Below are 54681 nucleotides of genomic sequence, written 5' to 3'. Positions count from 1 at the left end.
GAGGACGTCCCGGTAGAAGGTGATCGTCGACCGCGGGTCAAAGGTGGGGAACGCCGCATGGTCGACGCCCCGCACCGTGTGCGCAAGCGGGTCTCGCTCCGGGGACGGCATCTGCGTACTCCTCTCGCGACGTGCTCTGTGCCGCCGAGCGTAGAGGTGATCTGGCGCACTCGTCAATATTCTGACGCTTATGTATCGTTCGATGCATGACAGTGCCCCGAGCAGCACGAAGACCGGCTCCCGCGCGCACCGCGGGAGCCGGTCGGCATCCGAAGGGCTCGGGACTAGCCGGGCGGGACGTCCCCTCGCCCGGTCTGCGCGCCGAGGAGGCGGGTCAGGTGATCGATGTCCTGCTGGAGCAGCGCCACCGCCCCGAGCGGGGTCGGCGGCGCCTCGGGAGCGCGCCCGGCCTCGCGGACCACCATCGCCACCGCGTTCGCCGCGATCTGCTCGGCCACCGGCTCGGCGGGATGGCCCGGGGACGGATGGAACCACCAGGCCACCCAGTTGCACATGCCGATGATCGACAGGGCGGTGATGCGCGCGTCGACCGGGCGGAAGCGGCCGGCCCTCACCCCCTCCTCGATGACGGCCGTGACCTCGTGCAGGACGGCCCGCCGGCCCTCAAGGTGCTTCTCCGCGATCTCCCGGGGGAGCGCCTGCTCGCTGCGGTCGAGCGTCCGGAACTGCGTCGGCTGCTCGGCGCGGCGCATGACCAGGTCGCGCACGAGCATGCGCAGCTTCTCCGTCGGGTCGAGATCGGTCCGTTGCCGGACCTCCCGCAACGAGCTCACCGCGCTCTCGGTCGTCGCCGTGACCATCGCGACGAGCAGCTCTTCCTTGCTCTTGACGTAGTTGTAGAGGTTGGGACGGCTCAGCCCGACCGCGTCCGCGACGTCCTGCAGCGTGGTCCCTTCGTAGCCGCGTTCGGCGAACAGGCGCATGGCCTGGTCGACGATCTCGCTCATCAGCAGCTTGCGCCGGGGCGCCGCGCCCCGACGGGACTCGGCGCGGCCATCGGACCGCCCCTGCGCCTGGGAACCCTCCGCCGTCACCACGTCCACCCCTCGGTCGCGAGCCGTCATGTGCGCCGTTCCAGCCTTGCGCCACCCTAGCCGCGGGCCGCGCACCCGCACGCGAAGGCCGATCTCTCGCGGGACACGCCATGACGTTGGCCGTGAGGATGCGATCACGGAATGCGGTCGGCGTCCCTTCGGCGAGCCGACTCCGGTGACGGGGTCAGAGGTCGTCGAAGCTGATCTCTCGCATCGTCCCGTCCGGGCCCGGCTCGAATATTCTGGGCTCGCCCATGTTCGCGACCACTTCGGCGTAGGCGGCTTCACGCTCGGCCTGTTCACGTCCCGTCGGGTCGGTCACCCGGAACCCGAGCACAGGGATCTCATCGCTGTCGATGTCATCGGCTTCGATGCGGCCTTCGATCACGAAACCGAACAGGGCGCGCAAAGCGTCCTCGCCCATTTCCAGCGGATGGAACGGCAGTGGATACGGGCCCTCGTCGTCGAAGACCGGGTCCGGTCCGACGGGGCGTTCTCCCGCCCAGTACGGCCGCTCGAAATCGAAGGGTTCCCCGATGTTCTCCATGATTCCGCTGTCCGGGGACAAGCTCAGCGACCGCACCAGCTTCCCGTCCTCCCAGACCGCGAACGCGAGCCAGTCGACGACCGAATGCATCCCGTGCATGACGATCCGGCGTCCCGCGCCGAGCCGCCGCAGATGTTCAGGCAGTTCCGACGGATAATCGTGGACGAGCCTGCGGTCGATGACCAATTCCGTCCCGGGCAGGGTGAGCGCGTAGGTCACGTCGTCGGGCGGATAGGTGTAGTCGAGAGTGCCGTCCTCGATCGCCTCGACCGCATACCCCGGATGAATCTTCCGGACCAGGTTCTCGGTCGCGGTCCGATCCGACTGCGATGCCCCGGCCAGTGCCGAACGAATGTCGCCTTCGGTGAAGGCGAGCAACGCCGTCTTCGCTCCCATGCCGCCCCTCACGCCTCCATGTGCAGGCACCTGCCCCTGCACGTGCCCGGTGACTCTATGGGGCGGCCCTGACATCCCGGCCGACCGATGGCTCGGGGACCCCTGAATCTCCGAAGGCCGTCTGGTGGGCGGCGGCGCAGGTGTGCGGGAGGTCGACCGGGACGACGACGCTGCCGGTGGTCGTCAGCTGGGGGGTGAACGGGATCGCGCGGACGCGGGCGGAGCGGATCTCCGCGACCTGGTCGGCCGGCAGGACGGTCCAGCTGCGCGGGTTGGAACCGACCTCGACGATGGTGTCCTGGACGGTCCCGGCGACACGGGCTTCGACCCCGGCCTTGCGCATCGCGGCCGCCACGGCCTCGGGCAGGAACTGGCCGTGGTCCCGTGACGGGATCCGCAGTTCGCCGACGGCGAGATCGGCCAGGTCGACCGCCGAGCGTCCGGCGGCGCGGTGCTGAGCGGACACGATCGCGAACAGTTGCTCCGTCCACGTCGGCAGCACCCTCAGCCCGGGCGCCGAACGCACCCCTCGGGCCAGTGCGAGATCGATCTCCCCTCGTCGCACGGAGTCCAGACGAGCCGAAAGTGGCAGGTCGACCAGCTCGACGTCGACGCCGAGCGCCGAGGGGTGCTCGCGCAGCGCGTCGATCCCGCGTTCCAGGCGGGCGGTGAACCCGGCGGCGGTGCCGATGCGCATGATGCCCGCCGGCGCGCCGGCGGCGGCCTTGACCCGATCCGCGGCGGCGAGCGCCTCACGCGCCGCGGCGAGCACCCGGTGGCCCGCGGCGGTGAGCCGGACCGGGCGCGGTGAGCGGTCCAGCAACCGGACTCCCAGTTCCCGTTCCAGTTGAGCGATCCGCCTGCTGACCGCGGGCTGGGCGATGTGCAGCCGCTCGGCGGCCCGGCCGAAGTGCAGTTCGTCCGCGACCGCGACGAAGTAGCGCAGTGCGCGCAGTTCCACGGAGCCGCCCCCTGTTCTGCGACGATGCCTTCAGGTTATCGAGCGCGTCCGAACTGGTTCTGGTCTCCGTTGGGGTGTGCCGCTGAGATCGGAACATGGACATCGACCTGGGGCTGCTCGGCGCCCACCTGCGCGAGCACGAGGTGAGCCCGGAGAGCGCAATGGACGTGGAAAGGGCCGGCTACGGCACGCTTTGGCTGGACGCATCGCCACCGGCCGACCTCGCCTTCGCGGAGAAGCTGCTGGACGCCACGACCCGGCTGGTGGTCGGCACGAGCGTGGTCAACGTGTGGACAGCTGACGCCGAGATCGTCGCCGCCTCTTACCACCGGATCGTCGCCAGGCATCCCGGCCGGTTCGTTCTCGGCATCGGGATCGGGCACCGCGAGGTCCACGCCGAGTGGGCGTCGCCCTATGACACCCTCGTGTCCTACCTGGATCGACTGGCGCTGGGCGGTGTCCCGGCCGAGCGCGTGGTGCTGGCAGCCCTCGGTCCGAGAATGACGCGGCTGGCCCGCGACCGCACCGCGGGCACCCTCCCCTGCATGGTCACGCCCGAGCACACCCGGTGGGCAAGGGAGGTCCTCGGCGCGGGCAGGCTGGTACTCCCCGGCCACTTCGCGCTGCCGGAGCCCGACGCCGAACGGGCCCGCGCCGTCGCCCGGGCCGCACCGCCCGGGCAGGCGTTGCAGGTCACCAACTACGCGAGCAACCTCCGACGCCTGGGCTTCACCGACGCGGACCTCTCCGGCACCGGTAGCGACCGCCTCACCGACGCGCTGGTCGCCCACGGCGGCCCGGCCGACCTCGCGCGCGGCCTGATCGCGCACCTCGACGCCGGCGCGGACCAGGTCGGCGTCTACCCCCTCGGCGACGACCCCGTCGCCACCCTCCGAGCGGCCGCCGACGCCGTGCTGGGGACCCGTGGGTGATCGGGCGTTGACAAGCCCTGCGGGGCTTCTGTGACCTGTATCCATGCGCTTCGGAACCAGGCAGCCGCTCATCTTCCCGATCGGCCACTCCATGGGTGAGGTCGGGGACGGCCCGGAGCGAGCACACGTCATCCGGCGGGGCGGCGACCTGGTCGAGGTGGATCGCCGCCGGTTCGAACTGTGGAGACTGGCGCGGGGGAAGAAGGGCGAAGAGCCCGGCCGGCGGGGGTGGACCCGCCGGGTGGTGGAGCGGGAGGCCCGCCGGCTCGGTGTCGCCGACCCCGCGGCGATCGTGGACGGGCTGGTCGCCGACGGCCTGATCGCCGAACTGGTCCCCGACCGGAAGGCGGCCCATCGGTTCGCCCTCGCCTACCATCTGCACCCCTTGATGCTCGGTCTGGGGAACACGAGGCTCGAACCGTGGCTCTACGGCATCGGGTTCGGCGAGGAGCCGGTGCTGCGGGTCCGGCGCGACCTGTTCAGCATCTGGGAATGGGCACCCGGCGACGACAACCTCTGGAAGGCCTGCCAGGCGTACGCGGACGTGGAGGTCACGGCAGGTGGAACGGACCGCGACCACACCGACCCGCGGCGGGTGCTCATGCGCTTGGTGAAGTCACTGCACCTGTTCACCTCGGCCTCGGCCGCGTACCTCGATGTAGCGCGACGCTCCGGGGCTTCGTGACGCCTAACCTTGTCCGCATGATCGAACCGAGCCGGGACGGGGTCGCGCTCATCTTCCCGGTGGGCCATGAGATGGGCCTCACGTATGTCGCGCGCCCGGCTCCCAACGCCTACCTTGAGCGCGAGTACGAAACTCCGGTCTCGGGCATCGGCGACGGGATGGCCCTGCCCGACCCTCGTCCGCTTCGCGCGGTGGTCGAGCCGAAGGGTCACCGAGTACGGATCGCCGACCGGTCGGTGAGGCTGTCTGACGAGGAGGTCGCGATCTGGCGGCTGACCCATGGCGCGGCGGACGGCACCGAGAGCCGGCCGTTGACTCGGACGATGCTGGACGAGCAGGCCCGTGCCGACGGCCATCGCGAGCCTGACCGGCTGATCGACCGCCTCCTCGAACGAGGCGCTCTCGTCGAGGCGTCGCCGGGGACGGCCGACGCCGTCGCGTTCGCACGCCGGCACCGGCTGCGCCCGCTGATGGTCGGCTTCGGCAACACCGCGGAGGAGCCGTCCAGCTTCGGTGTCGGCTATGCCGACCAGCCCGTGGTGCGGCTCCCGCGCGACCTGTACCTGGTGTGGCAGTGGAGCGATCTCTCCGATCTCTGGGCCACCTGCGAGCGCCTGGCGGGCGCCGCCGCCGAGCCGGATTCGTCCCCCTCAAGCGCCCCCGAAGGTGTGGTGACTCGGGTACTGGGCGCCTTGCATTTCCTGCTCGCGCATCACGTCGTGTACCTGGACAGGGTCAGCGGCAGCTAGACCCTGGGTCTGGACCGCACGCCGGATGTGTGGTGAGCTGCGAAAACCCCTTATCAGCACATCCCGGTCAGCGGACAAGATCACTGATTTCGGCTCAAGGACATCAGGAGTGGCTGATGACTGCTCTGTCGATTCTCCCGGATGCCCCGCAGGAGACCGATGCCGCCTTCCTGCGCCGCCTCCTGGCTGCGAACGACGCGACGCAGGCCCTGCAGATCGCCGTGGACCACGTCGTGGAGGCCCTCGGCTGCGCCGTGTCCTGGGCGGGGCTGATCGAGGGCGAGTACCTGGTGATGGGCGCGCACGCCGGCCTGATCTCGACCGAGATGTCGTCGGCGTGGCGGCTGAAGGTCGGGGAGGGTATCGGCGGCCGGGTGGCGGCGGAGCGCAGGCCGTACATGAGCCGCGACTACCGGCACGACTCGCGGCGCGTGCCGTTGATGAAGCGGCTGATCGACAACGAGGGGATCCAGGCGACGCTCGTGGTTCCGCTGCTGATGGGCGACGAGGCGCTCGGCGTTCTGTACGCCGCCCAGCGGCGCCCCTATCCGTGGGCCGAGGCGGAGCAGCAGGTGCTCGACCGGATCGGCCAGGACCTGGCGATCCGGTTGCGGCAGCTCGACGTCGACGGCCGGCGCGAGGAGCGGGTGCGGGTCGCCGAACTGAAGTACGAGCGGACGCTCGGCGCGCAGCGCGAATGCGCGGTGCTCGCGGGCAGTCTCGCCGCGCAGGAGGACTCCGGCGCTGCGCTGGACCTTCTGGCTCTCAAGGTGGGCGGGCTGGTCGAGCTGCGGAACCGTGACGGCCGGCTGCTCCGCTCGGCGGGGGACGTCGGGGACGGCAACCCCAGGGTGGTCTGGAGGCGCGAGCTCCAGGGAACCGGCGGCCTGACCATGTCCGTCGTCGACGTCGTGGATCTCGACGAGGTCGCCGCCGCGACCGTCGAGCTCGCGACCGGCCTGTTCCGCCTGCAGTTCCTCCGCCTGCGGGAGCACGAGCGGACCGTCGAGCAGCTCCACGGGGAGATGCTCGACCAGCTCCTGACCGGACGCATCGCCGACCCCGACTCGTTCAGGCAGCGGCTCCTCACCATGGGGTTCTCCGCCGACGAGGGGCAGGTCGTCGTGATCGGCAGCAAGCGCGGCGACGTCGGACGCGACTCACAGCTCGCCGACGTCCTCGCCGGCGCCTTCGCCGGGTGCACGACCGGGGTGCGTTCGGGACGGCTGGTGGCGCTGGTGGAGCCCGGTCCCGACGTTCGCGCCCGGCTGGAATCGGTGCTGGCGCGCGTCCCGTACCGCGATCTGGTCGCCGGCTTGGGCCGCCCCTGCCAGGACCTCGGTGATTACGCGATGTCGTACGACCAGGCGCGGGCCGCGTGCGAACTCGGGCTGCGCGGCACGGGCAGGTCCCCGGTTCTGACCGCGCACGACCTCGGGATCGTCCCACTGGCGAGCGTCCCGCTCGGGCATCTGCGCACGATGGTCCGGGACACTCTCGGACCGCTGCTGGACGCGGACGACCAGCGCGGAACCGACCTGGTGGAGACGTTGCACGCCTACCTGAGCAACGACCGCCACCTCCCCGCCACGGCCTCGGCTCTGCACGTGCACTACAACACGGTGCGCAACCGGATCGCGCGTGTCGAGGAACTGCTCGACGTCGACGTCCGTGACGTCGAGCACCGGTACCGGCTGGAGACCGCGCTCCGGATGCACGCGCTCACCCGCGCGTTCTCCGAGGTCGACGAGGATGTCACGGCGTGACAGGGGCGCGCTGAATTGATGGCGCGGCAAGCCCTGGAGTGATGCGGGTCACTCTCGGCACGGTGAAACCCCACCGACCGAGAGGACGCCATGAAGCTCATCACGTTCACGGCCGACGGCCAGGTCCACGTCGGCGCGATCGACGGTTCGGGCGCGTATGCGATCAGCCTGACGTCCGCCTCGAAGGGCGACCCGCGCTTCGCCTCGATGCTCGATCTCATCCGCGGCGGCGAGCCGGCCCTGTCCGACGCGGCCGAGCTGGTCGAGCTGCACCCGGTGGACGCCGCCTTCGACCTGGAGACGGTGACGCTGAAGGCACCGTTGCCGAATCCCGTGCGCCTGCGTGACTGCTCGCTGTTCATCGAGCATCTGCAGCCCGCGTTCCGCGGGATGGCGCGCAAGCTCGCCTCCACGGCGGACGACCCCGAGGCGGAGTACGAGCGGCTGGTGGCGACGGGCCGGTACGACACGCCCGAGGTGTTCTCCCAGCAGGTCATCTACTACAACGCCGACCACACCGCGATCAGCGGGCCGGGCGACCTCATCGTCGCCCCGCGGGAGACGCGCCAGCTCGACTACGAGCTGGAGTTCGCCGCCGTCATCGGCCGGACCGGCCGGGACATCGGCGCGGAGGACGCCGCCGAAGCGATCTTCGGCTACACGATCTTCAACGACTGGAGCTGCCGGGACCTGCAGTCGACCGCGATGGGCTCCCAGCTCGGCCCGTCGCGCGGCAAGGACTTCGACGGCTCCAACACCCTCGGCCCGTGCATCGTCACCGCGGACGAGATCACCTCGCCCTACGACCTGGAACTGACCGCCCGGGTCAACGGGGAGATGTGGTCCCACGGGTCCAGCTCGACGATGCACCACTCCTTCGAGGAGGCCGTGGCGCACTTCAGCCTCGGCCGCACCGTCCACGCCGGCGAGGTCCTCGGCACGGGCACGGTCATGAGCGGCAGCCCGGTCGAGATCGGCAAGGAGCTCAAGGACGGCGACGAGATCGAGCTCGAGGTCTCCGGCATCGGCGTCCTGCGCAACCGTGTCCAACTCCCCTACTGAGGTCAGGAAGGCAACCACCATGACCACACTCGTCGACCTGTCCCGGACGCTCGATCCGGCCAACCGCGAGCTCGTCCCCGAGGCGTACAAGGCGCTGGAGACCGTCCTCGCACCGAAGATCCACTACCTCCGCCCCGGCGGCGAGGGCAGGGACCGGATGACCGACATCTTCGGCTGCCCGCCCGAGCACCTGCCGAACCAGGAGGGCTGGGGCGAGGACTGGCTCACGGAGATGAACACCCACTGCGGCACCCACGTCGACGCGCCGCTCCACAGCGGCAGCCTCATCGAGGGCAAGCCGGCGCGCACCATCAGCGACATCGATCTGTCGGAGCTGTACCGGCCGGGCATGGTGCTCGACGTACGGCCCTGGGCCAGGCCCGGCGAGGCCATCCCGATCGAGGCGCTGGAGCAGGCGATCGCCGCGACGGGCCGCGAGGTCCGGCAGGGCGACGCGCTGCTGCTGCGCACCGGCCAGGAGCGCTACCAGCCGAAGGACCCCGAGTTCTTCAACTACCCGGGCATGAGCGGCGACGGCACGCGATACCTGACGGGCCTGGGAGCGACCGTGCTCGGCACCGACGCCATGGCGTGGGACCGCCCCTTCCCGGTGATGAAGGCGGCCTACGAGAAGACCGGCGACCCCAGGGAACTGTGGGACGGGCACTTCGCCATCGCCGACAAGGAGGCGTTCATCATCCAGCAGCTGGACAACCTCGCCGCCCTGCCGCCGGCCGGGTTCGAGGTCGGCTTCTTCCCGATCAAGCTGCCCAGGACCAGCGCCTCACCCTGCCGGGTTGTCGCTTTCCTCAACGACTGAACAGGGGAACGAGCATGTCCATCCACCCCAGGCGCGGCGCCGGAATAGCCGCTGTCACGGCGGCCCTCATGGTGATAACGGCATGTGGCGGCGTCAAGGACGCCTCCCAGAACCGGGACGCGACGGCCGGCCTGGCCGACGCCAAGCTGGTCGCCCCCTTCGCAGGCATGGAGTGCAAGGAAGGCACCAAGCCGACCGGGAAGCCGATCGTGGTCGGCGCGTCCCTGAGCCTCACGGGCGCGCTGGCGCCGACCGGCCTCGTCCACGAGCAGGTCGGGGAGATCGTGGCCGAGTGGGTCGGCGAGTGCGGCGGCATCGACGGCCGCCCGATCCAGTGGAAGGTGCTCGACGACCAGTCGACCCCGGCCCAGGTCACGTCGAACTACTCGCGGCTCATCGGCGACAAGGTCGACCTCGTCATGGGCCCCTACGGCGGCGCCGCGACGCTCGCCGGCGCCGGTCCGGTCACCAAGGCCGGCTACGCGTACCCGACCGCGACGAACGGGGCGCCCGACAAGCTCATCGGGGAGAACCACTTCCCGAGCTGGCAGATCGGCGGCGGCGTCTCCGACCCGTCGCAGATGTTCGACGCGCAGGCGAAGACGCTGGTCGAGGCGCTCAAGTCCAGCGGCCACGCACCGAAGTCGATGTTCCTCGCGACGGCCAAGTTCCCCACGACCCTCAGCTACACCGCCGCGATCGAGAAGGCGTTCAAGGCCGCCGGCGTCAAGATCGCCGGGTCGGTCCAGTACGACATGGGCACGACGGACTTCAGCTCCATCGCCACCCGGATCTCCAGCCAGCGACCGGACCTGGTCTACCTCGGCTCGCTCGGCGCGGACGTGACCAACATCTACCAGGCGTTCGACACGATCGGGTACAAGCCGAAGACCGTGTACGCCGCCCTGCCGTCACCGGCCTCGATCGCGGGCCTCGGGGACAAGGCCGAGGGGATGCTGCTCTCCTCGATCTACGAGAACCACGCGCCGCTCGGCGACACCGACATCGCGCGGTACTTCGCCAAGAGCTTCAGCGAGGCGGCCAAGGCGAAGAAGCTCTTCCCGCTGGTCGAGACCCAGGCGGCCGCCGGATTCGCCGCCTGGCAGATCCTGCTGACCGCCGTCGGCGAGGTGGGCGTCGACAACAAGAAGATCATCGCCTGGCTCAACGACAACAAGGTCGACACGATCGTCGGCCGGCTGTCGTTCGACGGCTACAACAACTACGGCGCCGACCTCAACCGGGTGACGCAGATCCAGGACGGCAAGCGCGTCCTCGTCTGGCCGAAGGACATCGCGGGAGCCGAGATCCGGTACGAGCCCTGACCGTCCCGCTCGCCTGAGCATGCCATGCGGGTGCGGTGGGCCCACGCGGCCCGCCGCACCCGCGCTACCCGGAAGGACCGCAGAATGGCGGTATCGACGCTGGCCTTGGCGCAGACGTTGCTGAACGGGCTGTTCATGGGCTGCCTGTTCGGGAGCATCGCGCTGGGGATCACGATGAAGTGGGGCCACCTCGGCGTCCCCGACTTCTTCCACCTCTCGCTCACACTGCTGGGCGCATACCTGACCTACACGCTGCTCACCGAGCTGCTGTGGAGCCCGTTCCTGACGCTGGTCGTCACGGTGCCGGCGTTCTTCCTGGTCGGCGTGGTGGTCCAGTACTTCCTGCACGTCATCAAGGCCGAGGCGTTCACCAGCCTGCTGCTCACGTTCGCCCTGTTCATCGCCGCCGAGGGCGTCGTGTCGATGATCTGGAGCCCGGATCTGCGGAGCATGCGGTCCTGGCTGTCGGAGGGGCTCACCGAGAGCATCCAGGTCGGCTCGCTGTCGGTGTCCCCGATCGACCTCGTCGCGGCGGTGTTCGCGGTGGTCATGGTCGGGGCGTCGGCGCTCGCCCTGCACCGCACCCGGTGGGGCCGGGCGGTCCAGGCGATGCGCCAGGACGGTTCGATCGCCGAGACCCTCGGCGTGCGGATCCTGCCCATCACCCTGGTCATCTCCGGGCTGGCGGCCGCGAGCGCCGCGGCCACCGGCATGGTGGTGGCGCTCAAGATGCCGCTGTCGCCCGGCCTGCCGCTGAACTGGGTCGGCACCGTGGTCGTGGCGACCCTGCTGGGCGGGCTCGGCCGGCCGCTCGGCGCGCTGCTCGCGGCGATCCTGCTGATGATGATCCAGAACGCCTGGTCGCTGTGGTTCCCGCCGGAGTGGTCGCCGGCGGTGACGTTCGGCCTGCTGTTCGCCTTCCTCGCCCTGCAACCCCTCGCGCGCCTCTTCCGGGAACGCCTGTCGTCGGGAGCCACCCGTGAATCGCTGGCTTGATCCGTCGCTCCGCCGGCCGCTGCTGATCGTGGCCGTCGGCGTGCTGCTCGTCCTCGCCGTCCCCGCGTTCGGCTCCGGCTTCGCGGTCTCGTTCGGCTACCAGTTCCTGATCTGGGTCGCGCTGGCGCTCAGCTGGAACCTGTTCTCCGGCAACTCGGGGTACGCGAGCTTCGGCCACGGCGTCTTCTTCGGCCTCGGCACCTACGCGGCCGCCGCGGTGCTCCGCTCGACCGACGCCCCCTTCGTCGTCGCGCTGCTCGTCGCGGGCGCGGTCGGGGGCGCGCTCGCCCTGCTCGTGGGGCTCGCGGTGTTCTCGTCGCCGCGCTTCGCCGGCGACCTGTTCGGCCTGGTGACGCTGGCGATGGCGTTCATCGTGATGACGATGGTGTCGAACGTGTCGTTCCTCGACGGCGGCACGGGCGTGTTCGTCCGGGAGCACACCGCGGGCAGCTGGATCGGCTCGTCCGCGCGCCACCTGTACATCGTGGCCGCTCTTCTGGCCGGGCTGAGCGCGGCCACGGCCGTGGCGACGTCCACCACGCGGTGGGGCACGGCCCTGCGGTCGATCCGCGACGACGAGGCGGTCGCCGAATCCCTGGGCGTGCCGACCTACCGGTACAAGGTCGTCGCCTTCGCGGTGAGCGGGGCGCTGGCCGGGCTGGCCGGTGCGCCGCAGGCGGTGTTCCTCGGCTACGTCGAGGTGGGCGCGGTCTTCGCGCTCAACATCCCGCTGTTCGTGATCATGATGGCGATTCTCGGCGGCATGGGCCGCTGGTGGGGGCCGGTCATCGGCGCCGGGCTGGTCGTGACGCTGCGCGAGGCGCTCCTCGGGCTGGGGTCGGCGGAGATGGCGCAGGTGATCGTGGGGTTGAGCCTCGTGGCCGTGATCGCGGTGATGCCCCAGGGCGTGTCCGGCTTCGTCTCGCGCGCCGGTGCGGCGCTCGGCGTCCGGGGAGGAGCACGATGACCCTGCTGCGCTGCGTCGACGTCACCAAGCGGTTCGGCGGGGTGACCGCCCTCGACCGCGTCGGCCTGGAGGTGTCGGAAGGCGAGATCGTGGGCCTGGTCGGGCCGAACGGCTCGGGCAAGACCACCCTGCTCAGCGGGATCGCGGGCTCGCTCGCGGTGACGGGCGGGTCCGTGGAGTTCCGCGGCAGGGACATCACCCGGTCCAGTCCGCACCGGCGCGCCCGCCTGGGGATCGCCCGGACCTTCCAGGTTCCGCGGCCGATGGGCTCGTTCACCGTCGTCGAGAACGTGGCGACCGCGTGCATGTTCGGCCGGGACCACATGGCCAGGTCGGCGGCGGTGGAGCGCGCCCGCGGCGTGCTCGACCGGGTCGGGCTGGGGAAACACGCCGACCGCCCAGTCGACGTCCTGAACCTCCACGAGCGCAAGTTCCTAGAGATCGCCCGAGCGCTGGCGCTGGATCCGCAGCTGATCCTGCTCGACGAGGTCCTCGGCGGGCTGAACCCGTCGGAGACCGAGGAGGGGATGGAGCTGATCTCGTCGCTGCGGGACAGCGGGGTCGCCGTCGTCTACATCGAGCACAACGTCCGGGCGGTCGCGACCTTGGCCGACCGGATGTACGTGCTGAACCAGGGGCGCAACCTGGCCAGCGGCCGTCCCGAGGACGTGCTGGCCGAGGCCTCCGTGGTCGCCGCTTACCTGGGAGGAGTGGTCGATGCTTGACGTCAAGGGTCTCAGGGTCAGCTACGGCGAGGCGGTCGCTCTGCGCGGGGTGGATCTGCGGGTCGAGCCGGGCTCCGTCGTCTCGCTGGTCGGATCGAACGGCGCCGGCAAGAGCACCCTGGTCAAGGCGCTGATGGGCATGCAGCCCATCAGCGGCGGGACCGTCACGTTCGACGGGGACGACATCACGGGGCGGCCCGCGACGGACCGGCCCGCGCTCGGGATCGCCCTGGTGCCGGAGGGGCGGCGGCTGTTCAAGGACATGTCGGTGCGCGACAACCTGCTGATCGGCCTGCACCATCCGGTGGCCCGGCGCCGGGCGAGCGGCGCGCTGGACGAGGTGTACGAGCTGTTCCCGATCCTGGGCCGCCGTCCACGCCAGCTGGCGGGCACGCTGTCGGGCGGCGAGCAGCAGATGGTCGCGCTCGGCCGTGCCCTGATCTCCAGGCCGTCGCTGCTCGTGCTCGACGAGCCGTCGCTCGGGCTGGCGCCCATCGTCGTGCGGGAGGTCTTCGCCACGATCGAGCGCGTGACCGCCGCCGGCGTCACGGTCCTGCTGGCCGAGCAGAACATGCAGAAGGCCCTGGAGCTGTCGGACCGGGGCTACGTCCTCGCCGACGGCACGGTGGTCCTTGAGGACACCGGTGCCGCGCTGTTGAAGTCCGACAGCGTGCGCAAGGCGTATCTCGGGGACCGATGAGCACGGCAGCCGGCGGGCCGCCGCGGCTGGGCCGCGCCCCGTGGACGACGGCCGGCGACCTCGACGCCGCGCAGCGCGGCCTGGTCGACCGGATCCGGGACGACTGGGGCGACGGTTCGCTCGGTGTGAGCCCCTTCGACTCCGGCGGCCGCCTGGTCGGCCCGTTCGACCTGATGGCGGCGAGCCCGCACGTGGGCGCGGCCGTGCTGGAGGCCGCGGCCAGCTTCCGTGACTCGGACCTGGCGGTCATCGAGCGTGAGCTGGTGATCCTGGTCGTCGCGGTCGCGGAGCGCGCCGGCTTCATGTGGGCGGGGCACCGTCCGGTGGCGCTGGCGGCGGGCCTCGCCCCCGAGGCGGCCGAGAGCATTCGCGCGGGCGAGGTGCCCCGGTTCGGCGAGCCGCTGCGCACCGTCCATCGCGTGGCCCGCCGCCTCGTCGACGAAGGCGACCTCGACGACGCCGCGTTCGACGACGCCGTCGACCGGCTCGGCTGGAGACGGCTGCAGGAGGTCGTCTGGCTGACCGGTCTCTACCGAGCCCTCGGGCTCGCCATGCGGGTCGCCCGCAGCCCCCTACCCGGAACGGATCTGGCCGGAACAGAGCTGGAAGGACGAGACGAACGTGACCACTGAGGCGATCCTGCGGGACTACCTCTCGGCGGCGATCCGGCGCCACGGATCGCGCCGCGCCGTGGTGGCAGGCGGCGAGACCTGGACGTACGCGGACCTGGAGCGCGCGTCGCGGGCGGTCGCGGGCCACCTCGCCGAGCTCGGCACCGGGCCGGGCGACCCGGTCGCGATCATCCTGCGGAACGGCGCCGAGTACGTGGTGGCCGACCTCGCCATCGCGCTGCTCGGGGCGGCGAAGGTCCCGCTGAACCTGATGCTGTCGACCGAGGAGCAGGCGTACATCCTGGCGGACTCCGGCGCGCGGGTGTGCCTGATCGAGGCGGACCGGCTCGACGTGATCGGGGCCGCGCGCGAGCACGGCGCCGATCCGCTGGTCGTGGTCCGCGGCGGCGGGGCCGGCCCGGGATCCTGGGACGCCGCGGTGAGCCACGCGCCGCTCGCCGCCGAGCCGCCCGTGCCGCCGGACGCGCTGGCGCTGATCATGTACACCGGCGGCACGACGGGACGGCCGAAGGGCGTGCTGCACACGCAGCGCGGGATCGCGGCGAACCTGCTCTCGCACCTGGTCGAGATGGAGCTCGGCGCCGCGGACGTGCTGCTGCTGACGTCGCCGCTGCCGCACAGCGCCGGCTTCCTGCTGCAGGCCGCGCTCTCCAAGGGGGCGTCGGTGTTCGTCGAGCAGGGCTTCGACATCGAGGTGGTCCTCGACCGCATCTCCCGCGACCGGGTCACCTACCTGTTCATGGTGCCGACGATGATCTACAGGCTGATCGACGCGGTGGCCGCCCGCGCGGACATCGACACGAGTTCGGTGCGCACCATCCTGTACGGCGCCGCGCCGATCAGCCTCGAACGGCTCCGGGACGGCCTGCGCAGGTTCGGGCCGGTGTTCGTGCAGCTGTACGCGCAGTCGGAGGCGCCGAACTTCCTGACCCGCCTGCGCCGCGACGACCACCGCGTCGAGGGACGGGACGTGCGCCGCCTCGCCAGCTGCGGCCAGCCGGTGGTGATGGCCCGGGTCGAGGTGCGCAAGGAGGACGGGTCGGCATGCGAGCCGGGCGAGGTCGGGGAGGTCGTCGCCCGCGCGCCGTACACGATGATCGGCTACCTGGGCCGGGAGCCGGAGACCGCCGAGGCCCTGCGCGACGGCTGGCTGCACACCGGCGACCTCGGCTACCTCGACGAGGACGGCTACCTGTACCTCGTGGACCGCAAGAACGACATGATCATCACCGGTGGGCTCAACGTGTACTCCACCGAGGTCGAGCAGGCGCTCGTCCGGGTCCCCGGCGTGCAGGAGGCGGCCGTCACCGGCGTCCCGCACCCGGACTGGGGCGAGGCCGTCGTCGCGTTCGTCGTGCCCGAGCGGTCCGACGTGACGGCCGAGGCGATTCAGGCCGTGGCCCGCGAAGCCCTGAGCGCCTACAAGCGTCCCAAGCGGGTCGTCCTCGTCGCGTCGCTGCCGGTGACGGCGGTGGGGAAGATCGACAAGAAGGAACTGCGGCAGGGTTGGCCGGGCTGGTGACCAAGAGGTCAGCCGGTCTTTCCCGGAGCCTTCAGGCGGCGTATGACGACACCGAGCACGCCGGCTCCGGAAAGGTAGCCGTAGTGGCGGGAGTCGAAGCTCGCCATGGTGTTGTCGCCCAGGATGAGCATGCGGCCGTCCGGTACGGGGGTACCGGCGGGGGCCGACACCCTGGCGGCCAGCGACGCGGGCACCGGGTCGCCGGGCACGGCCGCCGCCCGCTTGATCACCCAGGCGTGGCCGGAGCCGCCCCGGCGTCCGTGTGCGGCGGCGCTCGGGCGGCGGTCCGTCCCTTGGCGAGCGGTGTTCTCGACCACGACGATGTCGCCGGCCCGGACGTGCCGCAGCGACCGGCGGCGGACCAGGACGCGGTCGCCCGCGTCGAGCGTGGGCCGCATGCTCTGGCCGTCGACGTCGATGACGACGTAGCGGCGGCGCAGCCAGGCGATGAGCGCGGCGGTCCCGGCGAGCGCGGCTGCGGCGGCGAGCACGGTCCCGGTCATGGCGTGGGCACGTCCATGGCCGGGTCCGGCTGGTAGCCGCTCGCCTGCAAGGTGAACAGCTGGGCGTACCTGCCGTCCGCCGCCATCAGCTCGGCATGGCCGCCCTGTTCCACGATCCGTCCCTGGTCGAGGACGACGAGCAGGTCGGCGTCGCGGACGGCCGCGAGCCGGTGCGAGATCAGCACGCTGGTCCGGCCCGCGCGGTGCTCGCGCAAACGTGTGTGGATCTCGTGCTCGGCTTCGGCGTCCAGGCCGGAGCTGGGCTCGTCGAGGATCAGCAGGTCGCGCTGGTCGCGCAGGAAGGCGCGGGCCAGCGCCAGCCGCTGCCACTGTCCCCCGGACAGAGGGACACCGACCTCGGGGTCCCTGTCATCGTCTCCGAGGTCCGGCGAGAACAGCTTCGTGGAGAACAGGCGCGACAGCGGCGTGTCGTAGCCGCGGGGCAGTGCGGCGAGAGCGTCGTGAACGCCGGCCTTGCGAGCCGCGGCCTGCACGCGGTCGCGGTCCCGGTCGCGGAGGTCGCCGAGCCCGATGTTGTCGGCCGCGGTCAGGTCGTACTCCATGTAGTCCTGGAACACCACGCCGATCCGTGACCGCAGGTCGGCCGGGTCGATGTCGCGCAGGTCCACCCCGTCCCACAGGATCGCGCCGCGCTCGGGGTCGTAGAACCGGCACAGCAGCTTGACCAGCGTGCTCTTGCCAGCACCGTTGCGGCCCACCAGGCCCACCGACCGGCCGTGCGGAATCGTGAGGTTCACATCGCGCAGCGCCCAGGGGTGCTCCGACGAGTAGCGAAACCACACCCCGCGCAGCTCGATGCCTCGACGCAACGGCGGTGTCGCCCGCGCTCCGGCAGGCACCGGCAGATCCGGCTCACTTCCGGTGACGGTGAGGTAATGGTCGAAGAGCAACAACTGGTGGTCGACCTGGGTCACGTTGCTCACCAGGGAGGTCGCGGCGGCCTGGACGCCCGCTACCGAGGCGATGAGCAGCGGTATGTCACCGGCCGTGAGTCCACCGGACCGGGCGGTGAAAAGCGCCCACAGCAGCCCTGCCCCGGAGATCCCGGCGGCCAGGACTCCCAGCCCGGACTGGGTGAGCAGGTCGCGCCGGTCCATCCGGCGCCGCTGCGCGTTGGCCTCCTGCCGCTGCGCGGTCATCAGTTCGCGGAAGTACCGGGCGGTCCCGAACAGGCGGAGTTCCTTGGCCGCCTGGACGCTGCTCAGCAGCCGCTGGAAGAAGGCCTCACGCCGCTCCATCGGGGTGATCCGCCACATCATCCCCGCGCGGAGCCGGGACAGATGCAGGTGGGCGACCAGTGCCGGGACGGCCGCGAGCGTCACCGCCAGCGTCAGCCAGCGGCTGATCAGCAGCAGCGAGCCGAGGAACGCGACGATGGTGATCGCGCCGCGGCAGACGGTCAGCACACCGAAGACGAGCATCGCGGGGGCGCGGCCACCGGCTCCCTGGGCCATCGCCAGCCGGTCCAGGAACGCCGGGTTCTCGAACCTGGCCAGGCCGGGGAGCCGCTCGACCGCCGCGAAGAGCCGGTCCTGGGCGGTCAGGCCGATCCGGCGTTCGAGCTCCTGCCGGATGTAGAACGACATCTGCGGCAGGACGGCGACGGCCAGCCCCGCGACCAGGAGCCCGCCGCCCATCCAGGCCAGCGCCGAACCGCTCGCGGGCGGCCCCGTTATGGCGTCCAGCGCGAGCTTGGTCAGCCACGCCACCGAGACCGGCACCAGCGCCGCGACCAGTTCGAGCGCCCCGTAGCCGAGGATCTGGTGGCGGCCGGCGCGCCAGGCCAGCCCCAGGGCGCCCCTGATCCTGGCAGCACCGGCTCTGACCCCGGTCCTGACCTCGCCCTGGGTGTCGCGCATGAGCGGCGGTCACACTCCGGCGGCGGAGGCCGAGCGGTTCAGCTCCATGCCGCTGGTGACCACGGTCCCGGACTCGTCGAAGATGCCGAACGCGGGGAAGGAGCCCAGCCCCAGCGCCGTGCCGATCTCACCGGTCACCGGCGGCTCGACGACGACCCGGGCGACCGGCTCCAGCCGCTCGCGGTAGGTCTCCGTCTCGTCCTCCGATCCCACGACGAGGGCGATCACCTGGTCGCGTCCACCGGAGAACGTCCTCGCGTAATCGATGAAAGCGGGCAGCTTCTCCTCGCAGGCACTGCACCCCGGCGCGAGGGCGCCGATCAGGGTCAGGCCGGAGAGCCCGTCCCGGGACACCGGCTCGCCGGTGGTGGCGACGGCCTCGAACGACCCGGCGGTCTCCCCCTCGTCGAGGATCGCGTAGGGCCGCCGTCCCCCGGACGACAGGTTCGAGATCAGCTCGGTGTGGTGCCGGAGCCGGCGGACGACGCCGAGCGTGAGGACCAGGTCCAGCAGGCAGACCGCGAGTGCCAGGAGGGCCAGCGCCGCGACGAAGGGCATCAACGCGAGAATCCTTTCGTGGCGTGGTGTCCTTCTGGAGACACCACGGGACGGAACAGTCCGGCAAGGTCGTCGGCGGTCACCACGAAGGCGGCGACCACGGCACCGGCGACCGCGGCGATGACGCCGCCCGCCGGCTCCAGCGGCCCGGCCGCGACCGCGCCGGCGGTCGTTCCGAGGGCGGCGGCAGCGGCGAGCACGCCGTTCCGGACCAGATGCACCCCGCTGACCGGCCGGTCCGAGCCCCCGAAGCACTGGCAGGGTGCGCGATCCCCGCGCCGCAGCGCGGCCAGGACCGCCACGGCGAAGGCCATCGCCAGAAGACCGGCGAGGGCGAAACCGATCCACGCCGTCCCCGGCGGCACCAGGAGCACCAGCACCGCCGCTTCAGCCGCGATCACACCACCGGCCACCACGGGTGCCGGGATCCGGGAGAGCACCCACCCCGGTCCCAGCCGGCCGGCGGCCGCCACGAACCGGGCGTAGGACTCGCGGCCGCGAAGCTTGCCCAGGACCGAGGCGGCGAACACCAGCCCGACCATGCAGCGGCACCCCAGCGCGACGTACGCCATCACACACCCTTTGACGCGGGACTAGCAGGGGTGGGGGTTGGAGTAGGCGCAGTAGGCGCCGGCAGGGCACCGTCCGGGTGCGGTTCCGCCCGGGGTGTAGCAGCACCACCAGTCGCGGGTGCGGTCGCAGACACCGTCATACCAGCAGCACGTGTCCCTGGCGGACGCCTGCGCCTGGGGGACCACCAAGCCGAGCAGGCGGTCACCGAGCTCTTCGAGCTTCGCGAGCATTCTCAAGTCTCCTTCGTCGACCGGCGACCATGAGATCACCAGCCGTGTTCAGATCAGCTTCATCGCCGCTTCACCGCAGCTAGGCTGCACCCCATTCCGTCCTGCGGATATCGCAAAGTTCCGCGCGCTCACGCGTAGCCGGGGCCGGAGCGGACACGTCGCTTGTCGGCGGCGCGGTCGGTGAGAAGGAGGCCGGCATGCTCCATCCCGATCCACCGTTCCGCCCGGTTCGCCGATCGGAGGGCTATCCGCGGCTGGAGGACCTGGGCCTGGTCGGGGACGGCACGACCGCGGCGCTGGTCGCCCTGGACGGTTCGATCCCGTGGCTGTGCCTGCCCCGCTTCGACAGCGAACCGCTGCTGTCCGGCCTCCTGGATCACGCGCGCGGCGGGCACTTCACCCTGACGGTGGCGGACCTGCGGGAGGCGCGCCAGTACTACGAGCCCGACACGGCGGTGCTGGTGACCGAGCTGCGCGGCCCGTCCGGCCTGGTCAGGGTCACCGATGCGCTGGGCCTGCGCGCGGGCGCGGACCTGTCCGACGACGCGGGGGCGGGCCGGGACGAGCTCGTCCGGTCAGCGGTCGTCCTGGACGGTGCCGTCCGGCTGCACGCGGAGCTGTGGCCGCGCGACGGCGCGCAGGCCCGCGTTCTGGCCAGCGGGCTGGAGGTGCGGGCGGCGCGGCGGCCGGACCTGCGCCTGCATCTGCGCTCCAACCGCCCGCTGGACGGGCTGAGCACCGTGCACGACCTGACCGAGGGCGAACGTCTGGACCTGACGCTCTCCTGGGGCCGCCTCCACCGCCACCACCGGTTCGACCCCGGGACGGTGCTGCGCCAGACCGCCGAGGCGTGGCGCCGCTGGATGGGCGGCTTCGGCTACGGCGGCCCGCAGGAGCCGCTGGTCCGGCGCGCCGCGATCACGTTGAAGCTGTGCGACGACTGGGTCAACGGCTCCATGGTGGCGGCCCCGACGTCCTCGCTGCCCGCGCCGATCGGCGGGGTCCGCAACTGGGACTACCGGTACGCCTGGATCCGGGACGCCGCCTTCACCGTGTTCGCGCTGCGCCGCGTCGGGTTCCGATGCGAGGCGGACGGCTTCCTCGGCTGGGTCCTGGACGCCTTCGAGAGCGGCCGCCTGCCGCGGATCATGTACACCCTGCGCGCCGATCCCGTCCCCGAGGAGATCCCGGACGCCGGCCTGGAGGGCTACCGGCGCTCGTCCCCCGTGCGGTGGGGCAACGGCGCCGCGGACCAGCGTCAGCACGACATCTACGGGGAGGTCCTCGACTGCGCCGACCAGTGGCTGCTCGCCGGCGGCGACCTCCAGCCGGCGCTGTGGTCCAAGCTGGCGGAACTGACCGAGACCGCCGCGGACGCGTGGCGGCACCCGGATCAGGGGATCTGGGAGGTGCGCAGCGAGGGCCGGGTGTTCACCTACTCGGCCGGGATGTGCCAGGTGGCGCTGGACCGGGCCGCGTCCATCGGCGCGCGGCTCAGCCTGCCCGGTCCGATCGACACCTGGCGTGCCAAGGCCGAGGAGTTGCGCCGGCTCATCCTTGAGCGGTCGTGGGACGAGGACGCGCAGTGCCTGAGCGAGCACCTCGACGGCGGCGGGAGCCTGGACGCGAGCCTGCTCGCGCTCCCGCTGCGCAACGTCGTCCCGGCCGGCCACCCGAGAATGAGGGCCACCACCTCGGCCATCGCCGAACGCCTGTCCGCGGGGGACGGCCTGCTCTACCGCTACCTGCACGACCGGTCGCCCGACGGCCTGCCCGGCGACGAGGGCGCCTTCCTGCTGTGCAGCTTCTGGCTGGTCGACAACCTCGTCCTGCAAGGCCACATCGAGCAGGCCCAGGAGCTGTACGCCTCACTGTGCTCCCGGGCGAGCCCGCTCGGGCTGCTTCCGGAGCAGATCGACCCGTCGACGGGCACGTTCATGGGCAACTTCCCCCAGGCGTTCAGCCACATCGGCATCATCGCCAGCGGCGTCACCCTCGCCCGAGCGGAAGCGGGCGGCACGGCATGAAGGGACCACGGCATGAAGGGACAGGGGCATGATCGACCGGCTCGTCGTCTTCGGCGCCACGGGCGACCTCAACGCCCGCTTCCTGCTCCCCGGGCTGGCCGCCCTGCGGGCCGCCGGGCACCTCCCCGACGGGTTCCGGCTGACCTGCGCCGACCGGAAGGGCTGGAGCGACGGGGAGTTCCGGGAATGGGCGGCCGGGCAGCTCGACCGGCACGACCGCTCCTCCCCCGCCGAGGTCAGGACGTGGCTCACCGGCGCCGTCCGCTACCGCCGGGCGGACGCCACCGACACCGCCGACCTCGCCGACCTCGTCGCCGGTGACGGGCCGGTCGCCCTCTACCTCGCCCTTCCCCCGGCGGTCTTCCCCGGCACCGTCACCGCCCTGCGCGGGGCGGGCCTGCCGCCGGGCAGCCGGATCGTCCTGGAGAAGCCGTTCGGTGAGGACCTGGACAGCGCGGTGGAGCTGAACCGGCTGCTGGCGGAGGTCGTCCCCGAGCAGGCGGTGTTCCGCGTCGACCACTTCCTCGCCATGACCACCGTCCAGAACCTGCTCGGCAGCCGGCTGGCCAACCGCGTCCTGGAGCCCCTCTGGAACAGCGCGCACATCTCCGAGGTGGACATCGTCTGGGACGAGTCGCTCGCGCTGGAGGGCCGGGCGGGCTACTACGACGGCGTCGGGGCGCTGAGGGACATGGTGCAGAACCACCTGCTCCAGGTGCTGTGCCTGGTGGCCATGGAACCGCCGCTCAGCCTCGACGAGCGCGACCTGCGCGACCGGAAGATCGACGTGCTGCGCTCGGTCCGGCCCCTCACCGAGGAGGACGTCCTGCGCCGCACCCGCCGGGCGCGCTACACGGCCGGCCGCGTCGGCGACCGCGACGTCCCCGCCTACATCGACGAGGACGGCGTGGACGCCCGGCGCCGCACCGAGACGTTCGCCGAGGTGGAGCTGCGGCTGGAAAGCTGGCGCTGGTCCGGGACGACCTTCCGGATCCGCAGCGGCAAGGCGCTCGCGGAGGACCGCAAGGAGGTCGCGGTCCACTTCCGGCCCGTCCCGCACCTGCCCTTCGGCCACGCGGGGGAGGCGCTGCCCAACGTGCTCCGCTTCGGCCTCGACCCGGAGAACATGACCCTGGGGCTCACCGGCATCGGCTCCGGTGCGCGCACCCTCACCCCGCTCACCATGACGGCGCGGATGGAGGCCCCCGAGCTGCCCGCCTACGGACGGCTGCTGCTGGACGTCCTGCACGGCGACGCCGCCCTGTCCATCCGGGGCGACGAGGCGGAGGAGGCCTGGCGCGTCCTCGCCCCCGTCATGTCCGCCTGGGCCGCCGACCGCGTACCGCTCCAGGACTACCCGGCCGGTTCTAGCGGACTCCGGCGACCACCTCGTTGACCGGGAAGCGTGCGGGTCGCCCGGTCAGAACCCGTACGGCCCCTTCCGCGGCGATGCGCCGCACCGAGGCGATCGCCTTCTCGGAGTAGTACGCGGCGTGTCGTTGCCCGGCGGGCTGGCGGGTATCAGCTCGTTTCCGGGGTTCGGTGGAGGTCGAGGACCGATGCCGGGGGTGGGGTTCCGGCTTCGGGCGGGGTGGCGGCGGTCAGGCGTGGGAGCACGGTCTCCGCGGCGGCGAGGTCCTGGACGCCGAGGCCGATGAGTCTGGCGACGGTGATCTGGGTTCCGCTCCGGCGGGCGTGCCCGTCCGGGACGAGGTCGCCGAGTTCCGCGCCGATGCCGGCCTCGGTGACGGCGTGCGCCGCGAGGGCGGCGCGCAGGTCGCCGGCGTGGACGGGCGCGTCGGCCCTGCTGTCGACGACGAGGAGGTCCGCGCGCCGGAAGCACTCGGGGTCGAGTTCGGCCTTCGTCGCGTCGTCGGCGCCGACGGCGGTCACGTGCTGTCCGGGGCGCAGCCAGGACCCGGCGACGATCGGCCGCCTGCTGGAGGTCGCGGTGACGATCACGTCGGCGAGCCGGACGGCCTCCCGGGCGTTCGCCACGACGGTGGCCGTGACCCGGGGCGCCCGCGCGCTGATCGCCGCCCGCAATGTCCGCGCGGCGTCGGCGCGCCTCCCCCAGACCAGGACGGTGTCGATGGGACGTTCCGCGATGGCCGCCAGCGCCTGGAGGTACGCCTGCACGCCGGTGCCGAGGACGGCGAGCGTGCGGGCGTCGCGGGGAGCGAGCAGCCGGGCGGCGAGGGCTCCCGCCGCCGCGGTGCGGACGTCGCTGAGGTGGTGCTCGTCCTGCAGCAGCGCCAGGAGGTCCCCGGTGGCGGCGTCGTGGACCGCGACGTATCCGCTCCCGCCCGGGAGGCCGCGGGCCGCCCGCGCCGCGAACCATGCCGCCACCTTGACGGTGAACACCGGCCGGCCCGGCAGCCAGGCCGACTTGACGTGCACGTCGCCGTCCGGGCCCGCGGGCGCGAAGACCGCGAGGGGCGACGCGCCGAGCCCGCGGCTGAAGGCGGCCAGCGCGCCCGCCACCGGGTCCACGAGGTCCTCGAACCCGATGGCGCGCCGGATGGCGCCGGCCTCGAAGATCTGCGGGGCGCTCACAGCGGCTCCGGGAGGGCGCGCAGGCGTCCCGTGCCGACCACCGCGACACCGCCGCCCACGGTGACCCGGACCGGCCGCTCCGCGGGGCCGTACGCGGTGATCGCGATGGTGCTCGGCCTGCCGGTGAGGCGTCCCTGCGCCAGCGGGGTCTCGACGCCGTCCCCGGCGCGCCCGTGGTGCAGGAGGTAGGCGGCGACGCATCCGGCCGCGCTGCCGGTGGCGACGTCCTCGACGACGCCGTCGTTGTTCCAGTGCCGGCCTTCCGGGACGGAGGCGTCGAGCACGTAGGCGAACTGCGCGCCGTGGCGTGCGAGGAAGCCCTCGAAGTCCGGGGAGGCGATCCGCGCCCGGACGAGCGCGTCGCCGTCGCGCACCGGGACGATGAGATAGGCGAGGCCGGTGGACCAGACCTGGGGCGGGAGCCGCCGGTCGAGATCGTCGGCGGACAGCCCGAGCCGCTCCGCGATGGACGCGGCGTCCTCGGCGGCCGGTGTGCCGACCAGCTCGGGCGGGCCAGCGTCCATCAGCGCGGTGAGCCGGCCCGGGGCGCTCCGGCGCGTGGCGACCCGCACCGGCCTCGCGGGCAGGTGGATCGTCCATCCGCGGTCGGCGCCGTCGGGCGTGCCGTCGAGGTCGTGCAGGACGGCGGCCGCTCCCAGCACCGGGTGCCCGGCGAACGGGAGCTCCTCGTTCAGGTCGAAGACCCGGGCGTCGGCGGACGGTCCGTCCGGCCACCGCGTCACGAAGATCGTTTCGAAGTGGCGCAGCTCCCTCGTGACGGCGGCCATCTGGGCCGCGGTCAGCGGGGGCGGGTCGACGAAGACGGCGAGGCTGTTGCCCGCGTAGGGCTCGTCGGAGAAGACGTCGACATGGTGATACGCGACGGGGCCGGACGCGGTCTGGTCTTGGGGCATGGCGCCAGGCTAGAAAGCCGTCCGCCCATCGAGAAGAGCAATATCGGCATGGTAGGCATAAGATTTTCGAATGGAGAGGGATTTCGAGATCGCGGACCTGCGCTCGTTCGCGGGAGCCGTCCGCGCGGGCAGCATCACCCGGGCCGCGGCGGCGCTCCAGCTGAGCCAGCCGACCGTCAGCCAGCGCATCCAGCGGCTGGAGCGGGCCGCCGGAGAGCGGCTGCTCCTACGGGAAGCGCGCGGCATCCGGATCACCCCCGCCGGCGAGACCATGCTCGCCTACGTGGAGCGGGTCCTCGCGCTGCACGACGAGGCGCGGGCGGCGGTCGGCCGGCGCGGGGACGCGCCGCACGGGCGGCGCGTGCTGGGCCTGCTCGAAGACCTCGCGATGACCACCCTGCCCACCGCCCTCGCCGACGTCGCCGCGCTGCACCCGGGGATCGAGCTGGAGGTGGTCATCGGCGCCGCGGCGGCGCTGCGCCCGCTCGCCGATCAGGGCCGCGTGGACCTGGTGTTCGGCGACCCGTCCGTGATGAGCGAGAACGCCGTCCGGTGGCGGCGCCGGGTCCCCCTCTTCTGGACCGCCGCGGCCTCGCTGGATCCCCTCACCGATCCGCTGCCGCTGGTGATGTTCTCCCAGCCGTGCCAGTGGCGGGCTCCGGTTCTGGACGCCCTCAACCGGCGAGGACGGGCGTGGCGGATCGCCTTCCAGAGCAACAGTGTCCACGCCGTCCAGGCCGCGGTCAGCGCCGGTATCGGGGTCGGCGCGCTGCTGGCGGGCAACATCCCCGCGGGCGCGGCTCGCCTGCCCTCCCGCCATGGCCTGCCGGATCCGCCCGAGGTGGACATCGCCGTGTCACGGCGGCCCGGCACCGAGGCGGATCCGGCTCTGGACGGTCTCGAACGCCTCCTCCTCCGGACGGTCGAGCCGTAGCACGCCCGCCCGCGCGTCCTCGCTAGAACGGGGGGCGGTTGAAGCCGGTGTGGAGGAGCCAGATCGCACCGAACGCGGACGAGGGGCGGTCGTTGAAGTCACCGCGCTCCGGCAGGCGTTCCAGGAGGTCCAGGACGGCGGAGATGTGGCCGCGCTCGGCGGCGGTCTCGATCAGTTGCGCGGTCGGGTGCTGTCGCCGCGAGTGCGGCATGCCCTGGATCCGGGCGTGGTCCCGGGCCAGGTCCCGGACGTCCTGGCCGGTCGGCGCCGGAGGCCGGACCGGGGGCGTGCCCCGGTGGGCCAGTTCGACGAGGTCGTCGCCGATCGCCCAGTTGTGATCTCCCCACGTCTCCATCAGGTCGGCGCGTCCCTGCTCGGCGAGGACCGTCAGCACCTCGTACGGGACGTCCCAGCCGGGCAGGCCCTGGAACTCGCGGGCCAGGTCGAGGCGACCGGTGCGCAGCAGGTACACCAGCCACTCCGCCTCCCAGAAGAAGCCGCCGTCCGGGTGCCCGGCGCGGTCGTCCAGGAGGGCGCGTACGAGATCGTCGCGTCCGCACTCCAGCATCGGGTGGATGACGGCGATGTGGTCCTGCCACGGGTTGGGTTCGAGGGCGATGGACGCGCGGGCGTGCCGGAACCACTGCTCGGCGGAGGCCGCGTCGCCCAGCGCCTGGCAGGCGGCGCCGAACCAGGCCGACCTGTCGGCGTCGAACATCTTGGGGTCCACCGAGGGGTACAGCGACCGCGCGAGGGCGAAGGCGTCGCGGGCGGACGCCGCGTGCCCGGCGCGGACGAGGATCACGGCGACGCCGGACGCCGCGGCGAGCCGGTCCGCCGGTTCGGGGATGTCGCCGACGAGGGTCATCGCCGCCTCGGGCTCGCCGTGCCGGGCACGGAGCCGGGCGGCGGCCCGCAGATGGTCGGCGATGTGGGTGCCCCAGCTGTACCGGTCGAGGTCGGCGAGGGAGGCGCGCGCCGCCTCGAACAGGTCGTCCACGCTCGCCGTGTTCGGAGGCGGCCACTCCCCGGAGTCGTCGCCGTCCGGGTCCAGCTCCTCGCGAAGCTCGCGGAGGATCTCGCCGTCCTCGGAGTCCAGCACGTCCGCGGCGGTGCGGGCGTCGGGCAGCACGCGAAGCTCGCCCCAGCGGACCGGCCAGGCGTGGCGTCGCCCGACTCCCCAGGCCAGGAGGGCGTCCAGCTCGTCCTCGCGGCCCTCCGGAGCGATCACGGCGTCGGGCTGGAGCGTCATCGCCCAGTGGTCCTCGTCGAGGGCGAAGATCTGCCCCTCGAACTCCTCGACGGCGTCGCCCTCCACCGGACGCGGGCCCGGCGGGACGTACAGGGAGTAGAAGTCGCCGACGACCTCGCCGGTCTCGACCTTCACGAACTGCATGACCGCGTCGTCGAGCACCACCAGCGTGTCGTCCACGCCCCAGTAGACCGTGTCGGCGCCGCCGGCGAGCACGCTGCGGATCAGCCGGGGGTTCGCCGGATCGGCGAACGACCAGATCTCGGCGGACCCCTCGATGGTCAGGAAGGCGGCCCGCTCGCCGCCGGGGGCCCAGGCCCAGGCGTTGTGGTCGCCCTCCTGATCCCCCCACCCCGAATGCGGGACCTGGGCGCTGAAGACGAGGCGGTCGTCGTCGAAGACGTGCACGCCTCCCGTCTCGGCGGTGCCGGTGGGGGGCGTCAGGACGGCCAGCCGGTTGACGGTGCGGCCCGGAGCCCAGTGCAGGGAGACGGGCTTGCCGAGCGCGAAGGGGCCGCAGCGGATCCGCCCGGTGGACGCCTCGCGCAGGAACAGGCCGCGGCGGGAGACGGTCGCGACGAGGGCGCCGTCCGGGCTGAGACGGGCGAGACGTCCGGGCGCGTGCCAGACGACCTCGCGCGTCGCCGCGTCCACGCTGATGGCGTTCGACCCGTACAGCCGGGCGCCGTCGGGCGACCACGCCGGGTCCTCGATCCACTGCCCGACCAGCCAGTCGCCGTCGCCCCGTTCGAGCGAGGCGAAGGCGTCCCGGACGGCGTTGGGCAGCCGGCGCGCCAGCAGGTACGGGTGGTCGGTCTCCACATGGTTGGGCAACCAGCTCAGGTGGCCGCGGTCCAGGGGGACGATGCAGCCCTGGAGCCCGCCGTCGCCGTTGGTGCCGCAGTGGAAGTAGACGCTGCGCCCGTCCGGGGAGAGGGCGAAATCCGACGGGCGGGAGTTGCCGTCCGACACGTCGATCGTGGCGAGCGGCTCGCCGTCGAAGGTCCAGACCCCCACCGTGTTCGTGCGGTGGACCATGGCGATGCGGGACGAGTCGGCGGACCACTGGATCGTGCGCGCGTAGCGGGGCCACCCGATACCGCCGTCGATCCGGCGGACGGTGTTGACGCACCGGCCCGTCGCGACCTCCCAGATCTGCAGGACGCCGCCCGCGTCGTAGTCGTCGCCGACCCAGCTCCCGGTGGCGAGGTAGCGGCCGTCCGGGCTCATCGCGTGGGCGACGATCTCCGTGTCGTGGCCGTACGGGTGCTGGAGCCGCGCCTCACCGGTGTCGATCAGCCGCCGGGTCGCCAGCCGGTGAGCGTCGGTCACGCCCTCGGCGCGCTCCAGCTCGTCCAGCCGGGCGCGCAGCGGCGGGACGTCGCGCTCGGGCGTGAAGGCCGGCCAGTCCGCCCCGTCGAGCAGCGCGTACAGAACGCCGGATCCGCGCGCACCTGCCAGCTCGGCGACCGACACGAACGGCCGGGGAGGCGCCTCCACCGGGTCGGCGGCGCCTTCCTCCCGCTCCAGCATGCCGATCAGCGCGTCCTCGTCGAGGTACGGCGTGCGGAGCATCGCGTCGGTGCGGGGAACGGGCCCTCGCTCGCCGGGGGCGACGACGATGAGGTCGGTCTCCTCGGTCGCCTCCTCCGCCACCCGGGCGCCGAGGGCCTGGAGCCGCCGTGTCGCGGACTCCCTCTCGATCTCCCAGAAGTCCCCGTACAGCACGACCGTGCGCCCTCGCAATTTCATGATCAACGGACCTTATCGGTCTGACGCGACATCGGCGCAATCCGTAACGTCCCCGGTCTCGTAGGGTGGGGGCGTGCCACTAGCGCCGGGTACCCCCGAACTCGCCGACCTGGACCTCCTGCTCTCCGTCGAGCGCCTGGGGAGCCTCGGCCGGGCCGCCCGGGAGCACGGGATCTCGCAGCCGTCGGCGAGCGCGCGGATCAAGCTGCTGGAGCGCCGGCTCGGGCTGGAGCTGCTGGACCGGTCCCCGTCCGGGTCGCGGCTGACCGCGGCGGGCGCGGCCGTGGCGGAGTGGGCGCGCGACGTGGTGGCGCCCGCGGCCGACCTCATGGCGAACGTGGCGGCCCTGCGCGACCGGGCCAGCGGCCTGCTGCGCGTGGCGGCCAGCATGACGATCGCGGAGTACCTGATGCCGCGCTGGCTGGTCGCGCTGCGCCGCGAGCGGCCCGAGCTGACGGTCGCGCTGCGCGCGGAGAACTCGCACGACGTGGTGGAGCTGCTGGAGGCCGGGGAGGCCGACCTCGGCTTCATCGAGGATCCGGCGCCGCACGACGGCCTGACCGAGCTGGTGGTCGCCGACGACGAGCTCGCCGTGGTGACCGCGCCCGGCCATCCCTGGTCGGACGGCCGCGGCCCCCTCACCCCCGGTGAGCTGGCCGCCGGGCGCCTGGTGCTGCGCGAGCGCGGTTCCGGGACGCGGGAGACGCTGCACCGGGTGCTCGGCGAGCTGCGCGAGGGTCCGCACCTGGAGCTGTCGTCGACCACGGCCATCAAGGAGGCGGTGGTCGCGGGCGCGGGCGCCGCGGTGCTGAGCGCCCTCGCCGTGGAGCACGAGCTGCGCACCGGCCAGCTCGTCCGGGTTCCGGTGGCGGGGATCGAGCTGACCCGGCGGCTGCGGGCCGTGTGGCCCCGCCGGTCAGCGCCGGCGCCCCACGCGGAGGCGCTGCTGCGGATCGCCGTCCAGGCGGGCCGGGCCTCGGCGCACTGACCCGGCGGTCAGACGGGCGAGAGCGGCAGGGGCATCCCGGCCAGGCCGCGCCGCGGCCCCTCCAGCGGCAGGGACAGCGCGACGTCCCGGAGCGCGGCCGCCGACGCGCAGCCGGGGTGGCCCGCCATGACCGGCACGCCCGCGTCGCCCGACTCCCGCAGCCGCTCGTCGAGGGGGACGCGGCCGAGCAGCGGGACGCCGAGCGCGTCCGCGAGGGAGTCGCCGCCGCCGGATCCGAACAGCGGGGCGTGCCGCCCGCAGTCGCACGTGAAGCCGGACATGTTCTCCACCACGCCGGCGACCGCGATACCGAGGTCGGCGGCCATCCGCCCGGCGCGTTCGGCCACCTGCCGGGCGGCGGGCTGCGGCGTGGTGACCACGATGACCCGCGCGTCCGGGACGAGTTCCAGCAGGGAGAGCGAGACGTCCCCGGTGCCCGGAGGCAGGTCGACCAGCAGGACGTCCGGGTCGCCCCAGTGGACGTCGTCGAGGAACTGCTGGATCGCCTTGTGCAGCATGGGGCCGCGCCAGACGAGCGGTTCGGTGCCCTCCACGAAGAGGCCGGTCGACATGAGCCGCACGCCGTGGGCCTCGACGGGCATCATCCGGCCGCCCAGGACGACCGGCGGGCGGCGGGCGCCGAACAGCAGCGGGATCGAAGGGCCCCACACGTCCGCGTCGAGGATCCCGACCGCGGATCCCGCCGCGGCCAGCGCCACGGCGAGGTTGGCCGTCACGGTGGACTTGCCCACGCCGCCCTTGCCGCTCGCCACCGCGTAGACGGCGGGCCTCCCGCCGGACAGGGCGCCGCGGACCTTGCGCGAGTCCGCCCGGACCCGCTCTCCCAGCTCGGCCCGCTGCCGCGCGCTCATCGCCGAGAACTCCACGGCGACGTCCCGGACGCCGGGCACGGCCAGCACCGCCGCCTCCACGTCGGCGCGCAGGCGTTCGCGCAGGGGGCAGCCGGACGTCGTGAGCGCGACGCGGACGCGGACCTTGCCGCGCCGCCCCGCCTGCACGTCCGCGACCATGCCGAGATCGGTGAGGGGACGGTGCAGCTCCGGATCCTCGACCGACGCGAGCGCGGCGCGGACCGCCCGCTCCAGGTCAGACATGGAAGGCCCGCCGCTTCGGCTTGACGGGGCGCATGAGGAACTCGGGACGCCGCAGGCCGTCCGCGTTCGGTCCGGGCCGGGTCATCTCCAGCCATTCCCGGTACACGGCCCGCGACCTGCGCGTGTCGACGACCACGTCGCCGTACTCGTCGCCCGGTTCGACCGGGGCCAGCCGCACCTTCTGGTGCCAGCAGTGCATCCCGGACAGCGGATCCGGGTGCACCGCGAAGGCCAGGTTCTGGTGGACGCCGGGATCGTCCCAGTCGATCCGGGAACTGTCGGCGTCGCCGGACGCGAACGGCCGGACCCCCTTGCGGTAGCGCAGCCGCCACACCCCCTCCTCGCCGCGCTGGAGGTCCACCAGCCCGCTCACCCACCGGCTGCCGTCCTGCTCGTGCAGCCTCCAGCGGCCCATGTGGTGCGAGAGCGCGACCACGCCGGGACGGATGCCGGACGTCACCCAGACCCGGGCGACGAAGTGCCCGATCTCGGTGTGCACGCGGACGAGGTCGTCGGTGGCGAGGTCGCCGGTGACCGGGCCCGCGGCGTCCTCCGGGTTCACCCACAGCGGGTGGGTGTTACTGATCTCGTTCAGGTACTTGGCGTTGCCGGAACGGGTGTGGATGAGCGTGGGCAGCCGGAAGGTCGGCATGAGGACGAGGTCCCCGGCGTCCCGGTCGAGCCGGTTCCAGGAGACGTGCGACTCCACGTATCCCGGCGTCGCGTGCTCGGGCCAGCCGAAGTCGGCGACGGCGGTCGAGTAGATCTCCAGCTTGCGGGACGGGGTGAGCCAGCCCTGGGTGGCCGTGCCGTCCTCGTGCCGGACGCCGACCGCCCCGGCCTCGCCGATCAGCGGTGGGACCGAGTCGGGCGTGGTCGGCCGGCGCAGCACGCCCTGCTCGTCGGCCTCGGCACCGTCCAGCTCGGCGGGCGTGAGGGGCCGCTCGTCGAGCCGGTAGACGCCCGAGTCGATCTCGACCACGCCGTACTTGCGCATGTACTCCAGCGGGGTCAGCCCGGCCTCCTTCGCCTTCTCGGGCAGGCACGGGACGGAGTTCTCGAAGACGTACCGGTAGTACTCGTCGACGGTGACCTTCTCGCCGGGACGGTACGGGGACTCGAAGTACTTGCGGATCCCGAGTGCGCCGTCCGGGTCGATGCGCCAGGACAGCTCGAACCAGAACTCGTTCTCCTCCCAGACCTCGCCCGGGTTGGTGTCACGCGTGTCGGTGAAGGACTGGCCCGTCTTCTCCATGGCGACCCTGCGCACGGGCTGCCTGAAGCCCAGCCACCGTCCGGCGTGGGTCTCGTAGGAGTGGGTGTCGTGCCGCTCCGTGGAGTGCCCCATGGGCAGGACGTAGTCGGCGTACGCCGCCGTCTCCGACCAGGTCGGCGTCAGCGCCACATGGCATCCCACCCGGTCGGGATCGGTCAGGGTCTCCATCCACATGAACCCGTCCGGGTTGGTCCAGACGGGGTTGTAGACCCGGCTGAAGTAGACGGCCAGCCTCGCGCGCCCGTCCGCGAGGAAATGCGGCAGGAGAAACGACATCTCGTTGGTCGACAGCGGGTATTCGCGAGGCCAGAGCAGCTCGTTCCAGCGCTCGTGGGCGTCCGGCATGTTCGGGCCGTGCGCGACGAACTTGTTCCAGCCGTTCGGGCTGGTGCCGCCCTCGGTGCCGACGCTTCCGGTGAGCACGTTGAGGAAGAAGAGGGACCTGGCCACCTGCCATCCGCCGAGGTTGCCCGCGGCGGCGGCGCGCCAGACGTGCGCGGCCAGCCTCGTCCCGGCGCCGGCGACGATGCGCGCCAGCTCCTCGATCCGCTCCTGCGGGATGCGGGCCTCGCGGGCCGCGTACTCGAAGGTGTAGCCGGCGTAGTCGGACTCCAGGCGTTCCAGGAAGGTCTCGTAGTCGCGAGGCGCGTCCGGATGGAGCCGTTCCAGGTAGGTCTGCCAGTTGACCCACCGGCGGATGTAGCCGTCCGCGAGCTGCCGCGTCCGGATCAGGTACGAGGCCACGGCCAGCAGGATCGCCGCCTCGCTGCCCGGCCAGGGCGCCAGCCACAGGTCGGCGTGGGACGCGGTGTTGGACATCCGCGGGTCGAGGACGACGAGCTTCGCCCCGTCCTGCTTGGCCTCCATGATGCGCTGCGCGTGCGGGTTGAAGTAGTGCCCGGTCTCCAGGTGGCTCGACAGCAGAAGGATGACCTTGGCGTTGGCGTGGTCGGGCGAGGGCCGGTCGTACCCGCCCCACAGGGTGTAGCCGAACCGCGCGCCGCTGGAGCAGATGTTGGTGTGGCTGTTGTGGCCGTCCACGCCCCAGGCCTGGAGGAACCGCTCCGCGAAGCCGTCCTCTCCGGGACGTCCCACGTGGTACAGGACCTCGTCGTGGCGGTCTTCGAGGATCGCCTGCCGGATGCGCGCCGCGATGTCGTCGAGCGCCTCGTCCCAGGTCACGCGCTCCCATTTCCCGGCTCCGCGCTCACCGGCCCGGCGCAGGGGGTGCAGGATGCGCTCGGGGTCGTCCAGCTGGTTGATCGTGGCGGGGCCCTTGGCGCAGTTGCGGCCGCGGGAGCCCGGGTGCGCGGGATTGCCGGTCACCTTGGTGACGGACAGGTCCTTCTTCTCGACGTAGGCGAGGAGCCCGCAGGCCGACTCGCAGTTGAAGCAGGTGGTCGGGATGAGCATGAACTCCCGGGGCACCTTGCGCGGGTGGGCGCGGGCGTCGTTCTCGACATGGTGGTCCCACGTCTCTGGCGCCGGGTAGTTCCGCAGCCTCTCGTGGTTGCGCATCCCGGGAAGGTCGATCGTCATAGGGCACTCCTCGGACGACGGAAGAGCTAGGACAGCGGGACGTCCTGGCCGGCGCGGACGTAGACGCTCTCGTAGGCGACGAGCGCCGCCTGGACGAGCAGGCCGCCCGCGACCCCGGCGGCGGGGCCGAGGAGGGCCAGCGCGGCGCCCGCCACGACCGGCAGCACCCCGGCGAGCCAGAACGTCCTGGCGTACCGGCCGCGCACGACGAGGTGCGCGGCGAAGGCCGCCGCCCGCCCGGAGTGCCGGCCGCCGTACTCCAGCGCCAGGAACAGCAGGTGGACGGCCGCCGAGGCGACGAGTGCCCAGGTGAGGAACCGGGCGGCCTTGCCCTCCAGCCCGGCGAACGGCGCCGCGACGAGCAGCGCCCCCGAGCCGACCATTCCGGCTTGGGCGATCAGATGCCAGAACAGCACGGGCGACTGCCACAGATCGCGTCCCTCGGCCTGGCCGAACAGGAAGGCGGTGTACCCGGCCGTCAGCACGGCGATCGGTATCGCGGCCCAGCGCAGCACGGACATGTCCCCGAACAGCAGCCACAGCCCGCCGGCACCCGTGCAGGCGCACAGCACGATTCCGCCCCAGACCAGCCACGACGTCGGGTTGGGGCGCAGGAACAGGTACAGGAACCGCTCCGGACGCTTCAGGTCCCAGACGAGCAGCGCCCCGGTACTGGCCGCGCCGGCGATGGCGAGGGCGGGCGCGACGTACCGTCCCACCGGCCCGAGGTCGACACCGGCGATCAGGGCGAGCGCGGCGAGGAGCAGGGCTCCGGCCCCGGCGCCCTTCGTCCACAGGTACGTGGTGACGCGCCAGCCCCAGGGCCGGGGATGGGCGGTGTTGAGGGTGGTGCGGGGGCGGCCGGGTTCATCGGCGGGACCGGCGTCGCGCGCCGCCTCCAGGCGCTGCGCGTCCGGCCTCGCCCAGATGTAGGTGTCGTCGACGGGCGCGGCCAGGGGGTCGAGGACGGCGTGGTCGGCGCCCAGGTAGAAGACGTTGGGTCCGGTGTTCTGCTCGGGTGACCGGACGGCGGTGGGCTGGGTGCTCACCAGCCTGCTGATGCCGCTGTCCGGGTCGTCGAGGTCACCGACCCAGATCGAATGGGTCGGGCAGACCACCACGCAGGCGGGCTCCAGATCCTGGTCGACGCGGTGGGCGCAGAAATTGCATTTCGCCGCGGTGTGGGTGTCCTCGTCGATGTAGATGGCGTCGTAGGGGCAGGCCTGCATGCAGCTCTTGCAGCCGATGCAGCTGTCCCCGTCGAAGTCGACGATGCCGTCGTCGCGCTTGAACAGCGCCTTCGTCGGACATATCTTCACGCACGGCGCGTCCGTGCAGTGATTGCAGCGCATCACGCCGAACTCGCGGGTCGTCGACGGGAATTCCCCCTTCTCGACGTACTTCACCCAGGTACGGAACTGTCCCACCGGGACTTCGTGTTCCGTTTTGCAGGCGACGGTGCATGCATGACAACCGATGCATGTGCGCTGGTCGATCGCGAAGCCGTATTGCACGCCGCTTAGCCTGCACACACCGGCGCGCGGGCCGGTACCCGCCGGTTGACGATGAGCTCATAGGCGTTGCCTATGAGCGTTGACGGCCGCGCTCCCGGCTTCCTACATTGGTCAGAGGTCAAACCACCAGGGAAGGGGTGCGATGGGTCCCGGCACGGTCCGGCTCGGAACCGACCAGCTCTACGACGACCTGCGCGAGGTCTCCGCGGCGCTCTACAAGAAGGCCCTGACCGACCTCCCGCCCGACGTGCGGCACTCGGTCGACGCCGCGCACCAGCGCGAGGACGGCGGCGCCCGGCGCCGCCTGGAGGTGATGGTCAAGGCGATCGAGACCTCAGACGAGACCGGCATCATCGTCTGCCAGGACACCGGGATCTGCGTGTTCTTCGTCGAGATCGGCACCGAGGCGCCGGTCAACGGCGCCCGGATGACCGAGGCCCTGCGCCAGGGCGTCGCCCTCGCCAGCGAGCGGCACTCGCTGCGGTCGAGCATCGTGCACCCGCTCACCCGCGAGAACCGCCAGGACAACACCGGCGACGGCGTCCCCGCCGTGCACGTCGACTTCGCCGACGGCGGCGACGGCCTCGACATCCTGCTCATCCCTAAGGGGTCCGGCTCGGAGAACATGTCGTTCCTGAGCATGCTCTCCCCCGCCGACGGCCAGGCCGGCGTCAAGAAGTACATCCTCGACCGCGTCGTCGAGGCCGGCCCGCGCCCCTGCCCGCCCACGGTCGTCGGCGTCGGCCTCGGCGGCACCGCCGACCAGTGCGCCGCGCTCGCCAAGAAGGCGACCCTGCGTCCCGTCGGGCAGCCGCACCCCGAACCGGAGATCGCCGAGTTCGAGCGCCAGATGCTGGACGCCATCAACACCACCGGGATCGGGCCGCAGGGCCTGGGCGGCGCCACGACCTCCTTCGCCGTCCACGTCGAATACGCCTGGACGCACATCTCGATGAACCCCGTCGCCGTCAACATCCAGTGCTGGCGGGGCGAGCGGGCGCGTGCGCGCATCGCGGCCGGCGGGCAGGTGACCTATGGGTACTGACCGCGTGGGTACTGACCGCGTGCTCCGCCTGGACGCCCCCTTCGACGAGGCCACCGCCCGCTCGCTGCGCTGCGGCGACGAGCTCTGGATCGACGGGACGATCTGGGGCGTCCGCGACGCGTCCCTCATCCGCTTCTTCGACGAGGGCCGGCGCGTTCCGGCCGACCTCGCCGGCGCCGCCTTCCTGCACACCGCGCCGAGCGTCCGCCGGACGGACGCGGGCGGCTACGTCCCCGTCTCCGTCGGCACCACGACCTCGATGCGGATGGACCGCTTCACCCGCGGCTGCGTCGAGGACCTGGGCGTCCGCGCGATCATCGGCAAGGGCGGCCTCAGCGCCGGGTCGCTGGAGCATCTCGGCCGCCACGGCGCCGTCTACCTGTCCATCACCGGAGGCGCCGCCAGCTACGAGACCCTCCAGGTCGCCGAGATCGAGGACGTCCTCTGGGAGGACCTCATGCCCGAATGCCTCTGGAAGTTCCGCGTGACGGGGTTCGGCCCCCTCTTCGTCACCATGGACTCCCACGGCGCGTCCGAGTACGAGCGGACGTCCGAGCGGGCCCAGGCCAACATGGAGGCCGCCTACCGGAAGCTGGGCCTGTGACCGCTCCGCCCGGCCGCGGCCCGCGGGCCGGTGCCCGCCCCCGCCGGCCGTGACGCAGATCGTCGTCGGCGCGGCCGGGATCTTCCTGGCCGCGCTGCTGGGCGGCGCCACCGGCTTCGGCTTCGGCCTGGTGGCGGCGCCGTCCCTGCTGGCGGCCGGGCTGCCGCTGCGCGAGGTCGTCGCCGCCAACCTCGCGATCGCCCTGCTCACCCGGCTCGCGGCGGTCCCGCGGCTGCGCCGCCATCTGGTCCGGCCGCGCGCCGCCCGGCTGATCGGCGGCGCCGTCCCCGGCATCCTCGCCGGCCTCGCCGTCCGCGGGACGCTCGACACCGGGGTACTGAAGATCGGTGTCGGGCTGGTCGCGATCGGCGCCGCGCTGGCCATCGCGTTCCGGCCGGGCGACCGCGACGGCGCCCCCGCCGGCGCGGCGACGACCCTCGCCGCCGGGGCCGGCGGCGGGTTCCTCGGGGTGACGACGTCGCTGAACGGCGTCCCGCCCGCCCTGCTGCTGACCCGCGACCGCGTGGAGCAGATGTCGTTCGTCGCCGACCTCACCGTCTACTTCATCGTGTCGAACGCCCTCACGCTGGCGCTGCTCACCGCCACCGACCCGGACGTCCTCGCGCCGCTGGGGAGATACGTCGCGTTCTGGCTGCCCGCCGGCATCCTCGGCAACCAGCTGGGCATCCGCGCGGCCGGCCGCATCCCCTACCGGGTGTTCCGGGGGATCAGCCTCGGCGTCATCCTGACGGCCGGCTGCGCGACGATCGCCACCGCGCTGTGACCCGCCCCGGACGTTCAGTCGGCGACGGTCCGCCGCTTCTCTTCGAGGCGGGACAGGGCCGCGGTGCGCGCGGACTCCAGATGGTCGCGCATCGCCCGCGTGGCCTCCGCCTCGTCATGGGCGACGATCGCGTCGAGGATCTCGTGGTGGCAGGCGCTGGAGGCCTTGATGCGCCCCGGGAGGGACAGCGTCGTCCGCATGCTCGCGTGCATCATGTCCTGCAGCACCCCCACCGTCTTCAGCAGGAAGCGGTTGCGCGCGATCTCCACGATCTTGAGGTGGAACGCCGAGTCGAGCAGCTGGAGGGTCGCGAAGTCGGGGCTCTCCGGCGTCGCGGCCTCGTCCAGCCGGGCGAGCGCCTCGCGCAGCGCGGCCACGTCGTCGTCCGTGGCGTGGGCGGCGGCCCAGCCGACGGCCGCCACCTCCAGCACCTCGCGCATGTCGAACAGCTCCTGCAGCCCGACCTGCTCGCCGGCGATGGCGGCGCGCAGGTCCTGGGCCGCGCTCGGCGTCTCCACGAAGATCCCGCGGCCGTGCCGCACGCTGAGCTGCCCCCGTGCGGCCAGCTCGCGGACCGCCTCCCGGACCACCGGCCGGCTCACCCCGAGCAGGACGGCGAGCTCGCGCTCGGGCGGGAGGCGGTCGCCCGGCTTGAGCCGCTCGGCGACGATGAGCTCGTTGATCAGCGTCACCACGCGCTCGGGCAGGTGGCCGCTCGGTTTGACCAGGCGCCAGCCGACGTCGGGAACTCCGCTACCCACCCGGGCCCCCCTTTTTCCGCATTAACGAGACCACTTTCCGCTCGATATTACCGGCATCCGCAGATCACCCGCCCCCCCGGCGGAGCCGCCCGGTCCCGGCGGTGCGAACGCTACTCAGGTTCCTCCCTTGGTGAATTGGTTGGCGAAGAAGTAGTCCGAGCCGCTGGCGGGTATTTTCTCGATCAGGCCGATCTTCTTCATGAAGCGGGCGAAAGCCATGTAGCCCGTCGGCTTGGTCGAGTACGTGATGTCCCCGGCGGTGATCTGCTCCTTCAGCTGCGCCGCGGACACCTTCCCGCCGGACTCCGCCGAAAGGATCTCGGCGGCCTGGTCCGGGTCGTCGTTCAGCAGCTTCGCCGACGACGCCACGACGTCCTCCAGGCCCTGGACGAACTCCGGGTTGTACTTGCGGAAGTCCGACAGCACGTAGACGCCGTTGAACGTGTGCTCGCCGAACACGTCGTAGCTGCGGACGATCGCCCGCGCGCCGCCGCGCTGCTCCTGCACCTGGTACGGCGGCGAGGTGAGATGGCCGGCGAGCTGCCCGGACAAGAGGGCCTGCAGGCCGTCCGGGTGCCCCATGGAGACGATCTGGGTGTCCAGCGCGTCGGCGTCGCCGAGTTGCTTCTCGGCCGCCTTGCGCAGCACCACCGCCTGGATCGAGTCGGGGCCGGGCATGGCGATCTTCCCCTTGCCGCGCAGGTCCGCCAGCGAGCCGTGCGACTTGGACATCAGCTGCAGGTTCGCGTTGTCCAGCGCGATGACGATCTTCCAGGGCAGCCCGTTGCTGGCGCCCACGATGAACGGGCCGATGCCGCCCGAGCCGACCTGGATGTCCCGGGAGACCATGCCGTCCCGGATGGCCGACCCCGAGTTGAGCATCCGCCAGCTGATCTTCTTCTTCGGGAACCGCTTCTCCAGCAGCCGCTGCTGCTTGGCCACCAGCAGCGGCGCGTAGCCGATTCCCGGCTGGTAGGCGATGGTGATCTCGTCGGTCGGGCCGCTGGCGCCGGCCGCGCACGCGCCCGCCGAGACCGCCAGCACCCCCGCCGACAGCACCGCGAGCAGCGCGCGGCGGGTGGGCCGAGTCATGAGTTCTAGCCCCATCTGAATCCCTTCGGGTCAGGCGGTCTTGGTGCCCCACTTGACGACGGTGCGGCGCTCGATCCAGGTGAACAGCAGCTCCAGCGCGATGCCGATGAGGGCGATCGTGACCAGGCCGGCGAACACCTCGGAGGTGCGCATGAACGTCCGCGCGTCGTTGATGAAGAACCCGAGGCCGCCCTTGCCGCCGGCGACGCCGAACACCAGCTCGGCGGCGATGATCGTGCGCCAGCCGAAGGCCCAGCCGGTCTTCAGCCCGGCGATGATGTTCGGCAGCGCGGCCGGGATCAGCACGTCCTTGACGATCCGCACGCCGGACAGGCCGATGTTGCGGCCGACCGCCATGATGGTCGGGTTGACGGTGCGGAACCCGTTGCTGACGTTGATCGCGATCGGCCAGATCACCGAGTTGGCGATGACGAAGATCAGCGAGGTGCTGTTCATCCCGAACCACAGGATGGCCAGCGGCAGCACCGCGATCGACGGCAGCGGGTTGAGCATCGAGGTCAGCAGCACGAGGACGTCCTCGCCCAGCCGCGTCCAGGACGCCAGCGTCGTCAGCACGGCGGCGACCAGCATGCCGGCCGCCATGCCGCCGAGCAGGATCTCCAGGGTCGTCGCGGTGGAGCGCAGCAGGTCGCCGCCCGCGAGCCCCTCGGCCATCGTCTTCGCCACGTCCACCGGGCCCGCGACGAGCAGCTGGTTGACGCCCGAGAACGACACGTAGGCCTGCCAGGCGGCCAGAATCAGCGCCAGGATGATCAGGCGCCGGGGCGCCACGGGCAGGTCGCCCCAGGTCCTGCGGCGGGCCCGGGGACGGCCGTGCTCCACGGGGTCGGCGGCACCGACCGCCTTGGTCATGGCTTCGCTCATCGAACCGCTCTCCCTACTCGAACGCCATGTCGTCGGGCTCCTCGCCGTCCTCGGTCAGCAGCGACCGCAGCCGGCGCAGCGCGGCCACGAACTCCGGCGAGGTCGGGTCGTCGAGCCCGGAGACGTCGACCACCTCCCGGACCGTGGACGGCGGCGGGGTCAGCACCACCACCCGGTGGCCCACGAACACCGCCTCCTGGATGCTGTGCGTCACGAAGAGGATCGTGACGTCGTTGCGGGCGGCGACGTCCTTGAGCTCGCGCTGGAGCCGCGACCTGGTCTGCGCGTCCAGGGCGCCGAACGGCTCGTCCATCAGCAGCATCAGCGGCTGCAGGGCCATCGCGCGGGCGATCGCCACCCGCTGCTTCATCCCGCCCGACAGCTGGTGCGGGTAGCGGTCCGCGGCGTGGACGAGCCCCATCAGCTCCAGGTACTCGCCGGCCAGCCGCTTCGCCTCCTGCTTGCCGCGGCCGTTCACCCGCAGGGGGTAGCTCAGGTTCCCTTCGACCGTGTGCCACGGGAAGAGCTGGTCGAACTCCTGGAAGACGACCGCGCGGTCGGGCCCCGGCGCGAGGCTCGTCCGCCCGGAGATCCGCACGGTCCCGCCGGACGGCTCGATGAACCCGGCGATCGTCTTGAGCAGGGTGGACTTGCCGCACCCGGACGGCCCGAGCAGCATGATGTTCTCGCCCGGATAGATGTCGAAGCTCACGTCCTGGACCGCCGTCTGGAACCGGCCGTCCGTCTCGTAGCCGACGCGCGCGCCCTGCACCGTCAGCAACGGCTCCTTGGCGGGGCGCTCCGCCGTCGCGTCCACTTTCATTGCGATACCTCACTCCTTGGGGTGGGGGAGGAAGAGGTCATGCCTCAGCGTTCCCGGCTCGGTTTCCTATCGTTTCGGTCGGTTTATTCGGCCAGTACGGTCGCGGCTCAGCCGGCCGCGCGGAACAGGGTGACGGCCCCGATGACCAGCAGCACCAGCAGCGCGCCGCGGAGCCCGGCCAGCATCCGGCGCTGGCCCACCGGATCGGTCCAGTAGTCGCGGACGACGGCCACCGCGGCCGCGCCCACATGCGCCAGGGCCGCGACCAGCAGCAGCCCGTCCCAGATCACCCAGAGCGCCGAGCTCCAGCGCCGGGCGATGAACGACGCGTCGGTCTGCGCCACGTCGTTCACCAGATGGGTCACGGCGAAGTGCCCGAGCGCCAGCACGGCGAGCAGCACGCCGGTGCCCCGGATCATCAGGAAGCCCCGGCCGCCGATCCGGCCGCCCGCGCGGGTGCGCGTCGTCGTCGATTCCACGGTGTCCTCGCCCTCCCGCCTAGCCCGCCAGCACCGGCCACATGATCACCACGGCGCCGCCGAGCGTGATCACGGCCGTGAGACCGGCGACCGCGTCCAGCAGCCGGGCCGCCCCCACCGGCCCGACGTCCCACAGATCGATCGCCACCAGCCGCAGCCCGTTCAGCGCGTGGAAGCCCAGCGCCGCCAGCAGCCCGCACTCGAACAGCCGCATCGGCACGGTGGAGTACAGCTCGTGGACGTCGTCGTACAGCCGCGGCGACCACGCGTACGCGCTCACGTCGAGGATGTGCAGTGCCAGGAACGCGAAGACGGCGAACCCGCTGACGCGATGGGCGTAGAACGCCCACCGGTTGCCCTCGGCGCGGTCGTAGGACCGGCGCGCCAGGCGGCTTCGCAGGAAGGCGCCCACATGCGTTCCGCCGTCGGTGCGGCGCGCGCCCACGGCCACCATTCCGGTGAACGCGATGATGACGGCGGTGACGGCGGTGAACCCCGCCAGGAAGACCAGTTGCGCGATCATCGCCCGGCCTCCCGCGGACGCAGCCGGCCGTACTCCACCGGCCGGGTCGTGAGGCGCGGCCCGTCCCCGGCGGCCTGGCTCGCGACGATGTAGCGCAGCTCGCCGTCGTCCTGGCCGCCGGGGAAGTCCGAGCGGGCGTGCGCTCCCCGCGTCTCCTCCCTGGCCAGCGCGGACTCGACGATGACGCGGGCGACGGTCAGCTGGTTGACCAGGTCGAGCGACTCCTGCCAGGCGGGGTTGAACGCCGCCGGGCCGGGGACCGAGAGCCGGCCGGCGCGGTCGGCGAGCTTGGCCAGCCGCTCCCGGGCGTCCTCCAGCCGGTCCCGCCGCCGGACGACGCCGCAGTTCTCCCACATCAGGTCCTTGAGCTCGGCGGTGAGCGGGTAGGGCAGCTCGCCGTCCCCGGTGCGCAGCGGCGCGGTGGCCTTGGAGAACGACGCCCCCACCGCCTCCGGATCGGCGTGGCCGAGCGCGCGCTCGCGCGCCAGCCGGGCCGCCGTGTCACCGGCGCGCGCGCCGAACACCGTCGACTCGGCGACGCCGTTGCCGCCGAGGCGGTTCGCGCCGTGGACGCCGCCCGCGTCCTCCCCCGCGACCAGCAGGCCGGGCATCTCGGTACGGCAGTCGGTGTCGATGACCACGCCGCCCATGTGGAAGTGGGCGGTGGGCGACACCTCGACGGGCCTGCGGGCGAGGTCGCCGCCGAACAGCCGGGTGCGCTCCACCATGCCGGTGAAGGTGCGCTCGACCCATTCGGCGCCCAGGTGCGAGATGTCGATGAACACGCCGCCGGCCTCGGTGCCGCGCCCCTCGATGATCTCCGTGTAGCTCGCGCGGGCGACGACGTCGCGGGTGGAGCGCTCCATCCGCTCCGGGTCGTAGCGCTCCATGAACCGCTCGCCCCGGGCGTTGTACAGGTGCGCGCCGGCGCCGCGCAGGCCCTCCTCCAGCACGGCCCCCGTCATCCGGGAACGTCCGGTGAGCAGGCCCGTCGGGTGGAACTGGAGCATCTCCATGTCGCGGACCGGCAGCCCGGCGCGCAGGCACATCGCCACTCCGTCACCGGTCTTCTCCCGGGCCGGCGCGGCGATCCGGTACATCGTGGCGGCGCCGCCGGTCGCGACGACCACCACCCGGGCCCGGACGAGCAGGAACCGTCCGGTCTGCACCTCCAGGCAGGTCAGCCCGGCCAGCCGCCCCCCGGCGTCGAACACCAGGTCGAGCGCCCGGACGTCCTCCAGCTCGCGCGCCGCGATGCGCAGCATCTGGTCCCGCAGCCGGCTCATGATCTCGATGCCGGTGAGGTCGCCGCGGTGCACCGTCCGGTCGAACGACTGGCCGGCGAACGCCTTCTGCTTGATCCGCCCGTCCGGACGCCGGTCGAAGAAGCAGCCGACCCGGTTCTCCAGCTCGCGGATCACGTTCGGGGCGTCGTTGACCAGGGTCCAGGCGAGGTCCTGGTGGTTGAGGTACTTGCCGCCCGCGAGGGTGTCGCGGAAGTGCGCGTCCACCGAGTCCGCGGGGTCGAGGACCGCATTGAACCCGCCCTGCACCATGCGGGTGCAGCCGGAGCGGCCGACGGCGCCCTTGCTGATGACGGTGATGTCGAGCCCGGGGTCGGCCTCGTGGCAGTGCAGCGCGCACATCAGGCCCGCGCCGCCGCTGCCCACGATCGCGACGTCGGTGACGACCTCCTCGAAATTCGGAGTGTCAGCCGTCATCGCGACCGCCTCCCTTGCGGAGCCGCCGGATCGACCGGGCGGGGTCGAGTCCCTTCGGGCAGGAGCCCGTGCAGCCGTAGATGTAGTGGCACCGGTCGACGCCGTCGGCCCCGGCGACCAGCTCCCGGCGCTGCCGCGTCGCCGTGTCGCGCGAGTCCTGGATGAGGACGAGGGCGCGGTTGAGCGCGGCCGGGCCGAGGAACGTGCGGGGCCGTCCCGCGATGCCGCAACTGGAGAAGCACGCCCCGCACTGGATGCAGTCGAGCGCGGGATCGATGGCCCGCCGCTCCGGCGAGTCCGGCGGGATCACGGCCGGGTCGCCGCCGACGGCGTCCTCGTCCGGCACCACGTACGGGGTGATGCGCGCCCACTGCTCCCAGAAGGGGGTGGTGTCGGTGATGAGGTCCCGCACGACGGGGAAGCCCGCGGCGGGGTCGAGCCGGATGCGGGTGGCGTCCTCCGCCAGGACGGTCTGGCACGCCAGCGCGGAGCGCCCGTCCACCCGGAGCGTGCACGTCCCGCACATGGCGACGCGGCAGGAGAAGCGGAATCCCAGCGAGGGCTCGTGCTCCCGCTGGATGGCCAGCAGGACGTCGAGCACGGTCATCGGGTGGAACGTCTCGATCCGGAACTCGGCGGGGGCGCCTGGGTCGCTGCGGGCCACGCGGACGAGGAGGGTCATGCGGATCCTTTCTGCTCGCGGTCGTCGCCCTCCGGGACGGGCGGTCCGCCGTCGCCGCGGCTCGCGGCCCGGGCCCGCAGGTCGTCGAGGACGGCCGCGTCGACCTCGATCTCGTCGTCGTCGCCCAGCTCGTCGGGCGCGCTGCGGCCCGTGCCGGGCACCCGGCCGCCGGCGGCGGTGACCTGGTCCGCCAGGTCAGCGAGGCGGTCCCGCGCGGCGGCGCCGCCGTCCTCGGGGTCGCCGAGGGACGGGTCGAGCGCGAGGACGAGGTGGGCGATCCGCTGCGGCCTCCCCCGGTCGCCGGCGGCGAACGGGTCGGCCACGTCGCGGGACAGGTGCGGCCCGACCAGGCCGCCGGTCAGCGCCTCGACCATGAAGGCGAGGGCGTATCCCTTGGCGCCGCCGAGCGGGGCCAGCATCCCGGCCAGCGCCTCCCGGGGGTCGGTGGTCGGCCTGCCGGCCCGGTCGAGGGCCCAGCCTTCGGGCAGCGTCTCCCCCGCCTTCGCCTTGGCCCCGACCTTGCCCCGCGCGACCGTGCTGAGCGCCAGGTCGACCACCGCCGGGCGGGGCGAGAGCGGTATCCCGGCCGCGATGGGCGAGGTCGACAGCAGCGCCCGGTCGCCTCCCCACGGCGGCAGGGCCGCGGGGCCGTTGGAGAAGACGAGGCCGAGCCGTCCGGCACGGGCGATCTCCAGCGCGTACACGCCGAGGGCTCCGCAGTGGCCGCTGTCGCCGACCGCGACGGCCGCCACCCCGTACCGTCCGGACCGTTCCACCGCCGTTTCGGCGGCGGCGGCGACCTGCCAGTGCCCGAGCCCGCCGCCGCCTTCGAGGAACACCAGGGGGCCGGTGTCGGCGCGGGTCTTCAGCTCGGCGTCCGGGGGATGCCCGCCGGCCGCCATCCGGTCGAGGTAGTAGGGCAGCCGGAACAGGCCGTGGGAGCCGATGCCCCAGGCGTCCGCCAGGGTGATCGCCCGTGCGGTCGTCTCCGCCCGCTCCTCCGCGAGCCCGGCACCGGCCAGCAGGTCATGGGCGAGCCGGCGTGCCGCCCCGAGCGGGATCTTCATCGGCGACCTCCCTGGGCGGGCGTGACGGCGTGGGCGGGAACGCGGTCGTCCAGCACCGCCTCGATGTCGTCGCAGAGGATCTGCGCGATCCGGGCCTGCGACTGGACGGTGATGCCCGCGACGTGGGGCGTGAGGACGACGTTGGGCATCCGCTCCAGGGGCCCCGCCGCCGGAGGCTCGGCGGCGCGGACGTCCAGGGCGGCGCCGGCCAGGTGGCCGCTTTCCAGCGCCTCCGCCAGAGCCCGCTCGTCCACCACCTCGCCGCGTCCGACGCTGACCAGGATCGCGCCGGGCTTGCAGCGCGCGAGGAGGTCCGCGCCGACGAGGCCGGTCGTGGCCTCGGTCGCCGGGAGATGGACGCTGAGCACGTCGGACTCGGCGACGGTGCGTTCCAGGGGGAGCAGCTCGATGCCCAGCTCGCGGAGGCCGGGATGGTCGTCCGGGATGTAGGGGTCGTGGGCGACGACCCGCATGCCGAGGCCGCGGGCGAGGCGCGCGGTGGCCCGGGCCGTGGCGCCGGCGGACAGCAGGCCCCACGTCCCTCCCGCCAGCTCGCGCCCCGGGACCCGGCGCCAGGTGCCCGCCCGGACGTCCCGGTCGAGCTCCAGGACGCGGCGGGACACGGCGAGCGCCAGGCCGAGCGCGTGCTCGGCGACGCTGGCCGCGTTGGCGCCCCGTGCCGCGACCACGGTGACGCCCAGCTCGGCCGCGGCGTCCAGGTCGATGTTGTCCAGCCCGGCCCCGGCCCGCGCCACCACGCGCAGGCCGGGAGCCGAGCGGAGCAGCTCGCGCGTCACCCGGGTGCGGTTGCGCACCACGAGGGCGCCGGCCTCGCCCGCGACGGCCCGCAGCCGGTCGGGCGCGGACCAGACGCCGGGGTCGCGGAGCACGCTGCGGCGGCCGGCGAGCGCCTCGAACGGCGCGCCCCACACGTCCTCGACGACCGCGACGTCCACTCCCATGTCAGGCGCTCTGGTAGAGGCGGGTCAGCACGAACTCGCGGTGCCCGAGGGACTCGGCGCAGGTGAGACGGCCGTTGACGGTCCGGTCGATGACGTCCATCAGGCCGTCGCCCGCCTCGGGGAGCGAGATCTCCCGCCGCAGCAGGCCCGAGCAGTCGAAGTCCATGTGCTCGCCCATGTTCGCCGCCGTGGACGGGTTGGCCGTCAGCTTGATCACCGGCTCGATGGGGTTGCCGATGACGTTGCCCTGGCCCGTGGGGAACAGGTGGATCGCCGCGCCGCCGGCCGCCATCAGCGTGATGCACTCGGCGGCGGCCGAGGAGGTGTCCATGAAGTACAGGCCGGGCCCCGACTCCGGCTCCTCCGCGGGGCCGAGCGCGCCGATCACGGGCTTGGACCCGGTCTTGGCGATGTTGCCCATCGCCTTCTCCTCGATCGTGGACAGCCCGCCCGCGATGTTGCCCTGCGTGGGCTGGGAGCCGAGCAGGTTGGCGCCGGTCCGCTCGATCATCGCCAGGTAGTCGTCGTAGATGCCCTGGAACCTGGCCCGGACCTCGTCGTTCACGCAGCGGTCGGCGATCAGGTGCTCGCCGCCGGTCAGCTCGCTCGTCTCGCCGAACAGCACGGTGCCGCCCGCGTCCACCCACCGGTCGACCGCCTCGGCCGTGGTCGGGCAGGACCCGAGCCCGCTGGTGGTGTCGGACTCCCCGCACTTGATCGACAGCATGATCTCGCCGCGCTCGACGCGCTCGCGGCCGCGCTCGCTGTCCTCCTGGAGGAACCGCTGGGCGATCCGGGACGCCCGCTCGATGGTGCGCAGGTCGCCGACGCCCTCGATGGCGAGGCCCTCGACCCGCTTGCCGGTCTTGGCGATGCCCTCGACGACCCGGTTCGTCCAGTTCGGCTCGATCCCGATGACGACGACGCTGCCCACGTTGGGGTTGCGGCCGGTGCCGATGAGCGTGCGGAAGGTCAGTTCGAGGTCCTCGCCGAACTGGAGCCGCCCGTAGGCGTGCGGCAGGGCGAGGGTGCCGGGCACGACCTTCGCGACCGCCTCGGCCGCCGCGTTCGACAGGTCGTCGACGGGGAGGATGACCGTGTGGTTCCGGATGCCGACCGTGCCGTTCTCCCGGCGGTATCCCGTCAGGCCATGCTGTTCTGCCACCGCGCGCTCCTCACGTTGTGAACGTGGACGTACTCGCCCTTCCTGATGTCCGCGGACGCGACCGCGGTGCGGGCCCCGTACTCCCGCACGTCCTCGCCCTGCCGGATGTCGACGAGGGCGACCTTGTGCCCGAGCGGGATGTCCTGGAGCACCTCCAGGTCCACGGCGTCCGGCCCGCGCAGGTAGCCGCACTGCGCCGGGCCGGCCGCGACGTCCCTGACCGCGACCGCGACCGAGTCCCCCTCGTAGTGAGCGAGGAAACCGGGTGGCTGATTCACTCTTGCCTCCGAAAGGTAAGACCTCTTACCCCCGGCACAGTAGGCACGCGCCTGGCCACGGTCAACGCCTGACCGGCAACGGATTTTCAGATAACCCTCTGACCTGCTGGAACGTCAAAACGTTCGTCACCACGAATACTTGCCCCGTCGCGCGGCGGGTGCTCCGCACGTCGTGCGGCGGGCGGTAGAGAGGCGTGGTGGTATCCGAACCGGCCACGTGGTGACCGCGGGAACCAAGATCGGTTCACGTCGCCGAGCCACCGCGTTTCAGATGACGGTTGCGGGTTGCTTTCCGGGTAGAGGCCGCAGTCGCACCACGGTGGGGATCGACCCGCGTTCGAGAGCGGTGCAGAGCCGGGGGATGGCCTCGTCCTGGATGCGCCGCCGAAGTTCGGCGGGGTCCGCATCCTGCCCGTAGGCGATGTTCAGGCGCAGCTCGGAGCGCTTGGACGAACCGATCAGCCGTGCCCGCACCCTGTGCACGCCCGGGTACTCTCCGATCTCCGCTTCGAGCGCGCCCGCGATGGCCTTGGCTTCCACCCGTGTCGTGCCGGCCTCGGCGTCCGGCTCCAGCGCCAGGCCCCGCAATCGGCCCGAGCGGATCTGCATGAGCAGCCAGGCCAGTCCCAGCAGCGCCAAGACGACGGCAGCCGCAGCGACGGCGGGCCAGAACCAGCCATGGTCATCGGCGAAGCGGCGGGCCTGGCCGGTGAGCACCGGGGCGGAGGCCCGCGTGTCTCCGAAGGCGCCCAGGCCGCGGGCGAAGCCACCGCCCCCTGCGGCGGCGAGGACGAAGCCGAGCAGGATCAGGCCGGTGCGGTTGACGTGCGCGGGACGGCGGTCCATCACCATCACCCCTCCCGGTGCTGCATCCGCACCGCGACCGAGCGACTGGGCAGCGGCCCAAGCTGATCGAGCCGCTCACGGACGGCCTCGGCAACCCCTTCGTCCAGCCTCGCCGGGGCATGAACGGGCGTCTCCGCGACCACCTTCACCTGCCGACGGCGCAGCCGCACCCTCCGGACACCCGACACGCCCGGCGCCCCTTCGGCCGCGGCGGCGACGACGCGCTTGAGCCCACGCCTGCTCACCCCCATGACCAGGCCCGAGTCCCGCCCGTGCAGCGGGACGATCCGGGACGTGCCCGGCAGCAGGGCGGCCAGCACGAAGAAGACGCCGATCAGCGCCAGAGTCGCGAAGATCGCGAGCACGTACCAGTCGTTCCACTCCGCGTCCTGCACCCACCCGTGCGGGAAGATGTGGGCCTGGCGGTCCAGCAACGCCGAGATGACCTCGATCGCCGTCAGCACGCCGGCCGCCGCCATCAGCAGCGCCCCGGCGAGGGCCGACGGCACCCGGCGCGAACGGAACGCGTGCCTGGCCGCCCGGTCGGCCTTACGCGTACCGGTCACGCGGGTGCGCGGCTCGGTGGCGGGCCGGGCACCGGCGTGCGCGGTCACAGCACCGTCCTCTCACCCGCCGCCGGACGCCCCAGCTCGGCTACGTCGACGTCCACCTGCCGGACGGTGAGTCCGGTCAATCCCATCACCCGATCGCGGACGCTCTGGCGCACCCGGCGGGCGACAGCGCGCACCGGCATCGGGTACGTCACCGACAGAGCGACCTTGGCCGTGACGATGTCGCCGTTCACCCACACCTCGGTGCGGGCGGGGCGCCGCCCGGGGACCGGCACGCCGGCGATCGTCCGGCCGAGCCCGCCGACCGCCTCGACATCCTGCGCGGCCTTGACGACGATGCGCGCGACGGCCCGGTCGCGAATCGTCGTCCTGCCCCGCTCGGTCTTCGTCATCGCGGGCGCCGTCCCGCGCCGCCCGGGGAGAAGATCTCCCGGAGGTCGAGACCGCCCTCGATGACACGGCCGACCACGAACCCGAGCGCGCCCAGGAACAGCACGAGGAAGAACGGCCCGGCACCACCGAACGCTCCGGCGAACCCCAGGGCCACCCCGAAGGCCAGGCCGACCACGGGCCACAGCACTCTCACATCCATCTGGATCTCCCACTCGGCTAACGCTTACCCGCCATCGGCCACGTCCCCGATCAGCACATCCACCGTCCTCCGACCGGCAAGAGGACTGACCAGACGCCGTACATCCTCGGCGATCTCGGCGAACGGGCGTCCGTACCGGACGACCACCCCCACCTCGATCACCGCTTCGTGAACGGCGACCCCCGCGAACGGGGGCCCGACGCGGTAGGTCACGATCCAGCCGCGGGGACCGGCCGTCAGGCCCAGTACGTCCGGGCACGCCATGGCCTTCTCCGCGACCCGCTCCGCCAGCTCCGCGAGCGGCTCCCGGCGGCTGGGCGCTGTCCATGACCGGGCGGCCACCGCGCTGGTCCCGCCGGGCGGTCTCTCGCTTGACAGGGCGCCCGGTCGCGCCGCCCCGGCGACGAGCCCCGGCTCGTAGGGCCCTTGCCCTCCGGCCGGACCCGGTTCGCCGGCGGCCCCTGACCAGGGCTGTTGGGACGCGCCCACGACGTCCGTCGGAGAGTTCATCGAACTCGGGACTCCTCGGGCCGCGCCTCCGGCTCGTCACCGGGCATGTGGACGTCGTCCACGGTGATGTTCACCTCGACGACCTCCAGGCCGCACATGTGCTCGATCTCGTTGACGACGTTGGTGCGAACGGCGGCGGCCAGGTCGGGGATCGACAGCCCGTATTCGACGACCAGGTCGATGTCGACAGCCGCCTGACGCTCACCGACCTGCACGGCCACGCCCTGCGAGCTGTCGGCCGTCACGCCCGGCAGACGCTCCCGAACCGATCCGAGCGCCCGGGATACGCCCGCGCCCATTTCGTGCACGCCGCCGACCTGCCTGGCGGCCGTAGTGGCGATCTTCGCGACGACACCGTCAGCGATCCTGGTGTTGCCGCCGGGGGTGACGAGTTCGCTCGACCCTCCGTCGTCCCCCCGCTTGCGCATCGTCCCGGCCGCACCCTGCCCGGCGCCCCGCCTGTCGTCCTGACTCACGATGCCCCCCATGCACCTAGGTGTCGGCCTCCCGTGTGTCGGCTGACGTGCCGTTAATGCTCACGGAGCGTCACCCAAAACCGACATTTAGTCAAAGAGCGGCTCAACGCCGATCTACTCCAGGGAGCACCGTGCGGCGCGATGAACGGCCACTCGGACGGGTGAGTCCCGGCGCCGAGGTTCGCGCGAGCGTCCGATCTCGTCCGGCCCGGCCACTCCGGCTAATGCCGCCGCATCGTGCGTCATACCGAGCGCAGTACGACCGCCAGCACGAGTACGCAGAGGACGAGCATTCCCGTGGCATTAACGAAAAGGTTGCGTCCGAAGTCGCGAGCGCGGATATGGAAAATGATGGCGACGATGAAATAGGCGACCAGTGCGGCGGCGGTGATGACGGCCAGCGGCTCGATCCAGATCCCGGCCATGAGGCCCACTGCCGCGGCCGTTTTCAGGATGGGCAGCAGCCGCCAGTAACGGCGGGGGAACCTGACATCGGTGAGGCAGGCGCGGATGAAGCCGGCGGGCTTCAGGCACATCGCGGCGTCCCCGAGCTGGATGGCGGCCAGACCGGCGAGCGGCCACCACGGCTTGATCACGGCAGGACCTCCTGTGTGGACGACAGGACGTTGACCAGCGAAGACAGGACGCTGATAGCGGACGGAAAGCCGGATTCGACTATCCAGTAACAGGTCACTTCTATCGCGTAGGTGAAGTCTTGAGCAATGACAAGAAGCGGGAACCGGCACGCGCTCCGGGAGCGAGTACCGCGGGGCGGCTGGCATTCGCCATCGTGGCATGCGCCGCGGTGGGCGGCTGCTCATCAGAGCCGCCCGCGGTGATCGAGATAGGAACGGCGAAGGGCACCGGGCAGCGCGTCAGCTATCCGGCGGCATTCGACTCGTCCGGGTATTTCGCGTTCGACCAGTGGCCTGCGACCTGTTCCTTTCTGACCGCGGCGGAGATCAGGTCCGTCCCTCCGCAGGCGACGAAAGTGAGCCACAGATCGAGCGACATCAAGATAAGCCTGATCGGGTCCAGCCGCGAGGTCACCGCGAAAGGCGCCAGGTGCACCATCGCCTTCCGGCTTCCCGGGATGAACGGGGCCGTCCTGATCGATGAGCGGACGGCCGGAAGGCGTGTCACCGCTCTGCCCGAGAGCGAGCTGCCTTCCGGCGGCACCAACAGCGTCGAGGTCGGGGACGGCTGCGCCGCGGACCGGACCACCACCGAGGTGCAGTGCGCGCGCGGCCGGATCACCTTCAAGATCTCGACACCGTCGGCCTACCAGAAACGCGAGCGCTCAAGCGAGGAGAAGGTGCGTTACTCCCTGGCCGGGAAGATCGTGACCTTCGACAGGGAGTCGGCGGGCGGCTTCCAGAAGAAGGTCGCGTTCGAACGCGAGCACATCACCATCCCGTTCGCGAAGCTCATCGTCGCCAAACTCTGAGGCTGCGAGACGGGTCAGGGAGCGGCGGGGGTGGCCGAGGTGGTCGAGCATCATCGAGGCGCACCAGATCTGGCCGACCGGGTTGGCGATGCCCTGCCCGGCGATGTCGGGGGCGGAGCCGTGGACGGGTTCGAAGAGGCTCGGACGAGCGCGGTCCGGGTTGATGTTCGCGCTCGGGGCGATGCCGATCGTCCCCGGTCATCGCTCGACGCCCACCTGCTCAAGGCCGGAGAACCGGCGTGAACGACCACTGGAGAGGCACCGTGTCCCTATGATCAACTCATGCTCCTGCCGTTCGACCGCTACTGCGAGGAGATCGTCGCCCAGACCGATCTGCTGAGAGCGCACGCCAAGGACACGGACATGACCGCACCGGTGCCCTCCTGTCCCGGGTGGAACCTCGGCCAGTTGCTCCGGCACGTCGGCGGTGACCACCGGTGGGCCGAGACGGCCGTCCGGACGCGGGCCACCGAGCCCGTCTCCGACAAGGCCGCCAACGACCTGGCCGGATACACCGACGAGGACTGGGCGGTCCTGGATCCCTGGCTCGCCGAGGGAGCCTCCCGGCTGGCCGCGTGCCTGCTCGAGGCCGGGCCCGGCGTGGAGGTGTGGAACCCGTCCGACATCGACCGCCGGACCGCCGACTTCTGGGCCCGCCGCATGACGTTCGAGACCGCCGTGCACCGGGCCGACGCCGCGCTGGCGACCGGGGCCGAGTACACGCTCGACGAGGACGTCGCGATCGACGGCGTGGACGAATGGATGGAGTTCGCCACCGTGCCGGAGGCGTACGAGCCCGGGCCGGACGCGCCCGGCCTGCTCGGCCCCGGCCGGACGCTGCAGTTCCACGCGGGCGAGGCGCGGTGGCTGGTCGACCTCACCGGGGGCAAGCCGACTTCCCAGCGCGACGGCGCTGCCGATAAGCCCGCGGTCACCGTTCGCGGTCCGGCCACGGACGTCCTCATGCTCCTCTACCGGCGGCCCGCGCCCCGCGTCGAGGTGGACGGCGACGCGGGCCTGCTCGACCTGTGGCTGACCCGCACCGGGTTCTGGCTGGCCTGAGCCGCTGTCAGCGGGCGGCCTCGCGCGCCCGGTCCGCCCGCGTCCACGGCCAGGTGATCAGCGCCCAGCCGACCAGGATGATGGCGGCCTCGACCAGGATGTACCACGGCCAGGGGCCCATCAGGTCGAGCACCGACCCGGTGCCGGGTTTCTCGTTGAGGTAGCCGTAGTTCGTCCCGGCGATCAGGTTGAACACGAACGTGGCGACCGCCCAGATCGCCGTGACCGCGCACGCGAACCGGTAGCTCCCCCAGTCCGGGCGCATCCCGAGCCCCCACGTCAGGTACACCGCGGCCCACACGATCATCAGGTGCATCCCGAAGAAGCCCAGGTAGGCGATGTCCGGGAAGTCGTTGTTGTTCAGCGCGGGGGTGATCAGGCCCTGCACCGACAGGGTGAGGCCCCAGTAGTACGTCAGCGCGAAGGAGCGCCTGCCGAGCGTCCAGAGCGCGACGACCGCGGCGGGCCACGCCAGGTCGCACAGTTGCAGCGGCAGGGAGCCGCCGAGCCGGAACTGCCCGGGCAGCAGCGAGTGCAGCTGGGTGCCGATCATCACGTAGACGACCGCGAGCGCGTACGCCCTGCCGAAGCCTCTGGCCTGCTCCCCGGGTTCCGGACCCGCCGTCCGCTGCGCACGGCCGAGCAGCACCAGCCCGACGCATCCGATCGCGAAGAACCCGAGCGCGGCCCAATGCGAAGGCCCGTACGCGGCGAATCGTTCGGCGGCGGTCACCACAGGTGATGCTAACCACACCCGCTCTGACTTCGGGAAGTGCGGGGGTGCCTTGCGGGCTTCAGCCGGCGGCGGGCGGGGCGATCAGGCGCCAGGCCTTCGGGTGCAGGGTCCACGTGCG

Annotated in this window: 58 protein-coding genes and 1 pseudogene (2 of these 59 cut by a window edge); 22 read left to right on the top strand and 37 right to left on the bottom strand. The window is 72.3% G+C overall.

From position 1 onward, the window contains the following. The 4 genes from BM339_RS42595 to BM339_RS42580 all read right to left on the bottom strand — a co-directional run. Positions 1-111, bottom strand: the 5' end (the start) of a protein-coding gene (locus BM339_RS42595; RefSeq protein ID WP_021591153.1) for a VOC family protein. It extends 501 nt beyond the left edge of the window; the window shows 111 of its 612 coding nt (coding positions 1-111); its start codon is at positions 109-111; its stop codon lies off the left edge, out of view. Positions 112-284: 173 nt separating this feature from the next. Further along, the gene (locus BM339_RS42590) at positions 285-1085 is read right to left on the bottom strand and encodes a TetR/AcrR family transcriptional regulator (RefSeq protein WP_075024528.1); all 801 of its coding nucleotides are present in this window, start codon (positions 1083-1085) and stop codon (positions 285-287) included. A 154-nt stretch (positions 1086-1239) separates the two neighbouring features. Next, a complete protein-coding gene (locus BM339_RS42585) occupies positions 1240-1998 on the bottom strand; it encodes a DUF6928 family protein (protein WP_075024527.1) in 759 nt (252 codons plus the stop codon). A 55-nt stretch (positions 1999-2053) separates the two neighbouring features. After that, entirely contained in the window at positions 2054-2959 is a 906-nt protein-coding gene (locus BM339_RS42580; protein ID WP_021591156.1) for a LysR family transcriptional regulator, read from the bottom strand. Between the two features lie 95 nt (positions 2960-3054). Between BM339_RS42580 and BM339_RS42575 the strand changes: the two genes are divergently transcribed. The 13 genes from BM339_RS42575 (at position 3055) to BM339_RS42515 (ending at position 15840) form a co-directional block, all read left to right on the top strand. Further along, positions 3055-3891, top strand: coding sequence for a TIGR03620 family F420-dependent LLM class oxidoreductase (locus tag BM339_RS42575; protein WP_075024526.1), 837 nt, complete (start codon positions 3055-3057; stop codon positions 3889-3891). A gap of 43 nt (positions 3892-3934) precedes the next feature. After that, positions 3935-4576 carry a hypothetical protein gene (locus BM339_RS49295; RefSeq protein WP_075024525.1) on the top strand — a complete coding sequence of 214 codons (642 nt, stop codon included), beginning with the start codon at positions 3935-3937 and terminating at the stop codon, positions 4574-4576. 17 nt (positions 4577-4593) lie between these two features. Beyond that, positions 4594-5325: a hypothetical protein gene (locus BM339_RS49290; RefSeq protein WP_075024524.1), complete on the top strand. Its 732-nt coding sequence runs from the start codon at positions 4594-4596 to the stop codon at positions 5323-5325. Positions 5326-5441: 116 nt separating this feature from the next. After that, a complete protein-coding gene (locus tag BM339_RS42560; RefSeq protein WP_075024523.1) occupies positions 5442-7091 on the top strand; it encodes a helix-turn-helix domain-containing protein in 1650 nt (549 codons plus the stop codon). Between the two features lie 90 nt (positions 7092-7181). Then, positions 7182-8153, top strand: coding sequence for a fumarylacetoacetate hydrolase family protein (locus BM339_RS42555; RefSeq protein WP_075024522.1), 972 nt, complete (start codon positions 7182-7184; stop codon positions 8151-8153). Positions 8154-8172: 19 nt separating this feature from the next. Then, positions 8173-8973 carry a cyclase family protein gene (locus BM339_RS42550; RefSeq protein WP_075024521.1) on the top strand — a complete coding sequence of 267 codons (801 nt, stop codon included), beginning with the start codon at positions 8173-8175 and terminating at the stop codon, positions 8971-8973. Between the two features lie 14 nt (positions 8974-8987). Continuing rightward, positions 8988-10298, top strand: coding sequence for an ABC transporter substrate-binding protein (locus BM339_RS42545; RefSeq protein ID WP_083598490.1), 1311 nt, complete (start codon positions 8988-8990; stop codon positions 10296-10298). A gap of 84 nt (positions 10299-10382) precedes the next feature. Beyond that, on the top strand, positions 10383-11294 hold the full coding sequence (locus BM339_RS42540; RefSeq protein ID WP_021591164.1) for a branched-chain amino acid ABC transporter permease: 912 nt from the start codon (positions 10383-10385) through the stop codon (positions 11292-11294). Further along, the gene (locus BM339_RS42535) at positions 11278-12261 is read left to right on the top strand and encodes a branched-chain amino acid ABC transporter permease (RefSeq protein ID WP_075024519.1); all 984 of its coding nucleotides are present in this window, start codon (positions 11278-11280) and stop codon (positions 12259-12261) included. The genes BM339_RS42540 and BM339_RS42535 overlap by 17 nt, the downstream gene beginning before the upstream one ends. Beyond that, the gene (locus tag BM339_RS42530) at positions 12258-12986 is read left to right on the top strand and encodes an ABC transporter ATP-binding protein (RefSeq protein ID WP_021591166.1); all 729 of its coding nucleotides are present in this window, start codon (positions 12258-12260) and stop codon (positions 12984-12986) included. Before BM339_RS42535 ends, BM339_RS42530 begins: the two co-directional genes overlap by 4 nt. After that, on the top strand, positions 12979-13686 hold the full coding sequence (locus tag BM339_RS42525) for an ABC transporter ATP-binding protein (RefSeq protein WP_075024518.1): 708 nt from the start codon (positions 12979-12981) through the stop codon (positions 13684-13686). The genes BM339_RS42530 and BM339_RS42525 overlap by 8 nt, the downstream gene beginning before the upstream one ends. After that, entirely contained in the window at positions 13683-14318 is a 636-nt protein-coding gene (locus tag BM339_RS42520) for a carboxymuconolactone decarboxylase family protein (protein WP_075024517.1), read from the top strand. The genes BM339_RS42525 and BM339_RS42520 overlap by 4 nt, the downstream gene beginning before the upstream one ends. Further along, positions 14308-15840, top strand: coding sequence for a class I adenylate-forming enzyme family protein (locus BM339_RS42515; protein WP_075024516.1), 1533 nt, complete (start codon positions 14308-14310; stop codon positions 15838-15840). The genes BM339_RS42520 and BM339_RS42515 overlap by 11 nt, the downstream gene beginning before the upstream one ends. Positions 15841-15848: 8 nt before the next feature. Here BM339_RS42515 and BM339_RS42510 read toward each other — a convergent pair whose 3' ends face one another. The 5 genes from BM339_RS42510 to BM339_RS42490 are packed head-to-tail and all read right to left on the bottom strand — an operon-like array spanning position 15849 to position 19584. Continuing rightward, the gene (locus BM339_RS42510; protein ID WP_075024515.1) at positions 15849-16343 is read right to left on the bottom strand and encodes a S26 family signal peptidase; all 495 of its coding nucleotides are present in this window, start codon (positions 16341-16343) and stop codon (positions 15849-15851) included. Then, positions 16340-18223 (bottom strand): ABC transporter ATP-binding protein, encoded by a 1884-nt coding sequence (locus tag BM339_RS42505; protein WP_075024514.1) that lies wholly within the window; start codon positions 18221-18223, stop codon positions 16340-16342. The genes BM339_RS42510 and BM339_RS42505 overlap by 4 nt, the downstream gene beginning before the upstream one ends. A 9-nt stretch (positions 18224-18232) precedes the next feature. Further along, a complete protein-coding gene (locus BM339_RS42500) occupies positions 18233-18781 on the bottom strand; it encodes a TlpA family protein disulfide reductase (protein WP_021591172.1) in 549 nt (182 codons plus the stop codon). Continuing rightward, positions 18781-19353, bottom strand: a complete 573-nt coding sequence (locus BM339_RS42495; protein WP_075024513.1) for a MauE/DoxX family redox-associated membrane protein — start codon at positions 19351-19353, stop codon at positions 18781-18783. The genes BM339_RS42500 and BM339_RS42495 overlap by 1 nt, the downstream gene beginning before the upstream one ends. A 21-nt stretch (positions 19354-19374) precedes the next feature. After that, positions 19375-19584 (bottom strand): hypothetical protein, encoded by a 210-nt coding sequence (locus BM339_RS42490; RefSeq protein ID WP_021591174.1) that lies wholly within the window; start codon positions 19582-19584, stop codon positions 19375-19377. 197 nt (positions 19585-19781) lie between these two features. On the opposite strand from BM339_RS42490, the gene BM339_RS42485 reads away from it, so the two are divergent. Beyond that, positions 19782-21611: a glycoside hydrolase family 15 protein gene (locus BM339_RS42485; protein ID WP_075024512.1), complete on the top strand. Its 1830-nt coding sequence runs from the start codon at positions 19782-19784 to the stop codon at positions 21609-21611. A gap of 28 nt (positions 21612-21639) precedes the next feature. Next, positions 21640-23007: a glucose-6-phosphate dehydrogenase gene (locus tag BM339_RS42480; RefSeq protein ID WP_021591176.1), complete on the top strand. Its 1368-nt coding sequence runs from the start codon at positions 21640-21642 to the stop codon at positions 23005-23007. A gap of 125 nt (positions 23008-23132) precedes the next feature. Here the strand turns inward: BM339_RS42480 and BM339_RS42475 are convergent, their stop codons facing one another. Together BM339_RS42475 and BM339_RS42470 are read right to left on the bottom strand one after the other, a co-directional pair. Then, positions 23133-24167, bottom strand: a complete 1035-nt coding sequence (locus BM339_RS42475; protein ID WP_021591177.1) for an ornithine cyclodeaminase family protein — start codon at positions 24165-24167, stop codon at positions 23133-23135. After that, positions 24164-25081: a PhzF family phenazine biosynthesis protein gene (locus BM339_RS42470; protein WP_075024511.1), complete on the bottom strand. Its 918-nt coding sequence runs from the start codon at positions 25079-25081 to the stop codon at positions 24164-24166. The genes BM339_RS42475 and BM339_RS42470 overlap by 4 nt, the downstream gene beginning before the upstream one ends. 70 nt (positions 25082-25151) lie before the next feature. On the opposite strand from BM339_RS42470, the gene BM339_RS42465 reads away from it, so the two are divergent. Beyond that, positions 25152-26015 (top strand): LysR family transcriptional regulator, encoded by an 864-nt coding sequence (locus BM339_RS42465; protein ID WP_021591179.1) that lies wholly within the window; start codon positions 25152-25154, stop codon positions 26013-26015. Between the two features lie 22 nt (positions 26016-26037). Here the strand turns inward: BM339_RS42465 and BM339_RS42460 are convergent, their stop codons facing one another. After that, positions 26038-29019, bottom strand: a complete 2982-nt coding sequence (locus tag BM339_RS42460; protein ID WP_143118823.1) for a BRCT domain-containing protein — start codon at positions 29017-29019, stop codon at positions 26038-26040. A gap of 73 nt (positions 29020-29092) precedes the next feature. Here BM339_RS42460 and BM339_RS42455 point away from each other — a divergent pair, with 73 nt between their 5' ends. Continuing rightward, positions 29093-30007 (top strand): LysR substrate-binding domain-containing protein, encoded by a 915-nt coding sequence (locus BM339_RS42455; RefSeq protein WP_021591181.1) that lies wholly within the window; start codon positions 29093-29095, stop codon positions 30005-30007. 8 nt (positions 30008-30015) lie between these two features. Here BM339_RS42455 and BM339_RS42450 read toward each other — a convergent pair whose 3' ends face one another. From BM339_RS42450 to BM339_RS42440, 3 genes are read right to left on the bottom strand one after another with little or no spacing between them, the layout of a single operon-like run. Next, complete coding sequence (locus BM339_RS42450; RefSeq protein WP_075024509.1) at positions 30016-31122, bottom strand: Mrp/NBP35 family ATP-binding protein; 1107 nt, start codon at positions 31120-31122, stop codon at positions 30016-30018. Next, positions 31115-33937 (bottom strand): molybdopterin-dependent oxidoreductase, encoded by a 2823-nt coding sequence (locus BM339_RS42445; RefSeq protein WP_075024508.1) that lies wholly within the window; start codon positions 33935-33937, stop codon positions 31115-31117. Before BM339_RS42445 ends, BM339_RS42450 begins: the two co-directional genes overlap by 8 nt. A 26-nt stretch (positions 33938-33963) precedes the next feature. Further along, on the bottom strand, positions 33964-35364 hold the full coding sequence (locus BM339_RS42440; RefSeq protein WP_218163904.1) for a 4Fe-4S dicluster domain-containing protein: 1401 nt from the start codon (positions 35362-35364) through the stop codon (positions 33964-33966). A 229-nt stretch (positions 35365-35593) separates the two neighbouring features. On the opposite strand from BM339_RS42440, the gene BM339_RS42435 reads away from it, so the two are divergent. The 3 genes from BM339_RS42435 to BM339_RS42425 are packed head-to-tail and all read left to right on the top strand — an operon-like array spanning position 35594 to position 37884. Continuing rightward, positions 35594-36496, top strand: a complete 903-nt coding sequence (locus tag BM339_RS42435; RefSeq protein WP_021591185.1) for a fumarate hydratase — start codon at positions 35594-35596, stop codon at positions 36494-36496. A 4-nt stretch (positions 36497-36500) separates the two neighbouring features. After that, a complete protein-coding gene (locus BM339_RS42430; protein WP_218163903.1) occupies positions 36501-37100 on the top strand; it encodes a fumarate hydratase C-terminal domain-containing protein in 600 nt (199 codons plus the stop codon). A 49-nt stretch (positions 37101-37149) separates the two neighbouring features. Next, complete coding sequence (locus BM339_RS42425; RefSeq protein WP_024934393.1) at positions 37150-37884, top strand: sulfite exporter TauE/SafE family protein; 735 nt, start codon at positions 37150-37152, stop codon at positions 37882-37884. Positions 37885-37898: 14 nt separating this feature from the next. Here the strand turns inward: BM339_RS42425 and BM339_RS42420 are convergent, their stop codons facing one another. The 19 genes from BM339_RS42420 to BM339_RS42330 all read right to left on the bottom strand — a co-directional run bounded on the left by BM339_RS42420 (position 37899) and on the right by BM339_RS42330 (position 51914). After that, entirely contained in the window at positions 37899-38645 is a 747-nt protein-coding gene (locus tag BM339_RS42420) for a FadR/GntR family transcriptional regulator (RefSeq protein ID WP_021598995.1), read from the bottom strand. A 114-nt stretch (positions 38646-38759) separates the two neighbouring features. Continuing rightward, entirely contained in the window at positions 38760-39737 is a 978-nt protein-coding gene (locus BM339_RS42415; RefSeq protein ID WP_075024505.1) for an ABC transporter substrate-binding protein, read from the bottom strand. A 30-nt stretch (positions 39738-39767) separates the two neighbouring features. Continuing rightward, positions 39768-40622 (bottom strand): ABC transporter permease, encoded by an 855-nt coding sequence (locus BM339_RS42410; protein WP_024934394.1) that lies wholly within the window; start codon positions 40620-40622, stop codon positions 39768-39770. 13 nt (positions 40623-40635) lie between these two features. Then, positions 40636-41445 carry an ABC transporter ATP-binding protein gene (locus BM339_RS42405; protein WP_075024504.1) on the bottom strand — a complete coding sequence of 270 codons (810 nt, stop codon included), beginning with the start codon at positions 41443-41445 and terminating at the stop codon, positions 40636-40638. 107 nt (positions 41446-41552) lie between these two features. Beyond that, positions 41553-41924, bottom strand: coding sequence for a succinate dehydrogenase/fumarate reductase transmembrane subunit (locus BM339_RS42400; protein WP_021598991.1), 372 nt, complete (start codon positions 41922-41924; stop codon positions 41553-41555). Between the two features lie 19 nt (positions 41925-41943). Beyond that, complete coding sequence (gene sdhC, locus BM339_RS42395) at positions 41944-42447, bottom strand: succinate dehydrogenase, cytochrome b556 subunit (RefSeq protein WP_083598487.1); 504 nt, start codon at positions 42445-42447, stop codon at positions 41944-41946. Beyond that, on the bottom strand, positions 42444-44168 hold the full coding sequence (locus BM339_RS42390) for an FAD-dependent oxidoreductase (protein WP_075024503.1): 1725 nt from the start codon (positions 44166-44168) through the stop codon (positions 42444-42446). The genes sdhC and BM339_RS42390 overlap by 4 nt, the downstream gene beginning before the upstream one ends. Beyond that, positions 44158-44850 carry a succinate dehydrogenase/fumarate reductase iron-sulfur subunit gene (locus BM339_RS42385; RefSeq protein ID WP_021598988.1) on the bottom strand — a complete coding sequence of 231 codons (693 nt, stop codon included), beginning with the start codon at positions 44848-44850 and terminating at the stop codon, positions 44158-44160. The genes BM339_RS42390 and BM339_RS42385 overlap by 11 nt, the downstream gene beginning before the upstream one ends. Next, a complete protein-coding gene (locus BM339_RS42380; protein ID WP_024934396.1) occupies positions 44847-45917 on the bottom strand; it encodes an Ldh family oxidoreductase in 1071 nt (356 codons plus the stop codon). The genes BM339_RS42385 and BM339_RS42380 overlap by 4 nt, the downstream gene beginning before the upstream one ends. Continuing rightward, entirely contained in the window at positions 45914-46879 is a 966-nt protein-coding gene (locus tag BM339_RS42375) for an NAD(P)-dependent oxidoreductase (protein WP_075024502.1), read from the bottom strand. Before BM339_RS42375 ends, BM339_RS42380 begins: the two co-directional genes overlap by 4 nt. Before the next feature lies 1 nt (position 46880). Further along, positions 46881-48044 (bottom strand): UxaA family hydrolase, encoded by a 1164-nt coding sequence (locus tag BM339_RS42370; protein WP_021592683.1) that lies wholly within the window; start codon positions 48042-48044, stop codon positions 46881-46883. Next, the gene (locus BM339_RS42365; protein WP_021592682.1) at positions 48023-48322 is read right to left on the bottom strand and encodes a UxaA family hydrolase; all 300 of its coding nucleotides are present in this window, start codon (positions 48320-48322) and stop codon (positions 48023-48025) included. The genes BM339_RS42370 and BM339_RS42365 overlap by 22 nt, the downstream gene beginning before the upstream one ends. 267 nt (positions 48323-48589) lie before the next feature. Beyond that, positions 48590-49174 carry an alkaline shock response membrane anchor protein AmaP gene (locus tag BM339_RS42360; RefSeq protein ID WP_177287911.1) on the bottom strand — a complete coding sequence of 195 codons (585 nt, stop codon included), beginning with the start codon at positions 49172-49174 and terminating at the stop codon, positions 48590-48592. After that, positions 49174-49782 carry a DUF6286 domain-containing protein gene (locus BM339_RS42355; RefSeq protein WP_021592680.1) on the bottom strand — a complete coding sequence of 203 codons (609 nt, stop codon included), beginning with the start codon at positions 49780-49782 and terminating at the stop codon, positions 49174-49176. Before BM339_RS42355 ends, BM339_RS42360 begins: the two co-directional genes overlap by 1 nt. Continuing rightward, positions 49779-50132, bottom strand: a complete 354-nt coding sequence (locus tag BM339_RS42350) for an Asp23/Gls24 family envelope stress response protein (RefSeq protein ID WP_021592679.1) — start codon at positions 50130-50132, stop codon at positions 49779-49781. Before BM339_RS42350 ends, BM339_RS42355 begins: the two co-directional genes overlap by 4 nt. Continuing rightward, positions 50129-50332: a hypothetical protein gene (locus BM339_RS42345; protein ID WP_412515436.1), complete on the bottom strand. Its 204-nt coding sequence runs from the start codon at positions 50330-50332 to the stop codon at positions 50129-50131. The genes BM339_RS42350 and BM339_RS42345 overlap by 4 nt, the downstream gene beginning before the upstream one ends. A gap of 24 nt (positions 50333-50356) precedes the next feature. After that, a complete protein-coding gene (locus BM339_RS49275; protein WP_143118820.1) occupies positions 50357-50842 on the bottom strand; it encodes a hypothetical protein in 486 nt (161 codons plus the stop codon). After that, positions 50839-51270 (bottom strand): Asp23/Gls24 family envelope stress response protein, encoded by a 432-nt coding sequence (locus BM339_RS42335; RefSeq protein ID WP_021592676.1) that lies wholly within the window; start codon positions 51268-51270, stop codon positions 50839-50841. The genes BM339_RS49275 and BM339_RS42335 overlap by 4 nt, the downstream gene beginning before the upstream one ends. A 290-nt stretch (positions 51271-51560) precedes the next feature. Continuing rightward, the gene (locus BM339_RS42330) at positions 51561-51914 is read right to left on the bottom strand and encodes a DoxX family protein (protein ID WP_075024501.1); all 354 of its coding nucleotides are present in this window, start codon (positions 51912-51914) and stop codon (positions 51561-51563) included. A 395-nt stretch (positions 51915-52309) separates the two neighbouring features. On the opposite strand from BM339_RS42330, the gene BM339_RS49270 reads away from it, so the two are divergent. Further along, positions 52310-52765, top strand: a complete 456-nt coding sequence (locus BM339_RS49270; protein WP_143118819.1) for a hypothetical protein — start codon at positions 52310-52312, stop codon at positions 52763-52765. A 26-nt stretch (positions 52766-52791) separates the two neighbouring features. Here the strand turns inward: BM339_RS49270 and BM339_RS42320 are convergent. Continuing rightward, positions 52792-52960 (bottom strand): annotated as a pseudogene (locus tag BM339_RS42320) (isocitrate/isopropylmalate family dehydrogenase); the annotation flags it as partial. Positions 52961-53047: 87 nt separating this feature from the next. On the opposite strand from BM339_RS42320, the gene BM339_RS42315 reads away from it, so the two are divergent. Next, a complete protein-coding gene (locus tag BM339_RS42315; protein WP_075024499.1) occupies positions 53048-53827 on the top strand; it encodes a maleylpyruvate isomerase family mycothiol-dependent enzyme in 780 nt (259 codons plus the stop codon). Positions 53828-53834: 7 nt separating this feature from the next. Here the strand turns inward: BM339_RS42315 and BM339_RS42310 are convergent, their stop codons facing one another. Continuing rightward, positions 53835-54560, bottom strand: coding sequence for a YwaF family protein (locus BM339_RS42310; protein WP_177287910.1), 726 nt, complete (start codon positions 54558-54560; stop codon positions 53835-53837). Positions 54561-54621: 61 nt separating this feature from the next. Further along, positions 54622-54681, bottom strand: partial view of a diacylglycerol/lipid kinase family protein gene (locus BM339_RS42305; RefSeq protein WP_075024497.1) — the end only. It continues 822 nt past the right edge of the window; the window shows 60 of its 882 coding nt (coding positions 823-882); the start codon falls outside the window, past its right edge; it ends in the stop codon at positions 54622-54624.

The sequence above is a fragment of the Actinomadura madurae genome (genome assembly GCF_900115095.1).
In the GTDB taxonomy this organism is placed as follows: domain Bacteria; phylum Actinomycetota; class Actinomycetes; order Streptosporangiales; family Streptosporangiaceae; genus Spirillospora; species Spirillospora madurae.
The sequence above is the reverse complement of the archived record's forward strand: the minus strand, read 5'-3'. Positions and strand labels throughout refer to the sequence as shown.

Bases quoted from the DNA above. Each gene is read 5' to 3' on its own strand.
- BM339_RS42385 (WP_021598988.1), bottom strand. From the start codon at position 44,850: ATGACCCTCCTCGTCCGCGTGGCCCGCAGCGACCCAGGCGCCCCCGCC.
- BM339_RS42350 (WP_021592679.1), bottom strand. From the start codon at position 50,132: ATGACGAAGACCGAGCGGGGCAGGACGACGATTCGCGACCGGGCCGTC.
- BM339_RS42335 (WP_021592676.1), bottom strand. From the start codon at position 51,270: ATGCGCAAGCGGGGGGACGACGGAGGGTCGAGCGAACTCGTCACCCCC.
- BM339_RS42435 (WP_021591185.1), top strand. From the start codon at position 35,594: ATGGGTCCCGGCACGGTCCGGCTCGGAACCGACCAGCTCTACGACGAC.
- BM339_RS42530 (WP_021591166.1), top strand. From the start codon at position 12,258: ATGACCCTGCTGCGCTGCGTCGACGTCACCAAGCGGTTCGGCGGGGTG.
- BM339_RS42545 (WP_083598490.1), top strand. From the start codon at position 8,988: ATGTCCATCCACCCCAGGCGCGGCGCCGGAATAGCCGCTGTCACGGCG.
- BM339_RS42445 (WP_075024508.1), bottom strand. From the start codon at position 33,937: ATGACGATCGACCTTCCCGGGATGCGCAACCACGAGAGGCTGCGGAAC.
- BM339_RS49290 (WP_075024524.1), top strand. From the start codon at position 4,594: ATGATCGAACCGAGCCGGGACGGGGTCGCGCTCATCTTCCCGGTGGGC.
- BM339_RS42575 (WP_075024526.1), top strand. From the start codon at position 3,055: ATGGACATCGACCTGGGGCTGCTCGGCGCCCACCTGCGCGAGCACGAG.
- BM339_RS42505 (WP_075024514.1), bottom strand. From the start codon at position 18,223: ATGCGCGACACCCAGGGCGAGGTCAGGACCGGGGTCAGAGCCGGTGCT.
- BM339_RS49295 (WP_075024525.1), top strand. From the start codon at position 3,935: ATGCGCTTCGGAACCAGGCAGCCGCTCATCTTCCCGATCGGCCACTCC.
- BM339_RS42405 (WP_075024504.1), bottom strand. From the start codon at position 41,445: ATGAAAGTGGACGCGACGGCGGAGCGCCCCGCCAAGGAGCCGTTGCTG.
- BM339_RS42315 (WP_075024499.1), top strand. From the start codon at position 53,048: ATGCTCCTGCCGTTCGACCGCTACTGCGAGGAGATCGTCGCCCAGACC.
- sdhC (WP_083598487.1), bottom strand. From the start codon at position 42,447: ATGATCGCGCAACTGGTCTTCCTGGCGGGGTTCACCGCCGTCACCGCC.
- BM339_RS42500 (WP_021591172.1), bottom strand. From the start codon at position 18,781: ATGCCCTTCGTCGCGGCGCTGGCCCTCCTGGCACTCGCGGTCTGCCTG.
- BM339_RS42560 (WP_075024523.1), top strand. From the start codon at position 5,442: ATGACTGCTCTGTCGATTCTCCCGGATGCCCCGCAGGAGACCGATGCC.
- BM339_RS42480 (WP_021591176.1), top strand. From the start codon at position 21,640: ATGATCGACCGGCTCGTCGTCTTCGGCGCCACGGGCGACCTCAACGCC.
- BM339_RS42585 (WP_075024527.1), bottom strand. From the start codon at position 1,998: ATGGGAGCGAAGACGGCGTTGCTCGCCTTCACCGAAGGCGACATTCGT.
- BM339_RS42495 (WP_075024513.1), bottom strand. From the start codon at position 19,353: ATGGCGTACGTCGCGCTGGGGTGCCGCTGCATGGTCGGGCTGGTGTTC.
- BM339_RS42485 (WP_075024512.1), top strand. From the start codon at position 19,782: ATGCTCCATCCCGATCCACCGTTCCGCCCGGTTCGCCGATCGGAGGGC.
- BM339_RS42410 (WP_024934394.1), bottom strand. From the start codon at position 40,622: ATGAGCGAAGCCATGACCAAGGCGGTCGGTGCCGCCGACCCCGTGGAG.
- BM339_RS42510 (WP_075024515.1), bottom strand. From the start codon at position 16,343: ATGACCGGGACCGTGCTCGCCGCCGCAGCCGCGCTCGCCGGGACCGCC.
- BM339_RS42525 (WP_075024518.1), top strand. From the start codon at position 12,979: ATGCTTGACGTCAAGGGTCTCAGGGTCAGCTACGGCGAGGCGGTCGCT.
- BM339_RS42470 (WP_075024511.1), bottom strand. From the start codon at position 25,081: ATGCCCCAAGACCAGACCGCGTCCGGCCCCGTCGCGTATCACCATGTC.
- BM339_RS42555 (WP_075024522.1), top strand. From the start codon at position 7,182: ATGAAGCTCATCACGTTCACGGCCGACGGCCAGGTCCACGTCGGCGCG.
- BM339_RS42380 (WP_024934396.1), bottom strand. From the start codon at position 45,917: ATGAAGATCCCGCTCGGGGCGGCACGCCGGCTCGCCCATGACCTGCTG.
- BM339_RS42520 (WP_075024517.1), top strand. From the start codon at position 13,683: ATGAGCACGGCAGCCGGCGGGCCGCCGCGGCTGGGCCGCGCCCCGTGG.
- BM339_RS49275 (WP_143118820.1), bottom strand. From the start codon at position 50,842: ATGAACTCTCCGACGGACGTCGTGGGCGCGTCCCAACAGCCCTGGTCA.
- BM339_RS42345 (WP_412515436.1), bottom strand. From the start codon at position 50,332: ATGGATGTGAGAGTGCTGTGGCCCGTGGTCGGCCTGGCCTTCGGGGTG.
- BM339_RS42415 (WP_075024505.1), bottom strand. From the start codon at position 39,737: ATGACTCGGCCCACCCGCCGCGCGCTGCTCGCGGTGCTGTCGGCGGGG.
- BM339_RS42550 (WP_075024521.1), top strand. From the start codon at position 8,173: ATGACCACACTCGTCGACCTGTCCCGGACGCTCGATCCGGCCAACCGC.
- BM339_RS42490 (WP_021591174.1), bottom strand. From the start codon at position 19,584: ATGCTCGCGAAGCTCGAAGAGCTCGGTGACCGCCTGCTCGGCTTGGTG.
- BM339_RS42465 (WP_021591179.1), top strand. From the start codon at position 25,152: ATGGAGAGGGATTTCGAGATCGCGGACCTGCGCTCGTTCGCGGGAGCC.
- BM339_RS42540 (WP_021591164.1), top strand. From the start codon at position 10,383: ATGGCGGTATCGACGCTGGCCTTGGCGCAGACGTTGCTGAACGGGCTG.
- BM339_RS42590 (WP_075024528.1), bottom strand. From the start codon at position 1,085: ATGACGGCTCGCGACCGAGGGGTGGACGTGGTGACGGCGGAGGGTTCC.
- BM339_RS42390 (WP_075024503.1), bottom strand. From the start codon at position 44,168: ATGACGGCTGACACTCCGAATTTCGAGGAGGTCGTCACCGACGTCGCG.
- BM339_RS42450 (WP_075024509.1), bottom strand. From the start codon at position 31,122: ATGTCTGACCTGGAGCGGGCGGTCCGCGCCGCGCTCGCGTCGGTCGAG.
- BM339_RS42460 (WP_143118823.1), bottom strand. From the start codon at position 29,019: ATGAAATTGCGAGGGCGCACGGTCGTGCTGTACGGGGACTTCTGGGAG.
- BM339_RS42360 (WP_177287911.1), bottom strand. From the start codon at position 49,174: ATGGTGATGGACCGCCGTCCCGCGCACGTCAACCGCACCGGCCTGATC.
- BM339_RS42375 (WP_075024502.1), bottom strand. From the start codon at position 46,879: ATGGGAGTGGACGTCGCGGTCGTCGAGGACGTGTGGGGCGCGCCGTTC.